At 38.7% G+C, this 57,671-nt stretch carries 32 protein-coding genes, 1 tRNA gene and 1 pseudogene (2 of these 34 running past the window's edge); 10 read left to right on the top strand and 24 right to left on the bottom strand.

The window, feature by feature from the left end; translation table 11 throughout:
- Positions 1–203 carry the beginning of an AI-2E family transporter gene (locus G7050_RS06015; protein ID WP_166112614.1) on the bottom strand. Its footprint begins 934 nt before the window's first position, so 203 of the gene's 1,137 nt are visible here — the first part of the coding sequence; the start codon lies at positions 201–203; its stop codon lies beyond the left edge, outside the window.
- Between the two features lie 92 nt (positions 204–295).
- On the opposite strand from G7050_RS06015, the gene dacB reads away from it, so the two are divergent.
- Complete coding sequence (gene dacB / locus G7050_RS06020) at positions 296–1,729, top strand: D-alanyl-D-alanine carboxypeptidase/D-alanyl-D-alanine-endopeptidase (RefSeq protein ID WP_166112617.1); 1,434 nt, start codon at positions 296–298, stop codon at positions 1,727–1,729.
- A gap of 2 nt (positions 1,730–1,731) precedes the next feature.
- On the opposite strand, the gene G7050_RS06025 is transcribed toward dacB, so the two are convergent.
- Positions 1,732–2,433, bottom strand: coding sequence for an FKBP-type peptidyl-prolyl cis-trans isomerase (locus G7050_RS06025; RefSeq protein WP_166112620.1), 702 nt, complete (start codon positions 2,431–2,433; stop codon positions 1,732–1,734).
- A gap of 161 nt (positions 2,434–2,594) precedes the next feature.
- The gene (locus G7050_RS06030; RefSeq protein WP_166112623.1) at positions 2,595–4,136 is read right to left on the bottom strand and encodes a glycine--tRNA ligase; all 1,542 of its coding nucleotides are present in this window, start codon (positions 4,134–4,136) and stop codon (positions 2,595–2,597) included.
- Between the two features lie 313 nt (positions 4,137–4,449).
- On the opposite strand from G7050_RS06030, the gene G7050_RS06035 reads away from it, so the two are divergent.
- Positions 4,450–4,686 carry a hypothetical protein gene (locus G7050_RS06035; protein ID WP_166112626.1) on the top strand — a complete coding sequence of 79 codons (237 nt, stop codon included), beginning with the start codon at positions 4,450–4,452 and terminating at the stop codon, positions 4,684–4,686.
- A 155-nt stretch (positions 4,687–4,841) separates the two neighbouring features.
- Here the strand turns inward: G7050_RS06035 and G7050_RS06040 are convergent, their stop codons facing one another.
- The 16 genes from G7050_RS06040 to G7050_RS06115 all read right to left on the bottom strand — a co-directional run bounded on the left by G7050_RS06040 (position 4,842) and on the right by G7050_RS06115 (position 34,244).
- Positions 4,842–7,343 carry a glutaminase family protein gene (locus G7050_RS06040; RefSeq protein ID WP_166112629.1) on the bottom strand — a complete coding sequence of 834 codons (2,502 nt, stop codon included), beginning with the start codon at positions 7,341–7,343 and terminating at the stop codon, positions 4,842–4,844.
- A 396-nt stretch (positions 7,344–7,739) separates the two neighbouring features.
- Positions 7,740–9,926: a hypothetical protein gene (locus G7050_RS06045; protein WP_166112632.1), complete on the bottom strand. Its 2,187-nt coding sequence runs from the start codon at positions 9,924–9,926 to the stop codon at positions 7,740–7,742.
- 115 nt (positions 9,927–10,041) lie between these two features.
- Complete coding sequence (locus G7050_RS06050; protein WP_166112635.1) at positions 10,042–10,857, bottom strand: DUF3823 domain-containing protein; 816 nt, start codon at positions 10,855–10,857, stop codon at positions 10,042–10,044.
- A 33-nt stretch (positions 10,858–10,890) separates the two neighbouring features.
- On the bottom strand, positions 10,891–12,948 hold the full coding sequence (locus G7050_RS06055; protein ID WP_166112638.1) for a RagB/SusD family nutrient uptake outer membrane protein: 2,058 nt from the start codon (positions 12,946–12,948) through the stop codon (positions 10,891–10,893).
- Positions 12,949–12,989: 41 nt separating this feature from the next.
- Positions 12,990–16,166: a TonB-dependent receptor gene (locus G7050_RS06060; RefSeq protein ID WP_166112641.1), complete on the bottom strand. Its 3,177-nt coding sequence runs from the start codon at positions 16,164–16,166 to the stop codon at positions 12,990–12,992.
- Positions 16,167–16,190: 24 nt separating this feature from the next.
- Positions 16,191–17,627: a glycoside hydrolase family 76 protein gene (locus G7050_RS06065; RefSeq protein WP_166112644.1), complete on the bottom strand. Its 1,437-nt coding sequence runs from the start codon at positions 17,625–17,627 to the stop codon at positions 16,191–16,193.
- Between the two features lie 104 nt (positions 17,628–17,731).
- The gene (locus tag G7050_RS06070) at positions 17,732–19,564 is read right to left on the bottom strand and encodes a carboxypeptidase-like regulatory domain-containing protein (RefSeq protein ID WP_166112646.1); all 1,833 of its coding nucleotides are present in this window, start codon (positions 19,562–19,564) and stop codon (positions 17,732–17,734) included.
- A 255-nt stretch (positions 19,565–19,819) separates the two neighbouring features.
- On the bottom strand, positions 19,820–22,129 hold the full coding sequence (locus tag G7050_RS06075) for a GH92 family glycosyl hydrolase (RefSeq protein ID WP_166112649.1): 2,310 nt from the start codon (positions 22,127–22,129) through the stop codon (positions 19,820–19,822).
- Positions 22,130–22,492: 363 nt separating this feature from the next.
- The gene (locus G7050_RS06080; protein WP_166112652.1) at positions 22,493–25,015 is read right to left on the bottom strand and encodes a kelch repeat-containing protein; all 2,523 of its coding nucleotides are present in this window, start codon (positions 25,013–25,015) and stop codon (positions 22,493–22,495) included.
- Positions 25,016–25,264: 249 nt separating this feature from the next.
- Positions 25,265–25,849 carry a sugar O-acetyltransferase gene (locus G7050_RS06085; protein ID WP_166112655.1) on the bottom strand — a complete coding sequence of 195 codons (585 nt, stop codon included), beginning with the start codon at positions 25,847–25,849 and terminating at the stop codon, positions 25,265–25,267.
- A gap of 115 nt (positions 25,850–25,964) precedes the next feature.
- Entirely contained in the window at positions 25,965–27,119 is a 1,155-nt protein-coding gene (locus G7050_RS06090; RefSeq protein WP_166112658.1) for an aldose epimerase family protein, read from the bottom strand.
- Between the two features lie 374 nt (positions 27,120–27,493).
- The gene (locus G7050_RS06095; RefSeq protein ID WP_166112663.1) at positions 27,494–29,239 is read right to left on the bottom strand and encodes a sodium:solute symporter; all 1,746 of its coding nucleotides are present in this window, start codon (positions 29,237–29,239) and stop codon (positions 27,494–27,496) included.
- A gap of 103 nt (positions 29,240–29,342) precedes the next feature.
- Positions 29,343–31,010: a ribulokinase gene (locus G7050_RS06100; RefSeq protein ID WP_166112666.1), complete on the bottom strand. Its 1,668-nt coding sequence runs from the start codon at positions 31,008–31,010 to the stop codon at positions 29,343–29,345.
- Positions 31,011–31,111: 101 nt separating this feature from the next.
- A complete protein-coding gene (araA, locus tag G7050_RS06105; RefSeq protein ID WP_166112669.1) occupies positions 31,112–32,617 on the bottom strand; it encodes an L-arabinose isomerase in 1,506 nt (501 codons plus the stop codon).
- Positions 32,618–32,683: 66 nt separating this feature from the next.
- Positions 32,684–33,367, bottom strand: a complete 684-nt coding sequence (araD, locus tag G7050_RS06110) for an L-ribulose-5-phosphate 4-epimerase (protein WP_166112672.1) — start codon at positions 33,365–33,367, stop codon at positions 32,684–32,686.
- A 184-nt stretch (positions 33,368–33,551) separates the two neighbouring features.
- Positions 33,552–34,244 (bottom strand): NUDIX domain-containing protein, encoded by a 693-nt coding sequence (locus G7050_RS06115; RefSeq protein ID WP_166112675.1) that lies wholly within the window; start codon positions 34,242–34,244, stop codon positions 33,552–33,554.
- Positions 34,245–34,637: 393 nt separating this feature from the next.
- On the opposite strand from G7050_RS06115, the gene G7050_RS06120 reads away from it, so the two are divergent.
- From G7050_RS06120 to G7050_RS06155, 8 genes are all read left to right on the top strand, one after another.
- Positions 34,638–35,672 (top strand): hypothetical protein, encoded by a 1,035-nt coding sequence (locus G7050_RS06120; RefSeq protein ID WP_255499266.1) that lies wholly within the window; start codon positions 34,638–34,640, stop codon positions 35,670–35,672.
- Positions 35,673–35,984: 312 nt separating this feature from the next.
- Entirely contained in the window at positions 35,985–40,016 is a 4,032-nt protein-coding gene (locus G7050_RS06125) for a response regulator (protein WP_166112678.1), read from the top strand.
- A gap of 224 nt (positions 40,017–40,240) precedes the next feature.
- Positions 40,241–43,243: a SusC/RagA family TonB-linked outer membrane protein gene (locus G7050_RS06130; protein WP_255499267.1), complete on the top strand. Its 3,003-nt coding sequence runs from the start codon at positions 40,241–40,243 to the stop codon at positions 43,241–43,243.
- A gap of 66 nt (positions 43,244–43,309) precedes the next feature.
- Positions 43,310–44,944, top strand: a complete 1,635-nt coding sequence (locus tag G7050_RS06135) for a RagB/SusD family nutrient uptake outer membrane protein (protein WP_166112681.1) — start codon at positions 43,310–43,312, stop codon at positions 44,942–44,944.
- 191 nt (positions 44,945–45,135) lie between these two features.
- Entirely contained in the window at positions 45,136–45,897 is a 762-nt protein-coding gene (locus tag G7050_RS06140) for a basic secretory protein-like protein (RefSeq protein ID WP_166112684.1), read from the top strand.
- Positions 45,898–45,967: 70 nt separating this feature from the next.
- A complete protein-coding gene (locus G7050_RS06145; protein ID WP_166112687.1) occupies positions 45,968–48,298 on the top strand; it encodes a GH92 family glycosyl hydrolase in 2,331 nt (776 codons plus the stop codon).
- 107 nt (positions 48,299–48,405) lie between these two features.
- Entirely contained in the window at positions 48,406–50,769 is a 2,364-nt protein-coding gene (locus tag G7050_RS06150) for a GH92 family glycosyl hydrolase (RefSeq protein WP_166112690.1), read from the top strand.
- On the top strand, positions 50,766–53,045 hold the full coding sequence (locus G7050_RS06155) for a GH92 family glycosyl hydrolase (protein ID WP_166112693.1): 2,280 nt from the start codon (positions 50,766–50,768) through the stop codon (positions 53,043–53,045). Before G7050_RS06150 ends, G7050_RS06155 begins: the two co-directional genes overlap by 4 nt.
- Positions 53,046–53,223: 178 nt before the next feature.
- Here the strand turns inward: G7050_RS06155 and G7050_RS06160 are convergent.
- From G7050_RS06160 to priA, 5 genes and pseudogenes are all read right to left on the bottom strand, one after another.
- Positions 53,224–53,298 (bottom strand) — tRNA-Val (locus G7050_RS06160).
- A gap of 107 nt (positions 53,299–53,405) precedes the next feature.
- Positions 53,406–53,927 (bottom strand): hypothetical protein, encoded by a 522-nt coding sequence (locus G7050_RS18000; protein ID WP_370521999.1) that lies wholly within the window; start codon positions 53,925–53,927, stop codon positions 53,406–53,408.
- 60 nt (positions 53,928–53,987) lie between these two features.
- Positions 53,988–55,126: pseudogene (locus G7050_RS06165) on the bottom strand (DNA polymerase III subunit gamma/tau); the annotation flags it as partial.
- Positions 55,127–55,487: 361 nt separating this feature from the next.
- A complete protein-coding gene (locus tag G7050_RS06170) occupies positions 55,488–56,249 on the bottom strand; it encodes a M15 family metallopeptidase (RefSeq protein WP_255499268.1) in 762 nt (253 codons plus the stop codon).
- 54 nt (positions 56,250–56,303) lie between these two features.
- On the bottom strand, positions 56,304–57,671 hold the 3' portion of the coding sequence (gene priA, locus G7050_RS06175) for a primosomal protein N' (RefSeq protein WP_166112696.1). It continues 1,095 nt past the right edge of the window; 1,368 of the gene's 2,463 nt are visible here — the last part of the coding sequence; its start codon lies beyond the right edge, outside the window — the gene reads right to left on this strand; the stop codon is at positions 56,304–56,306.

Consider the following 57,671-nt stretch of genomic DNA (forward strand, 5'->3'; position numbering starts at 1 on the left):
AATCGCTTCTTGAGCCGCAAGCGGTCTTGAATAAAACGCACAATCGGATTTAGTAAATAGGCGATCAGCCAAGCCACCAGAAAGGGAAGCAAGACACCTCTCAGGATGTATATCATATATATACCTGTACCAATCAGCAAGACACTGATAGATAAACGAATTACCCGATCGAAAGTAAAAGGTTTATCAAAACTGTTCCTCATGAAATTTTTCTTATTTTTCGATTTGTTTATCTTTACAAAGATATTTCTTTTTCAGAAACAATAGTTCTCATAAACACAAGAATAGTCATCACATGAAATATTATTTGCTTCTATTATTAAATCTCTGTGCTATAAGCACCTTTAGTCAAATAAATCCCAGTATTGAAAAATTCATTAAAACATCGGGATTCGAAAATGCATCTATAGGAATTTCAATAAAAGACCTCTCGGGAAATGATATTGCATATTATAATAAATCGGCGTCTCTGATTCCTGCCTCCACATTAAAGATATTAACTACCGCAACGGCCATCGAATTATTGGGAGATGATTATCAATTTGTAACGCAACTATCTACTGACAAGAATAACCCTCAGCATCTCATTATACATGGGTATGGTGACCCCACTTTAGGCAGCGAATACCTATTCGATAACCAATCAGCATTTCTAAATAACTGGACTGAACATATAAAAAAGAATTTTAAAATATCATCTCCCATTGATATTACCATTGTGGATGACTTCTTCGGCTATAATGGTATATCATCCAAATGGCTTAAAGAAGACATGGGAAATTACTTTGCAGCCGGAGCTTATGGCATAAGTGTATTTGACAATACTTACCGACTATACCTCAATAGCATGAGGACTGATACATGTCCTCTGATATTAAAAACGGTGCCTTACATGAGGGATATTATATTCTCGAATAACCTCACCGTGAATTACGAAAATCAAGATAATGGATATATAAACGGAGAACCATTCTCTAATTCCAGAAGATTAGTAGGTAATATTCCGGCTAAGAGAACATCTTTTGTTATTAAAGGTGATTTTCCCAATCCAGGGATAATTTTAGGAGAAACTCTAGCAAATATATTGGCACAAAACCGTTTCAAAATAAACTCGATAGAAACTTCCCGCCAAAAATACTTTCAACAGATGTATTCTCCTTATAGAGCTGTTTATGAAGAAACTCCTTTTTACAAACAACTATCTCCTACGCTGAAAGATATTATTCGTGTAATTAATGAAAAAAGCAACAATCACTACTCGGAGCATTTGATGCGAACTATCGGACGCAAGGCAAATACCGACATATACAGTGATCCTTTAACCGAAGGAATAAACAGAACAACTAATTTTTGGGCTTCAAAAGGTCTCAATACCGATGGAATACGTATCTATGACGGATGTGGACTGGCTCCATCAAATAGTATCAACCCCGAAATACTTTGCGACATATTGATATATATGCAAACAAAAAGCAAGTATAGAGATGCATTCTTCGCGTCCTTACCCAAAGCAGGACTTGAAGGCACAGTTAGAAACGTATTAAAGGGGACACGACTGCAGGGAAAGGTTTTTGTAAAGAGCGGAAGCATAGCAAATGTGCAATGCTTTGCAGGATATTATATTAATGGGGATAAGAAATATGCATTCAGCATTATGGTAAATAACTACAATAGCCCTCGCAAAGATGTTGTGAGGGCTATCGAAAGTTTATTGTTAGGAATATTCTAGACTTATTTTAAACCTTTCATAGGTATAATCTCATACAATTTGATTCTGAACCAAAGTGTGGTATAAGCAGGGATCAGTGTAAACGTAGGAGAACTAGTTGTTGGTGCATAAGTTGAAGCATTACTTCCGTATCCCAGTTGTTGTGGCATACAAACAACACGCTCGTCGTTAACTCTCATATCCTGTAAAAGTATCGAGCAACCTTCAATTATACCTCCAATATAATTATTTGCCTTACTTGCCGAAGTCGCCGGATTAATAGCAAAAGTTGCTTTATTATAATTAGGTTCAGGACTGGATGCCTTACCGTATGTATAATCGAGCCTGCTTCGCAAAGAAGGATTCTCGGTAGAGTCAAAAATCACTTTCTCTCCTGCTCTATCAAAATACCATCCTTCGTAGCGTATAACTACTGTATCTGTAAACTCAGGTTTTCCATCAACTGTTATTCTGACAGAATTTCCGTTATCAACATCAGTTATTTCCGTAGATGTTTGCCAGTATACTTTACCATTACCCGATTGAGACGATAAAGCATTAAACAGATTATCACTCGCTATTTTGGCAAATCTGGTTTCATTTAAAGCTTTCCACTCTTCATCAATATCTTCTTCATTGTTGTTATTGCTATTCAAACAAGAGGTCGTAGCAAGCATAAAGAATCCTAAAAGGAATAAAGGGAAAAGATAAAACTTTTTTCTCATCTGACTAATTTTCAATTTATGTGGCAAAAATAGAGTTTTTAAATAGAAGTCTTACATAAAAAATGTGAATATCAACATTTGCTCTAAAAATAAATGTGAGAATGACTTAAAAATCACTCCCACACTCTAATATATTTTAGCTAAGCTCTCTTTTGGGCTCTTTACACTAAGCTTTTAAGAAGACTCTTCATACTTACTTTATCAGTAACAATCTCTGATAATTGACTTATAGCAACTCGCTCTTGCTCCATAGTATCACGATAGCGGATAGTAACAGTATTGTCTTCTAACGTCTGATGATCTACTGTCACACAAAAGGGTGTACCAATAGCATCATGGCGACGATAACGTTTACCGATACTGTCTTTTTCATCATATTGGCATTTAAAATCGAATTTCAATGCATCAATAATCTCCATTGCTTTTTCAGGTAAACCGTCTTTTTTAACTAATGGACATACACCTAATTTTATAGGAGCCAATGGAGCTGGTAATCTAAGCACAACACGAGTTTCGCCATTCTCTAAAGTCTCTTCGCAATACGAAGCTGACATAGTAGACAGGAACATACGATCAACACCGATAGATGTTTCAACAACATACGGTGTATATGATTTATTTAATTCAGCATCGAAGTATTGAATTTTCTTTCCTGAGAATTTCTCATGACTACTCAAGTCAAAATCGGTACGAGAATGAATCCCTTCTACTTCTTTAAAGCCAAATGGCATTTCGAACTCTATATCTGTTGCTGCATTCGCATAGTGAGCTAATTTATCATGATCGTGGAAACGATATTTAGCATCTCCATATCCTAAGGCCTTATGCCACTTCATACGGGTTTCTTTCCATTTCTTGAACCATTCAAGTTCTTCTCCGGGACGAACGAAGAACTGCATCTCCATTTGTTCGAATTCACGCATACGGAAAATAAACTGACGGGCTACAATCTCGTTACGGAATGCTTTACCTATTTGTGCTATACCGAATGGAATCTTCATACGTCCTGTTTTTTGTACATTCAGGAAGTTTACAAAAATACCTTGAGCTGTTTCGGGACGCAAATATACCTTCATTGCACCATCAGCTGTAGAACCCATTTCAGTTGCAAACATCAGATTAAACTGACGTACCTCTGTCCAATTACGAGTACCGCTTATGGGGCAAACTATTTCACAGTCGATAATAATATTGCGCAATTCTTCTAAATCAGAATCATTTAAAGCTTTTGCAAAACGAGCATGTACTTCGTCACGTTTAGCTTGATTCTCTAATACTCGCGGATTTGTCTCACGGTACATGGCTGCATCAAAGCTATCGCCAAATTTCTTGGCAGCTTTTTCTACTTCCTTATTTATTTTATCGTCTATCTTAGCCAGATAATCTTCAACCAATACATCTGCACGATAACGTTTTTTGCTGTCTTTATTGTCAATCAACGGATCATTAAAAGCATCAACGTGTCCCGACGCTTTCCAGATAGTAGGGTGCATAAATATAGCAGAGTCGATACCTACTACATTGTCGTTTAGCAATACCATACTGTCCCACCAGTATTTTTTAAGGTTGTTTTTTAATTCAACCCCATTTTGACCATAGTCATATACTGCTCCCAACCCATCATAAATTTCGCTGGATTGAAATACAAATCCGTACTCTTTACAATGCGAAACAATCTTCTTAAAAACGTCTTCTTGTGCCATAATATATGTAATCTTTCATTATTCTTTTTCGGATGGACAAAGTAAATACTTTTTTTGCATAAAAACCAGAGTTCGAAGCGCTAGCTAGAGTCATTAAATGAGCTATTTAATAATATAGACCGGTTTTGATTCCCGCATCACATAATTTGCCCCTCAATTTATTGAAGCTCTTTTTTCAATAGTGGCAATTTTAAGCATTTTTTCATGCACATCTAAGTATATTCATCTTTATTTCTTATTTTTACAAAACGCACTACAATTTGATCGAGAATAAAATAAAATTCGATGTCGAATCTAATTAAAATTACAAATTATGAGATTGCTGATAGGTATACTTACTTCAATGATTGTCTTAACAGGAGCAACTCTTACAGTGCTGGCTCTTTGGGGAATTCAACCCATCTCTTGGCAAATAGTCTGGAAATCGGGGGTCACTATAGCCATTGTGTGCGGAACAGGACTTTTGATCTATCTTTTTTATTACATCTTCTTCAAAGATTATTCATACAATAAAAATAAAGGTAACGAAAAGAGAAATCTATTTAATTAAGGCTTCAAACTTTTTTATCAAGGCAAGTGTAGACTACTCAAGACTATATAACGGTTACTATAAAGAAACTCCTGAATATTTCAGGAGTTTCTTCTATTTAAGGTCTCATTTCACAGATTTAAGTAAACAGAACTATTATTAATAAATCTGAAACCTTATTTCTTTTGATTCAACTTAGTTTCTAACATTTTGATAAAGTATCCGCCAACTACCGATCGAGCCTGGAAGCCTCGTTGGTTAGGTCTGTCCGTAAATACCCAATCCGACATAGGTACACGATCTGTAGTTTCATTCATAAACAAATGTACCGGAGCGATAAACTTCTCAAAGGTTGCTTGATCATCGGCCAATGTAGCAGTCCATATGATCCAATCGGTTTTTGTATAAGTTTCGCGATTATCAAGAGGCAATCCATATTTATTCTGTTTAGTCAAATAGTAGGCAACTTCTTTCTGAGCAACCTCAGGTGGGAATATACCCATTTTCATTAGCTTATCCCATACCAGATTATATTTTTGACTCCATGTTCCCGATTGATCAAATGTCAGACGATAATGATCTCCGTCATCAGCCATCTTCACCCATTCGGCAGCCATATCTTTTGCTATTTTAGTATACTTCTCAGCTACATCTTTTTTACCCAGCATATCGGCCAATTTGCCATAAGAGGCAATTCCCAATATTGCTTTGATCGAAAGATTGGTATTATGCGCAAAGTGCCCTGCAAAATCATCTGTACACAATTGGTTCTCGGGATCAAGCCCGTTTTCTACCAGATAATCAGTCCAAATGGTTAATACATCCCAGTGTTTTTTCGCAAAATCGGCATTACCTTCTACCTCGGCTATTGCCCCTGCAAGAATAATCATGTTACCCGATTCTTCCACCGGCATATCGCCGCCATAAGTTTGTCCGTTAGCCAGTGGGTAAGTACCAACATCATGAGCTGCAAAAGGTTTTGTCCATTTACCGCTTTCACTGTAATAGAAGATGTGATTTTGTAATGCCTTTGCCAATTCTACATTATAATACAGAAATAAGGGTGACGACGGATAAGTTATATCCACAGTACCTATAGAACCATTACTAAAGTTTTCTTTCGATAAAAATACCAGGTCTCCATTAGGTGCTTGAACCAACTTATGAGCAGAAACTGCCTGACGATAAGCTATAGCACATAATTCGGCATACTTCTTACCTCCCGATGCAGTTGCATCAGTCATTAAGCTTTCGTCAAACTTATAGCATTTGCTCAACAATTGGCTGTATTCTTCTTTTGCTTTATGAAATTCATCCAGAATATTTTTCTTTCCGTCTGCATTCCAATAAGGTCTTAAGTTTTCACCAAAATATTGTATCGAATACAAATCATCATATCCAAGCAGGAATTTACCTGATGCTTTATTTACTGAGCCTAGAGAACGAGTGAAAGCTAATTTCTCATTCGTTCCGATTCTCTTTTCAACAGAGCCTTTTTGTACATTATTAGCAAAATTAGCTCTAAGCTCTTTTCCATCCCCTATACTCGATGTTGTGGCTTTATCTTTTTCGGTAGCCAGATAAAAATAGCCCCAGTCGATACGAAGATCATCTCCCTGCTTAGCCAGAATTTTCTGTGTAGAACTTCCGGTTTTTAAGAACATCATATCTCCATTATCAAAACCTTCGCTTTCCGACTCCTGATAAGGTCTATCCAATGCCCAATTAGAAGAAGCCTCAAGATATAGCTGTACATCATGCGATTTGCTATCAGTCGATAACACTTCATACGAAATGTAATTGACAGGACGAGACATCAGTTTCAAATCATCCATGAACAAAGGTGCTGTAAATGTTAATTTCAGATCTACATTACCACAACTAAATACATAATGAGTTTGAGTAGCTTGCACATCGACCGATTTTTGTGTAGCTGTTTTATTAAAGAAAGTTGTATTTTCTTTTTCAACAAACAAACCATAATCAAGCAATCCGTTGCCAACTCTGTTATAACAGTATCCGGCTATTAGATTTGTACCTTTTGCCAAAGAATTTACTACATTTTCAGGAAGCTTAATCAATACGTTTTTCTTAGCTGCATTTCCTGTATTTACAACTTCGATACCATTCACATAAATAATAGCATCATCATCGTGAGAATATTCCAGATAAACATTTTTACCTTTCAGATCCTCTTCGATATTCACAACCCGTCTTGTCCAGATGTATTCACTACCCCACTGAGTTTTGGCAGTTACCTCATTTTCCTTTGTGCCAAATGCAGCAGGACCTTCTTTCCATTTCGAATCATCAAAATCATTTTGCATCCATGTATCAGCAGGCTTGTCGGTTACGTACTTTCCTGTCCAATCACCGTATTCCGAAGTTTTAGCAATTGCATTTAACTCCAGATCTTCGGTTCCCATAAAACGATACACTTCGTTATCTACCTTTATGGCTCCAATTAAGGGAAAGTCTTTACCTGTCCAGTGTTTTACAGAACTATCATACAAATTGTCGGTAAAAGACCATCCGCTTGTATACGGGTCGATAGTTATAAGCGGATAAGCCGGTGGACGGATATCATTCTTTATAACATTGAAAGTAGGACTGTTATTTTCCGAACAACTTAGCATAGCACCGGTTATTAGAAAGCCTAATAAAAGATTTTTTTTCATGTAATTTATTTTAGTTAAGAGTTATATTATTATTATAATTCATCGGTTTAATTTTACTAATGCACCCTCTCGCGTTTATTTTTTAACATCTTCATTCGCCTGCGAGTACCCCGTACAACCGGCAAGGTCAGGAACCTAACGGATGACAAGCTTTTGCGTGCGTCAGCCCAAGTGCATTAGTGGTGTAGCCGTTTGGCTGACAAGCGAAGCAGGCGTAAAACTAAACGTGCCGATAGGCAGTAGGTTTAGTTTAGACTGCAAGCTTAAGTCAGGCAGGCGAGCCACGCAGCACAAAGACTTTTTGATTCCTTTTGCGGCTTTGGGCAAAAGGAATGCAAGTAATCTTTGATTACGCGCAGATAAATCAACCACTGATCGACATTAATAATCCAATTATCACCACGCAAGAGATACTTTTACTCCATCAGGATTATTCTCGAAAGTTAAGAAACAGGTTTTACTGTATTCATCCCATGACCATTGAGTATCTTTCAGTTCAGTTCCGTCGGGTGCTGTTATCGGACATTTATTAGGTTTTGCAGGTAGTAAAACTCGCATCGAATTTGTTGTATTTACAGGGCTTTTAGCTACGAAAGAATAGGTTGATTTACTTATCTTTTCGTCATATATACGAGATGCGGAAGCCAATACCTGAGGTTTTGATTTATCTTTCACACGTCCTACATTGTATAGAAAAGCTTGCTCACCGGGTAATACGACTTTCTCTTTTAAAACAGGTAGCTGCGGATCGAATAAATCAATCAATATACCTTGGAAAGTATACGGAGTTGTATTTTTGTTTTCGTCTAGTACTGCAATCAAATCATACTGACCTCTTGCAAGGTAGAAACTATTTTTAAACTCTAACTTACCTGCTTTTGCTTTCTGTTCATACATTCGTTTGACAATATCGACAAGCTTAGTGTCCTGCCCTGCTTGCATGGCAAACTCTTTCGGGTCGTTACGTAAAACGTACACTGTTCCTTTTCCATAAGCATATTCTCCTTCTTGTGGATTAGTACCTATATTCATTATTTCGAACAAGTGATCCGAAGCCACATTGTATTTCATGTCTCCTTGGTTCCACCATTCCTGAACCGATTGAAACGGATCATTATCTTGACCGCTATACACCAAAACACCTCCTTTTTTTACCCACTCGGCAAGAAGCTTATGTGCTTCTGCTGTCTGAGGTTTCATGTTCGAATAAGACATCAACAAGACTTTTGTATCCTTTAAAGTTTCAGGATACGACAAGTTCTCTATGTGAACAGTCTTAACAGGTACTCCACGCTTCAAGAAAGGTAGTGCTTGTCCGTAAAAATTCGACAATTGAGGGTCTTCGTATCCTGCATGGGTAGGGAAACGCTGAAACATCAGCGAATTAGCCATAAGAACACTGATACCTGTTGAGCCTGTTACCTTATTATCCGACAAAGGCATCGAATTCAAAGCATTTATCATCACCTGCATTTGTGTTGAGTAATGACGGGGAATAGTTGCCCTTTCTTCACTGTTGGCACTTTTTCGGTACAATCCCTCGTAAATACGCTCCGGCCAAGGCATCACTTCATAATCGGCAATCTGAGGATATAGTAGCTGAGCTGTAAATGTCGCTTCGTAATTTTTCTTGAAATCGACCCAATCGCGAGGTAAATCTTCAATAGGATCGGTCAGGAAAAACATTTTACGCCCTGTTGGAGCCGTCATAGATTCCATAGAACCGTATTCCAAGAAAGCTGTTTCGAAAACACGTTCTTTTGCTTTACCGTTAAAATAGTTTGGTTCGCGGGATGTTCCCGTCCAAACCTGTGCAATATACCCATCTACACAAGGAAGCGAAGCCAGACTCGCCTCCGGGCTTACAATCTGCCATTGCGAATAATTTACCAGTGAGTGAGTAGGTACATAACAGCGAACATCCATTCCCTTGCTTTTTCCATATTCTTTAGCATAGGTAAATACTTCATTGAGGGCATTATAGTATAGCTGATATTTCAGTTTATTCGACAAGTATGTGTTTTCGGGTGATTCGTGTTGTGGTCTCCAGTCGAACCCGTAATACTTTTTCCATTCTCTTTTAAAAGCATCACTATATCCGGCACGTGCCCAAAATTCGGGTTCTTCCAGATATATGGCATCAATACCGGCATCTATCACCCGTTTGATTTGAGCCTCCTTCATGTATTTAATGAAATTTTCGGTGGGTACGATATAAGGTATCAAGTGTCCATGCCAGATGGTATCACCTTGCCGAGTAACCTGACCTTCATCGAGATGCCATTTGCCATCCCATTTACCTGTAAAGTAATCCTGATACTCACCCCAGGCTATCCCCGTCATGAAATGGGTTTTATACCCCCGGTCTTGCCACGATTTTACACGTTCTTCAAAGGATACTCTTTTTGATTTGTCCGATGGATTTCCTCCAACACCATATACAATAGCTGCATCTGCTCTATTGTCAATGGACGGCTTCCACGGGTGGGAAGTCTGGAAAACTGTTTTAACATCATCTTTTGTTTGAGCTCCGAGTTGGATCGCCAGACAAAAAAGACTTAAAATTAGTATGTTCTTTTTCATATTAAATTTTCTAGTATTGAGTAGTTTCGATAAAAATATTCCAAAGAATAGTTTAAGGTTTAAAGCTAAACAAATAAACGCCTAGCTTTAAACCTGAACAATCAAATCTAAAACTTTATGGAACCATTACTTCTTTTGCTTCATTGTAATTCCAACGACGTGTACCACTGCCTTGCGGCGTATCGTAGTTTATACGGGCTGCTGCACGAATAAATACACTTCGTCCTCCGGGAATAGCATCTTTGGATTGAATTGTAATAGTTTCTCCGAACAAGGTATTAAATGCCGAGCCCGAATATTCGATCTTGTTTGACCATCGTGAATCTTGAGCACGATAACCAACACTGGATGAATAACTAACAAACAACTGTATATCAGTCATGTTAAGGAAACTATTATTATACCCTCCCATTGGTTCGATTTTGGAACGAAAATCCTCCTCCGATACACCGCGTGTAACACGTACTTTTGCGGTGATTTTCCCATTCGTTAATGTAGGTTCGCCTACCCATTCTATTTTAAGAAAAGGTTGTACTTCGAACTTCACTTTAGTTACCCCCTTAATGTCTAATGTTTTACTTTCATCAGCCAAAGGCACTCCGCGTGGGTCTTCACGAACCAGAGGAATAAACGGACCATCGATACGAACATTGTAGTTACCTTTAAACAGTTTTGTATTTTGGAAAGTACCGTTAGACATACAATAAAAATCGGGATTGTGGGTGGCATTCGGTCCCCAGCTTAGTTCGGTCAGACGCACACGGATACCTTCACTTCCCTGATCGGTTAATACAGGTTCTCCGGTAGCTACATCCACTACTTCACCTTGCAATGTTTCGGCAGGCGCATCGTAGTTGTCCATTTTGAACAGATCACAGGAACTGAACGAAAACAACACACATAATAAAGTATAAAATGCTATTTTTTTCATATTCTATGTATTCTTATATTATCTAATTATTGATTATCTGTTGGGCTGTTGATCGATCACAGGACTTTTAGACACTTCGTTACCCGGTATTCCGAAATAATAGTCGATCGGATTATACTCAAACGTTTTAAGGCTTACCCATTGGAAGTGTGCATCGAAGAAATACTTCCCGCTTTCTGTAGAGAAGAATGGATATAAGCCTCGGAAACGGTAACGAGAATTATTACTGAATGTATTTTTATCTCTCTTTTCGCCCCAAAAGCCATCCCTGTTATCATAATGTTGTACACGCCAGCGTCTCAAATCCCATTTCACCTTATGCTCAAGAGCAAGCTCTTTGCGTCTCTCCTTACGCACAATGTTGCGTCCTGCCTCATCCGATGTAACACTACCAACCAGTAATGTAGCACCTGCCCGTTCACGTATGGCATTTACAGCTTCGGTAGCTACTTGCAGCATATTAGACCCATCAGGCGACTGTTCTCCCGCCAGTGACAACTCTACTCCTGCTTCTGCTGCATTTAGTAAAACCTCAGCATAGCGCATCAAGATAAATGGCTGTGCCGATTTTCCCTCGCCGATTACAGCAGACGGATCGGGGTTAAGCCATTTACGTCCAAAGAGTCCGGTTATTGCCCCTTCTCCATTATTATAGAAAGGCCCGTTAGCTCCGGCTGCAGTCATTGGACTGCCATTGTAGGTAACCAACTCTTGGCTTTGTCCTTCCATAGGGCTAAGGTACAATGTCTTTGGCTTTTGGGTATACATACTCAAATTCTGATATTGATTATCTGCTGTTGCATAAGAATAATCGCTGAAAAAAGGTTTGATTGGTGTAGAGCCTGTGTATACTCCGGCACGTATCTCAATATTTTTTCCTTTAAACATATCGCCCGGAAAAATCACATAAGCACGTAAACGTGGCTCTGCATTTTTAAACAAATCCATCGGCTTATCGTACAAAATATAATTCCCTTGATTATTGGCATTCCCTGTAGTAAGTTTTACCGTACCATCGGGATATCTGTCAAAACCTTCGAATAATTCCACGAAATCGAGTGAAGGGCATGTTCCTGAAGATAGTGGTGAACGGAAAATAAATGGTGCACTATATGCATCATAACCGTGTGTTGAAGTAGGGTATATGTATTGTTTCACATAGATATTCTCAGGACTGCTCAAATCGCTGAACATATCTACCATATTCTGATATTGTGCATCGCGGTCTGAAGCCGACCATTTTTTCTTGTACAAAGAATATCCTCCATTAACCATTACTTCACGAGCTGCTTTATAGGCTTCCCTAAAGTACTTTTTAGAAGCTGCCTGCCATTTATCCTCAGCAAATCCCATTACACGCACACCAGTTTTTTGTCCGAAACCTGTCAGACGACCGGGTACTGTTTCATTGTATTTGGCTACAGATCCGGCGTATAGCATAGCTTCAGATTTAAATGATAAGGCTACATATTTATTGGAGTAGCCCACCTTAGGGCTGATTGGCTTCAGTAGCTCAATCGCTTTATCAAAATCGGCAAGTACCTGATCCCAAGTTTCTTCTTCGGTAGAACGTGGGACTTCCAATGCACTTTTATCGGCAGGATAAGCAATTACTTTAGTTACCAAAGGCACACCTCCAAAACGCCGTGCCATGGCATAAAATACAGTAGCCCGCACAAAATAGGCCTCGCCTAGATAATGATTATAGGTTGCTTCAGGATAGGAGCCTTGATATTGCGGCAACGTTTCCAACAAATAGTTTGCATCGCGTAATAAGGTGAAGGCTTTTTCCCAATAGGGAGTTCTTTCTCCTGTAAACGCAGCACAGATACCGTCACGAGTCAGCGCTTCACCGGTTCCTTCTATGCCCATAGCATTGAGCCATCCGTTGAATTCGACTCCCCATTGTGCCATATATTTGAAATCTTCAAACGGCATATTGCTATACATTCTCGCCATATAAATCTCCAGACCCGATTCGTTCGTCAAAAGATCTTCATCTGTAACGATATTTTTCGGTGGAACATCCAAATCTGCACAAGCAGAAAAGAATAATAAACTGAGCAGAGATAATATAAATATCTTTTTCATATATATCTAAATTATAATTCGTAACTTTTTAACACAAATTTCTAAAACGAGAGCGACATACCTAATGTATAAGTTCTGTTGAGTGGATACATACGTCCGTTTTCATCATCGGGATGTTCAGGATCCACAAATTTCACTTTCGTTATGGTAAACAAGTTAAAGGCATTGGCAAATACACGCAAGTTCATAGATGCTAAAGATTTTATGTGAGGCAATGTATACCCTACTTCTATACTCTTGAGACGCAAATACGCAGTACTTACACGGTTGAACTCCGAATTTGTTTTCGGGTAGTGTCCTGTATAACCATAGTAACCGCTTACCCATTCGGTAGAAGTATTATATGGATCTGCTTGTGGATCAACAGGGTGCCAACGATCCAAATATTGTGTTAAAGTACCTCCCCCATTGTTACCCCATATACTATACAACGGCTCTTTATACTCCATAGAACCGAGTGCCGATCCTTGAAAAAGGAAACTCGCATCAAAATTCTTGTATGAACCGTCAAAAGCCAAACTGTAATTGAACCATGGTGTTTGATCGTAAGCAAAAGGATGCTCGTCCAATCCGTCAATTTGTCCATCACCATTCCAATCTACGTATTTATAGTCACCGGGTAATACATCACGTTCGTGATACAACTGATACGAATGGATATCATTCCAGTTTTGGAAACGTCCTGCTGATTCATACCCGAATTGCACTCCCTGATAACGATTTGTCAGATTATCATTTCTCCATTTATCGTATGAGTTACCATATGGCCCCTTTTCTACAGCGATCATATGCTGTTGGCGAGCAATTGTTCCAATAGCTTTTACTTTATACGTAAAATCATTGATTCGGTTTCGGTGTGTAAGTTCCAGGTCAATACCAAAGTTGCGGTCGCTGTTCAGATTTTCGAGAGGAGCTGTAGCACCTATGACTGTTGGAAATTCTCCTGTTTGTCGGGCGAAAAGACCTTCTCGACGACGATCAAAATAGTCAAAAGAGAATCCAAATAAACCATCCCATCCTTCAAAATCGACACCGATATTAAACATATGCGATTCGTACCAAGAGATCAATTTGTTAGGCACAGGTTTTGTATCTACTCCATAGATGAACTGATCTCCAAATATATAACCCGGAGCATATTGGTTATAATACCCCGAAGCGGCATTACTGTTCGAAGCCGGATAGTTATATCCTCCTGCCCATTCATAATTCCAGTCGTTAGCCAAATCATCTCCCAATATACCGTAACTACCTCTCAGTTTCAACTGGTTTACAAACGACATGGCTGTTATCGATTTAAAGAACGGCTCTTCGGATATACGCCAACCCGCAGAAGCTGAAGGGAAGAAACCCCACTGATGACCGGGAGCAAATTTAGACGAACCATCGTAGCGGAATTGTGCCTCAAGCAAATAACGGTCGGCAAATGCATAGTTTACCCTACCAATTAATGCAGCATTGGTAGTTTCATAAAGGTCGTTGTTCCCTTTATTCATTCCTCCCAACTGATTGTCATCTATACCTGCAAAAAGGTAGTCCATTGCAAATGCAAGGTCGCGTTGTGCATAGAAGTTATCACCTATACGCCGTTGAGTTTCCCAACCTAGTAATCCGCTTACTTTATGAACGGTATTGAAAGTACGGTCGTAGTTCACAATAAACTGTCCCAAACGTTGTTGCTTATCATAAAATTCGCGTCGAAGCTGGGTAGGTGAACTTGAGTTATATAACTTAGAGAGATACGACTCACTGATAGGGTCATACGCATATTGATAATATTCCTTACGGTATATTGTGTTATTATCTTGTCTGTAATCTAAGCTGGCCAGAACTTTTGCTTTTAATCCTTTCAATACAGGGTTCAGTGTCCCGAAGTCGTAATTAAGCGTTGCCGACGACTGGAAGTATTTCTGCTCATATTTACGGTAACCCGATATATCGGAAGACATTTTTGCGACTGTATTTTCTTCCAGATCCAACCCTTCATAGTTAAGCATTGTATTTTCGGGATCGGCATATGCAGGATACAATACGCCTTGGCGCCAGTAGTTCCGGATAATATCCGTTGCATTGGCATATGGGTTGTTGCGTTGATCGGCAATTGCACTGAGGTTAATTCCAAAAGTTAAGCCTTTTACAATTTCGGTATTGATATTCGAACGGATATTGTATTTATTGTAATTCAGGTCACCTGATTTAAAGAAACCTTCCTGATAAAAGTAACCCATACTCACAAAGAACTGAGTTTTTTCGGTTCCTCCCGTAATACTTACATCGTGTTGGGTTTGTGGTGAAACACTTGAAAATAACAATCCGTTCCAGTCTGTAGTTCTGCGTGTGCCGTTTCTGAAAGCCTCAAAGTCCGCTTCTTTATATACGATACTACCCCCATTTACGTTGTTCATCGATCTTTCGTTGTACAATGTCATGGTTTGAAAGGCATCGGCTAGTGCAGGCATTTTCGATACCTTTTGAAAGGTATACGAACCATTGTAACTTACTCTGGTTTTTCCTTCTTTTGTTCCGCTTTTGGTTGTTACAAGTAATACTCCATTGGCTGAACGTACACCATAAATAGCTGCCGAAGCATCTTTCAGGACAGATACGTCTTCAATATCATTGGGATTGAGGCGTTGAAACTCTTCTGTTGAACGTGGAATACCATCGATAACCACCAAAGGTGCTCCTAAACCACGAATATCGAAGTTACTGTTAAATGTTCCCGGCTCGGCACTTTTTTGCCATACACGTACACCGGCAATCCGTCCGGCAAGCATATTTTGAGGGTTTTCGTTCTGAGTCCGCAGCATTTCCCCCCCTTTTACTCCGGCTACGGCTCCGGTAAGAGAGGCTTTTTTCTGAGTACCATACCCTACAACTACTACATCGTCAAGGAGATTGGCATCTATCTGCATTACCGTATTGATTTGAGTGCGCCCATTCACTTTCTCTTCTCTGGTTGCATATCCCAGATAGGAAAATACCAATGTAGAGTTTGCGGGAGCGTTAATGGTGTATTCACCATCAAGACCGGTTATTACCCCCACTGTAGTATTCTTTACTACTACACTGGCCCCAATAATCGGTTCATTGTTATTATCGGTAACTATACCTGATACGGTACTATTTTGCGCCTGCATCGATAAAGGTGCAAAAACAACAAGCAGCATCATCAGATGCAAAAGTTGCATGGCTTTAGCATATCGTGTTTTTATCATAACAATATTGATAATTAAGTTAATTTATTTTTGGAGCTCATACTTTGCCAATACAGCATATTCGGCAGCAAAGGCAAACATGAACATTCCTTCCGTATTGTTCTTTCCCCTGTCGAGATTCCAACCAACCAGCAGATTGGTAGGAAGCATGTCTTTATAAAGGAAGTTGTCATACCCGTAATCAAGGTTCTTCTGAAAGCTATTGATACAAACATCAACAGTTTTATAGGATGGATACAGGTCTACATAACCACGCATCAATACACCATTGAACCAATCTCTGAAACCACTGATGTCATAAGTATAATATCCGGGCTTGTTTACACCCAGTTTAGCAAAATAGCCAAAGCTTGCGGTTGACAGTTTTTGCCCATCTTCCAAATACATATTGTTACCTGTCGCACGAAATAGATCGGCTGCTCCCGAGAGCATTGTTCCACTATTGTAAGTGATTGCCGGTCCTACACGGTCAACACAAGTTCCTCCTTTACGATAAGGTACACCATCGATTATTTCTGTTTCAGGGCTTCCCGGAGTACATCCTCCCATCATATCATCATATACACCATCGGCACGCAATAAATTTTTCTTTTGCCAGTCATATATTTTTTTGGCAAAGTCCAAATAATAATCGCTTTTCTTCTGCATTTGTGTTTTTCGGGTTTTCTTGTCGGTAGCATCTATATACCGGTGCTCAATCATATCGGGTTTGCTTTTGTATAATTCGTGCAACCATACTAATGGACTAACCATCGGTCCGTTACTACACGAATGCTTGGTTACGTAACCCGGTCCCCATGGAATACCTCCCACTTCATTTCCGTTGGCATCACGTGTGCAATCCCAACCATCGAGTACATATTCGGTTAAATATTCCGCCTTATTTAAATACTTCTGATCGTTGGTTAACTTATATGCTTCCAGCAACTCACGTACCAACCACATCTGATCGTCGTATACATTTTCGATGCCTTCTACTTTAGCAGCACCTTTAGAGCCTCCCCTGTTAACTCCATACACTGTCCATTCTTTGGTTTGGGTATAAGAGGTTAATTCAAACGTACCTAAGTAATAATCGGCATTATCGTACAACTTAGCCAGCAAATCTACATAGCGATTGAAATGCTGATCGTATAGTGTTGAACTGCCATGATCTTTTTGTGCCTTAAGTCCGTGAAGAATCGCATTAACTGCTTCAATAGAGCTGGTATACATCCATACACTACCTTTTTCTTCGGATCGGATTTCTGTATACGGATTATAGTATCTTGCCATGGCCATACCATCTCCTGTAAAATAAAGAGAAATGGCCTGATCGGCTATTTGCATGGCTCGGGCAAGGTTTTGTTCAGAAAGAGTCGCCCCCCCCGACGGTTTATCGGGGGTATCGGTGGACGAACTTTCACTGCAAGCAACCGCAACCAGCAGAAAACAAGCAATTATTGTAAGAAATTTTTTCATTATATCAGTTTTTAAGTAAATCGGAGTATTTTAATGTATATCTCTTTAAGATAAAGCCGGATATAGCCGCTAAACTTATTCAAGCAATAAATAACTCCTGGATTTTATTTTAAATCAATCGAATAGAAAACCAATTTATTCTCGCCCGAATTGGCAACTCCATTGTATACTCCAAAGGCAAGTACTACGTTATTACCATTAAACTGCGACAGATCATATACAAACGAAGCATAACCTTCGGGATTACCTGCTCCACCGTCTCCATGTTTAAATTTCCAACAGCCATTACTTGCCGAGGATGCTTCCTGAGCTGTATTGGATTTAGGTGCTATATGGGTCACAGTACCATCTTCTTTAATAGCTGTCAATTTAAAGTATGTAGGGTTACTTCCGAAGTTTCGGGTTTTCAATGTCAACTGATTACTTCCTGAAGCAATGGCAAATTTGGCATAGTAATACGATTCGGGAACTTCGGTACTTACTTCGGATGTATTACGGGTTTTGATTAAGTAACCTTCAGAGGGGAATACTTCGGGGTCTTTCTTCAAAGGAACAAACGACCATTCGTGTCCGATGTGTGAAACTGCACGCCATGCCTGATAAGCTGCCGGATATCCGGTTTGCATATTCACATCCCTTCCTGCACTGATAGGACTTATACCTGTAAAATGCTTTTTCGTCTGGGGCATAGTAGAACGTACTGTTTCTTGTGTAAGTTTCCATCCGTCTATTACTTCGTTACCCGGTAACCAATCCCAGCCTTCAACCTTTCTGTCGGCAAAACGAACTGCACGAAGAACAAGTTGTTTCCAGTAATCTCCTGTTTCTTTGCGATAGATACCAATAGCAACAATTACTTCTTTGCCAACGTATGCACTCAGGTCGAAAGTAAAGTCGGTGTAATTACCTGATCCGTATTGCTTAGTTTCTCCTATTTGTACTGCTTGAGGTTCGGCTGCCGAAAGGTCAACTACCTGTACACCAAAGTAAGCCGGTGATGCTTCATCAGCATTATGTGTACGTAGTCTCACCGAAAGGATTTTGTTATCTGCCGTAATCTTTTTGCTGCCGTATGTATACGAGTCAAACACTTCCAAGTCGGCAGGATTAGTGCGGTCACCCGGATCATTACGGATTTGCAATGTTGTACCTTCCCATTGTTCTTCCCACTTACCTTTAAAGGTCATCGAGCTGAAATAGTTACAAGCCCAATCCCAATGAGGGTAAGCATCGGCATTACCTCCACCACGGTATTCATTATAATACCATTTATCGGCAGTTAACAAATCGGCTAAGGTTAAACCACGTAGAAGTTCTGCTCCTCCCATTACTACATCCAATGTTACCATTCCGTCAACAAAATCGGCTTTGCTCACTTTTTTTGTCTGGGTTACATAATTGGCTTTAATAAATGTTACGACATAATCATCGGCAATGAGGTTTTCGAGGCTATATTTACCATCTGCCTCAGTAGTGGCCGATACTGCTGGAGTTATACTGACTGTTACTCCGGAAAGTGGTGCTCCTCCGTTCTTTCCATCGGTAATGATACCGGAAATTTTCGCTGAAGCATTTACCATTGCCACTGTGGTGGTAGCAACTTTATTACCATCAAATTTATCGGCTGTAACCGTCAGACTGACTGTTTGATATCCCGTTTTTGAGAAGGTAACGGAATGCGACTCGATAGAAACATTTTCGAATGTGTATTTTCCGTCGGTTCCGGTATTTATTGTTGCCTCGGTTCCGCCCATTCCTCCCATTGTAACGGTAACTCCGTCAATGGGTACTCCTGCTTCATCAAGCACAACACCGGTAATTGTACCTATACCTTTACTGACCGGATCATCGTCATTATTACAGGAGCTTACTACACACACTATAGTTCCTAGCAAGACCATGAACATAAAAGTTCGTAAAATCTTTAATAATTTCATGTTAGTAATTAAATAAAAAGTTAAGGGTTGAATTCTAATAGAACTATTAGATAATACTTATTAAAATTCAACCCACTGTTAACAGTTTTGTATTTTCCTCTGATATTCTTTAATAGATTTAAATCATATATTGGAAATAGAAGGCTAATTAATTGACCAGAATAAAGGATACGATTTCAAACCGAAGAATCATAATAGAGATTCTCGAGTCCTTTTTTTCTCATGGGTTTACTGATTTTTTTTTAAGGTTTATACTTACTTCTTTTTTCTAGATATAGTTGTTGTTTTTAATTCATTTGAAAACGAGTAAGGAAAATCGGCAGCATTGATTCCTCTTTGCTTATTTGGGGTCGGAGACATTTTGAAGTCAATTGCAGCACCTTTCAACAATTCATCATAAGTCAGATAGTTTTTGGTATAAGGTTGCCCGTCTACTGATAATGACGAAATATATCTGTTTACTTTTCCGTTGTTTTCGGCTTTAATGCGAACTTGCTTTCCATTTTCCAGATTAAGTTTTACACTCTTAAATAAAGGAGATCCTATTATATATTGGTCTGCTCCGGGGCAAACTGGATAAAAGCCTAAAGCTGAAAACACATACCAGGCTGAAGTTTGTCCGTTATCTTCATCACCGCAATATCCGTCGGGATTAGGTGTATATAACTTATCCATTACTTCTCTCACCCAATATTGAGCCTTCCAGGGTTCTCCTGAATAATTGTATAAATAAATCATGTGCTGAACGGGTTGATTTCCATGTGCATAATTACCCATATTCATTATCTGCATCTCTCTGATTTCGTGAATCACACCTCCGTAATAACTATCGTCAAATAAAGGGGGTACATTGAATACCGAATCGAGCATCTGGTTGAAACCGTTCTGTCCTCCCATCAAGTTAATCAATCCCTGAGGGTCATGGAATACCGACCAAGTGTAATGCCAGCTATTGCCTTCGGTGAAAGCATCTCCCCATTTCAAAGGATTAAACGGTGATTGGAAAGTTCCATCTTCGTTACGTCCTCTCATAAGTTTGTGCTCGGGATCGAACAGATTCTTATAATTCATCGCTCTTTTGGCGTATATCGCGATTTCTTTCTCGGGTTTATTCAGTGCCTTTCCCAGTTTATAGATAGTCCAGTCGTCATATGCATACTCTAATGTACGAGCTGCACTTTCATTGATGCCTACATTGTATGGCACATATCCTAGCTTGTTGTAATATTGATATCCTAGACGGCCGGTTGAACTTACCGTGGGATGTACACTGTTGGCTCCGCTGACAACTGCTTCCCAAAGAGTTTCGATGTCATATCCTCTCAGTCCTTTGAGATAAGCATCTGCTACTACGGATGCGGAATTGTTACCAACCATACAGCCTCTGTGACCGGGACTAGCCCACTCGGGTAAAAATCCGCTTTCTTTGTATGTGTTGGCCAAACCTTCCTGCATCTTCGCATTCATAGATGGATACATCAGATTCAGGAACGGAAACAGAGAGCGGAATGTATCCCAAAATCCGGTATCGGTAAACATATATCCGGGCAATACTTCTCCGTTATAAGGACTGTAATGTACAGGCTTTCCTTCGGAATTAATTTCATAGAAACTACGGGGAAACAGCACCGAACGATACAGGCATGAATAGAATGTGCGAAGGTTATCAATATTATCGTCTTCGACTTCAATACGTCCTAATACTTTATTCCACTCATTTCGACCTTTGGCTGTTATCTGGTCAAAAGTATCATTACCCAATTCTTTCAGATTTAATTCTGCCTGATCGTAGCTGATAAACGAAGATGCTACTTTAGCATGTACAACTTCTCCTTTTTTAGTGGAGAAACCGATGATTGCTCCGGCATGATTTTCTTTTGCTTCCAATACACCTTTTTGTATTGTATTGTTGACTGAAGAAGCGGTGTGAGTGAATGGTTTATCAAATACGATGACAAAATAATTCTTGAAATTATCGGGTACTCCTCCACTGTTTTTTGTGGTATAACCGATAATCTTATTTTGTTCAGGAATGATCTTCACATACGATCCGTTATCGAATGCATCTACGATTACTGACGAATTATCATTCTCAGGAAAGGTAAACCGAAACATAGCTGCACGTTCGGTAGGTGTAATTTCGGTAACCACATCATGATCGGCTAGATAAACACGATAATAATAAGGTTTGGCAACTTCTGCTTTATGAGAGAACCAACTGGCACGCTCATCCTGATCAAAAACAACTTTGCCTGTAATGGGCATAATTGCAAATTGCCCGTAATCGTTTATCCAAGGGCTGGGTTGATGGGTTTGCTTAAAACCTCTGATTTTGTCGGCATCATAGGTATATGCCCAACCATCGCCCATTTTGCCGGTTTGCGGCATCCAGAAGTTCATACCCCATGGCATAGCTATTGCCGGATAGGTATTACCTGTAGACAGCGAATGTTTAGATTGTGTGCCAACCAACGTACTCACATAATCGACAGGAGTAGTCTGGGCATTCAGTTTAATAGAAAAAAAAGAAATGATTAATAAAAATAAGACAGTAAGATTTCGCATAAGGTTTATATATAAGTTAACATCTTAAATTGCGGTAGAAACATTTGTACAGGCATAAAGAGCCTTTGTATTTCAAAAGTTGCTTACATGATATATTCAAACAGGATTTGAAAAATTTAATATCCGTTACAGGTTAATGGTATTTCCGATCAGCTAACGGGGTCAAATGTATGCGGGCATGGTTAACTATTGGGTTAATTTGCGATTAAAAAAGGGTTAGAAGGTTAACTTATTTTATTAATCTGCATACATTTAATCAATATGTGTAAAAAAAGAAGAATATTACACAATACCTATACACACAAGACGAATCAGCCTACAAGTACTTGTGCAGACGCAATTCTCTCTCTCCAGTAAGTCTAATTATGCTTTGTTGTCATTCAACAGAGAGGTAAAACCGATAGAATAATTTTCATTCATTACCTTCTTATATTCTGCAGAGAATAATAGATATTTATTTTTTGCCTGATCGGGCATTTTCAATTTTATAAGAGAATGTATTTGATAATACAAGGCTTCCTCGTTGAGTGAATCAATATTAAAAAGAGTATCAACAAGCAGTAAGGTTGTTTGATAATCTTGCTGAGCATATCTGCTTTCTATTTCCATTTGTAAAATAGATTCCGCTTTATTTTCAATTTCCAGTTTAAAAGAATCGAACATTTCGTCTTCGGTATTTTTCAGAAATTTACCTCTTATCAGAATCTCAATCAGCTCTTTGTTATTAACTATATTCTCCCCTTTGATTATTTCAAAAAACCGCTTGTAATCACAATAACATCCATCGGATAATACAATCTTGAAGAATCCTTTATCGTGAATAAGTTCTACATTATTAAGCTCAGCTAAGGCTTTACGTATATGGTTAAGTGTTACACCTTTCAGATTCTTTGCTTTATTTTCAGATTTATCAGGCCAAAGAATATCACTCAATTGCTGTGACGAGATACCGTCTTCGAGACTATATTGAAGAATCAGCAGAAAAGTTTGTTTCAGCTTTGTACTGAACATGTAGGTAATGTCTTTATTATTTCGATCCCTTACCGTAAATTCACCAAAGAGATAGATTGAATTGGGCTGATCTTTTCTTTCAAAAGATTCCTGAGACATTTCATCCTGACGCTCTAAAACACTCAGAGCTTCGTGAGTATCAGTATTTGTTTTTTTCGCTCTTCGCTTTACATAAAATACACACACACCTCCTACAACAAACACCCCAATAATAACACCCCAAATGTAGAGCATCGATTCATCTTTGCCCATTCCCGAAAGTTCTTCAAGACTTATGGGTGGAAAAGATAAAGAGTACACACGGGCTACTGACGATATATCGCTGGCATCGAATTCCTGAACGGTGCAGTATAACTCATTCAACTTTTCATTATAATATAAATTGGCATTTGTCGTAATTTTATCGGAACGAATAGGAATTGAATCTCCAAGAATATCGAAACTCCCGTCTTTAACAGAAAAACGGTACAGTTTCAACGATGTATTCGAAAAATGTTCAGGATAACATAAAGTATAGAAACATGAATCGTCGAGCATTATCATACTACGCACGGGAACTACATTATCTCCATGCCAAGGTATTTCCCATAATTTAGTGATCTTCTTTTCATTGAGGTCAACTTTATATAAATCATAATAATAACGACGACCAATAGTTTGATCTCCCGAATCATTTCCCATACCTCCAAAAACGTATAAGGAGTTTTCTTCCTTTTTATAGCACATCGAGGAGAAGTATCGGGGAGTTATCCTATCTCCTTCGAATGATAGTCGGCTCCATTTTTTTTCGATCAAGTCATACGAATAAAATTCTTTGTTATAATGCTGACTTCCAAATCCGCCAAATACGAGATAGCGGTGATTAGCTGCATCATAATAACTGTTGTGATGATGCAGTTGAGTCGGTAACCTGTCTACACTCTCTGTTGTCCACATTAAAGTATTGAGATCAAGATAAGCAGAGGTAGCGACCTCAGCCGCTTCTTCAGAATATACCTCGTATGCATATAAACGATTGTCTGCCTTATCCACAAAACTCATACCGAGCTTGAGCTTTACAGGTAATTCGTTTTCATATTTTTTAGATGATACAGCATTAGAACGGACATTGAAAAATGTGATCGAATCTTTATCAAAAAAGTATATATCCTGAGTCTGGCTATTAAAATTCAAGCCTGCTACATTTTTTGATTTGAAAGAAGCTCTTGGTGCCCAGTAGTAGGCATTATTTATCAACCAAACAGGACTGGAAACGTGACCTCTGGCCTTACCTTTCGAGTCATGCACAAACTCTCCCTCATTTTCATTTAAATGAAAAAAATATTCCTGCTGTGTATCTTTAATAATCACGTTTTTAATGGCAAATGAGGGTATATCGACAACATGCTCACTTTTACCGAAATAGATAACAGGATTCCATTTTTCAAGAAGATTCAATCCTCCTATTCTTGTTTCTTTATCATTAATCTTCAAAGTCATGGAGTCTTGTTGGAGATCAAATGATAAGCTGATACTCACCCACTGGCAATTAGAGAGTTCTTCTTTCTTGAAAATACTGGTAATTAAATTGTTTCGCCCCTCTTCATTAAATTTAAAGACGGTATTTTCACGCCCTTCATTATCATACATCAAATTATAAGTTGTATTGAGGTTAGTATCTTTCAATCTGAAAATATAACCGACATTAGAGGGTGGCAGCAACGATAATTCGAAATTAATAACCAGCTTTTCAGTAAAAGCCGGAGATCCATTTTCAAATACAGAATATGAAGTTCTCTCATTAATTACACTTTCATTTCCATGAAATCGTAATCCTTGAGAAAAAATATTTAGGGGAAAAAGTAATAGTAAAACGAAATGCACAACTAGTTTCATAATAAAAAAGACTTTATTATCTACAAATATAGAAAATTAGCTTGTTAATTTCAGAAATTACTTTTTACATGGTTTTCAGATACTCAAAAAACGCCCATGTATTTTTAAATGTTAATCTCTGTCAACAAATGACAATCTACTATAATTCAACCCTGAAGAAAATCATCGGGAGGTGAAAACAAAAAAGCAGTTGCAAATAACTTGCAACTGCTTTCTTATCTGTATTTCAAATTTAGAAAAAAATCAGAATCAAGAGCTTATTACTTTCGACAAATCTTCTCCCTTATTCAATTTGCGGATCACCTTTGCCGGATTACCAACCGCTAATGAATCAGACGGAATATCTTTAGTTACTACCGATCCTGCTCCGATAACACATCTGTCGCCAATGGTTACTCCGGGGCAAATAGTCGAATGTCCACCAATCCAGCAACGTTTACCTATTGTTACGGGTTTACAGTCTTCCCACACATCTCGCTCGTCGGCATCTAAAGGGTGTTGAGCCGTATAAATATGTACTCCGGGAGCTATCAATGTGCCATCTCCAATGGTAACCTTTGCTCCATCCAAAATAACTGCTCCGAAATTGATAAATACTTTATCGCCTGCATATATATGATCTCCGTAATCGCAATAAAAGGGTGGCTCTGTATAAAAATTCTTTGCCGAGTTGGGAAACAGTTCCCTCATTACATCACGGAATTTATCGGTATGGTATTCGGTCACATTCAGTTTATGGAGTAGCTTTTTTACTTCGGAACGTATAGCTGTCATTTCTTCGCTATGTGCCCAATAAGGTTCTCCGGCAAACATTTTTTCTTTTTCAGTTATCATTCTGATATTTAATTGTGTTGCGTTTTCATTTGTAGGGGCAGACCTATGTGCCTGCCCTCTGTGGGGAACACATAGGTTCACCCCTACAGCTCATTAATAAAAGACCTGAGACCTTTTATTTCTTTGTCGAAAACTTATAAATACAAGTTTGTGTATATTCTTCTCCCGGATTTAATCGGGTAGATGGAAATTGAGGTTGATTGGGTGTATCAGGATACTTTTGAGTTTCCAAAGCCACCGCTTCTCTGAATTTATGAGCCTTACCGTATTTACCTATAACTTTTCCATCGAAGAAATTACCGCTATAAAATTGTATACCGGGCTGGTCTGACCATACTTCCATTACTCTACCACTAGTGGGTTCATATAGGCTTGCTATAAGCTCTACGTCTTTTTCAGTTTTGCGGTCTACTACCCAGTTGTGATCGTATCCTAAACCATTTTTCAGTTGTTCGTCATCAGCATCTATTCTTGCTCCGATAGCTGTTGGTGTTCTAAAATCAAATGGAGTTCCTTCGACCAACGTAATTTTACCGGTTGGTATCAAAACAGTATCCACAGGAGTAATTGCACTTGCATTTAGAGTCAATATGTGATCGGTAATCGCACCATTTCCGACTCCCTTTAAATTAAATAACGAATGATGCGATAGGTTTACATGTGTAGGCTTATCAGTTGTAGCACTATAAGTTATCTTAAATTCATTTTCAGGAGTAAGGGTATATGTCATTGTCACTTTTACAGTTCCCGGAAATCCCTCCTCACCATCGGGAGAAATATAAGACAATTGAATCTGATTTTTGCTGACACTATCTACGTTCCAAACTTTCATATCGAAACTATCGGGTCCACCATGTAAAGTCTGTCCATTGTTATTAACAGGTAATTGATATTTTACTCCGTCAAGTGTGAACTTTCCTTTGGCAATACGATTGGCAAATCGACCGACAACGGGACCCAAGAAGCGTTCGCCTTCGTAGTTTATGTATTCGTTGATGTTGTTATGTCCCAAAACAATATCCTCATACTTTCCATCCTTATCGGGAGTCCAAAGAGAAATAACTCTTCCTCCGAAATTAGATACCTGCATGGTTATCCCATTTCCCGAATCGAGTGTGTAAAGTTTGATTTCTTTGCCATCTACTGTTTTTGTAAATGCAGAATCTGCCATTAAGGTAATTTGGGAGCCTTCTACTTGTGGTGGTGTAGTTGGTTTATTATTACATGAGAACAAACAAAGGGCAATCCCTAAATAAAAAATCTTTTTCATATATGTATAAGTTTTGGTTGTTTATAAAGCTCTCAGAGCTTTTTATTGCTTTGATAAGCATAATCTCTAAAGGCAGTTAGAATTATAAAATATAACTGTCACTATTTGTTGTTTATCAAAATAAGATTCAAGACTTTAAAGATAGAAAATTCTCACTGCTCTTTAGTTGCTAACAGTGAGAATAATCAAGAAATACAAAATAACTAGATAAGCTCTCAGAGCTTTTTATTGTTTGGGTTGTAGGGTGTGAATCTCTCTGTTCACCTGAAGTTTACAGACACATAGGTCTGCCCCTACCAATAAAGATATCTCATTAAATATTTAACGCTACTTTATATATATTGTCTCTTATTTTACTTAAAGAATACATCTTCTTACCAGAAATACCAATAGAATAATCCACAAAGGGCGACTACACCAAGGGATGCAATAACATCCCACTTGTTCCAGCTCTTTCCGATAATTTTCTTATAGTCATCGGTGAAAGTGATAGCTTCTATCTGTTGAGCAGTTGGCTTTGGAGTGAAAAACGACACTACAACCATCATCAGCATGATGAAGACAAGCAACCATACTTCGAAGATAAGCCAGTTGGTCTGCCAAAACCAAGTTGTACACTCCCAGTACCAACCCGTCATTACGTCTTTACCCGTATTGGTAAAGATATTGGTCAGCAAGCGAGCCATACCGATAATAAAACCGACTATCATACCTGCTTCTCCTGCTTTCGGAGTGATTCTTTTAGAAAATATACCCAATGCGAATACTGCTACCATGGCAGGTGCAAGCAGCGATTGAATACCTTGCAGATAATCGTAAAGGCTACCGAGGCTCATCATAATAGGTATCCATATAATACCAAGTATTACTACAACAATTGTTGCAACACGACCTACCATAACGTAGGTAGCTTCACTCTTCTCTTTGAACTTCGGTTTATAAAAATCTTCCGTAAACAGCGTAGCACAAGAGTTGAAGAATGCCGCCAAAGAAGCAACCAATGCAGATATAAAACCGATGGTAACAATACCTTTTACACCGGCAGGTAATACAAATTTAACCATTGACCCAAAGGCGGTATCAGGGTGATCCAATGTGAATCCACTGTCGGGACGTGCTGCCAATGCAGCAGCTACCATACCCGGTATAAGGAACATAAATACAGGCAACAACTTGAAATAGCCGGCAGCGATTGTACCTCTGCGTGCACGTTTCATCACAACATCGTTATCCTCTCCTTTGCGTTGTCCGAGCACACGCTGAACGATATGCTGATCGGTACACCAATACCAAAAACCGATAATGGATGCTCCGATAAATACCCAGAAGCCGGGATAATCGTCATACAACGGATCGCCCGTATTGAAGTGGAACATGTGATTTGTACCGTGTGCAACTCCGTCGGGTCCAACGTTTAGTGTTTTAGAATAGTCAATCATCGCAGTCCATCCATCAGCAATACTTCCGTATCCGAGTGCTGATAATCCTAAGAAAAGCACGAGAAACGAGCCAATGATAAGTATAGGTGTTTGAATTGCAGAGAGGGTCATTACACCTTTCATTCCTCCCAAAACCGTAAATATACCCGTTAAGACTATCAAACCGATTGCCCCATACCAGAAAGGCAAGCCCAGAAGGCTCTCCATAAAAATACCACCGGTGAAGGCTGTTACACTTACTTTGGTCAATACATACGCAATAAGGGTAATGATAGACAACCACGAACCTGTAGCAGGCGTATAACGGTATTTAAGGAAGTCGGGCATGGTGATAATTTTGCCCATCTTATTATTCATCAACTGATAGAAAGGTACAAAGAGCCACCCCAAGAGGAGTATCATCCAGCCTTGCATTTCCCAGTGTGCCATACCCACACCTGCTTTTGCTCCTGTTCCGGCAAGCCCGACAAGGTGTTCCGAACCGATATTTGCAGCAAAAATAGCTGCTCCAATGATATACCATGGCTCGCCTTTACCAAACAGGTAGTCCTCGCTATTGGCTCCCTGCTGCAAACGTTTGTCTTTTTGTACCGAACGCCAAACAGCCCATGTTACTGCCAGGATACCTACGGCAATAATCAACCAGTCCAGCCAAATAAACTCATGTGAATTCCAATTCATATGTATAAGATCATTTAAGTAATTTCAACTATTTAGTACTCCATTTTATAGCCATAACTACCTTTTTGGTTCTACCTGCCAAGGCAATAAAAACTCTAAAAGGTTATGAAAATAATTCTGTTTCAGTAAATTTTCCAAGCTTCCGGTACTTTTCGTATACCAACATATAAATACGGTGATTATCCATATTCGGCTGATATTCGAAAGCAAAACCTTGCCCCATGGCGGCTTGTGCTTCTTTTATCGTAGGATGTACGCCGGCTGCTACTGCGGCAAACATGGCTGCACCAAAGGCACAGGCTTGTTCGGATTTAGCTACTTTAATAGGCATACCCAATACATCTGCCAGTGTTTGCATAACAAGGGGCGATTTCAATGAAATACCTCCTATTCCTATTACACTTTCTATTTCGATGCCATTTTCGAGGAAACGATCTACAATCGCTTTTGACCCGAACGCCGTTGCTTCTACTAATGCTTTAAAAATGATAGGTGCATTACTAGCCAGATTCAGTCCTGTGATTGTACCCTTTACCAATTGATTAGCATCGGGCGTTCTGCGTCCGTTCATCCAGTCAATTGCTAAAACGCCACTTTCTGATGCCGGTATTTTTGCTGCCTCTTTCGATAAGGCTGGAATCATTTTGTCTAAAGCTTCTGCTATTAATTTATCTTTTGTTGCCTGATCTATTAAAGACGATTCTTTAATCAGATTTTCGATTGGCCAAGCCAATACCGATTTGAACCAAGCGTATATATCCCCGAATCCCGACTGTCCTGCTTCTAAGCCGATCATTCCGGGAACTACCGAACCGTCAACCTGTCCGCATATTCCGGGGATTAGCTTTCCATGCATATCTTCGTATGGAACAATCATTATATCGCAGGTAGATGTTCCGATTACGCGCACAAAAGTTTTAGGTCCGATTTCCGCACCTACTGCTCCCATGTGACAATCGAATGCACCGACTCCAACAGCTACATTGGTAGTAAGACCTAATCTGTCTGCCCATTCCTGAGTAAGATTACCGACTTTAACATCACTTGTGTATGTGTCTTTAAACAGTCTGTCTCTGTAACCCTTAAGCAAGGGTTCTACTTCGGTCAAAAAATCGTCTGTTGGCAGTCCGTCCCATTCTTTGAGCCACATAGCTTTGTGTCCCGCCGAACAACGGCTTCTTATAATATCAGATGGTTTTGTAGTATTGGTTATCAAGGCCGGCATCCAATCGCAATGTTCTATCCAGCAATAAGCTGCATCACGAATTGTTTCATCTACTTTTAAAACATGTGCCATTTTTGCCCATACCCATTCGCTCGAATAGATACCCCCTTCGTAAGCTGTATAATCAATAGGCCACCTTTTAGCTACTTCATTGATCTTTGCGGCTTCCTTCACTGCTGTGTGATCTTTCCAAAGAACAAACATGGCATTTGGATTCTCGGCAAATTCGGGTCTCAATGCCAGTACTTGCCCCTCTTTATCGATAAGTGCAGGTGTTGAGCCTGTTGTATCAAATGATATCCCGACAACATTTTCGGCTGTACCTTTAGGTGATTTGCTTAAAGCTTCTTTTACAGATTCTTCAAGGCTTTCGATATAATCAAGGGGATGTTGTCTGTATTGATTTTTGTGTGGGTCACAGTATTTACCTTCTGCCCAACGCTTGTAGTATTTTACGGACGAAGCTATCTCTTTTCCGGTTTCGGCATCTATGATAACAGCCCGACAAGAATCTGAGCCATAATCCAGTCCAATTGTATATTTCATATTCTATTCAAATTCAGATTAATAAAACAGTTATCTAAGTTGAGACCTAAAGCCCCGAGGATCAAAGCATCCCCAAGGCTATCGGTCAAACCTTAACTAACTTACTGTAATGCTTTATTTAGCAAATAGAACACTTCGTTTACTTTCAATTCGAATTTGAACTTGTTGATAGTTGTGTCTTTATCAATAGTTATCAATTCGATTCCGGCTATATCGGCATAGTCTTCCAAAAACTCATTGGTCAATGCATATGAGAATGATGTATGATGAGTACCTCCGGCTAATATCCAAGCTGCTGCACCTATTTCAAGATTGGGTTGTGGTATCCACAAAGCACTTGCAACGGGTAATTTGGGTAATGCGGCTTTAGGCTCGATAACATCTACATTATTTACAATCATACGGAAACGATTACCCATATCTACGATGGTTGCTGCAACTCCTGTTCCTGCATGAGCTGTGAAAACCAAACGTGCAGGATCGGCTTTACCGCCAATACCTAAGGGATGAACTTCCAATCGTGGTTTTTGAGTTGTAATTTCGGGAGATACTTCCAACATATGAGATTGAAGAATTGCACTTTGCTCTCCATCGAAATGATATGTATAATCTTCCAGGAATGAGGTTCCTCCGGGTAATCCTTTCGCCATCACCCACATAGTTCTAAGCAAGGCAGCTGTTTTCCAGTCACCTTCTGCACCAAAACCGTAACCTTCTGCCATCAATCGTTGGCAAGCCAGACCGGGTAATTGATTCAAACCATGCAAGGCATTGAAATTGGTTGTAAATGCTTTCGCTCCTTTGTCTTTCAAGAAGCGGCGAAGAGCTATTTCTTCACGGGCAGCCTCACGTACTTGTCCGTGATTTTTTGCTCCTTTTTTGCAATCGTCTGCAAATATGTATTCTTTTTCGTATTCTGCAACTAAGGCATCTACGTCTGATTCTGTTACTTTATCTTGGAAAGCGACTAAATCACCTACTCCATAGTAATCGTTGTGATAACCTAGTCTCAATTCAGCTTCTAATTTGTCGCCATCGGTTACAGCCACATTATTCATATTGTCACCAAAACGAACAATAATCATTCCCTGAGCATCTGCCCAAGCTGCTGCAACACGTTGCCAAACGGCTATTTTAGCCTGAACTTTGGCATCAGACCAATGTCCTACAACTACTTTTCGGTTTTTACGCATACGGCTTACCATGTGACCAAATTCACGGTCGCCATGTGCCGATTGATTCAGGTTCATGAAATCCATATCGATTTCTGACCATGGAATTTCTTTATTAAATTGAGTATGAAGATGTAAAAGTGGTTTTTTATAATCCTTTAAGCCTTGAATCCACATTTTTGCAGGCGAGAAGGTATGCATCCATGTAATAATACCGATACATTTGGGGTCATTATTTGCTTCCGAGAAGGTTTTCGATACTTCGGCAGAAGAGTTTACAGTTCCTTTAAATACTACTTTAACAGGCAGTGTACCTGCTGCATTCAAGCCTTTTACTATTTCAGTAGAATGTGCATTCACTGCTACAACAGCATCTCCACCATACAATAATTGTGCTCCGGTTACAAACCAAACTTCTAAATCTTTGAATTCCATGATATATAAATTTTTGGGATTAATCTTATAGTTATACTTAATTAGTTACGAGTTACGAGAGAAAGTTTATTGACCGTAATAAGCATCGGGTCCGTGTTTTCTGAAAAAATGTTTCTTGATAAGGTCATCATTCATTTTCAATTGTGGATTTACAGCGAATGATATGGATGCCATCTTAGCAACCTGCTCCAATACAACAGCATTATGTACCGCATTATGTGCATTCTTTCCCCACGAAAATGGTCCGTGATTATTTACTAAAACTCCGGGAGTATATTCTGCATTTAAATCTTTGAAGCGTTCTACAATTACATTACCTGTTTCCAGTTCGTATTTATTTTCGATTTCGTCAGAGGTCATTTGTCGGGTGCATGGTATGGCATCCTTAAAGTAATCGGCATGCGTAGTTCCAATATTAGGAATATCGCAACCGGCTTGTGCCCAAGCTGTAGCATAGGTAGAATGGGTATGAACTATTCCTCCGATTGCAGGAAATGCTCTGTATAAAACAAGATGTGTAGCGGTGTCTGAAGATGGTTTCAGCTTTCCTTCGATCACATTACCATCCAAATCTACCACCACCATATCGTCGGCTGTCATTACATCGTATGATACTCCCGATGGTTTAATGACTACCAATTGAGAATTTTGGTCTATTGCACTGACGTTTCCCCAGGTAAATAGTACCAATCCGTGCTTTACCAGATCAAGGTTAGCTTCAAAAACTTCTTTCTTTAATGTTTCTAACATACCATTACAAGGTTAAATGCAAAATAAGTGTTTTCGTTACACTTGCAATATTAGCAATAAGTGTACAAAACAACACTTATCGACCATGTGTTATAAAACATATTAGAAATAAAAAAAGTCTCACAATAGATTATCGAAGCAATAATCTATTATAAGACAAGTAATTATTCGTTATAAAAATATTTCAGAGGGAGAAAAAATAGCCCTTTTGAAGTAATTGATCGTATTTCTCTTTATTAAACTTATAATAATAAGCTCCTCTTTTCGAACTGGATTTATCTTTATCTTCCTGTTTTTCAAGAATATTCATCTCCAGAATCTTCTTTCTGAAATTGCGTTTATCCAGTTCCGTCTGATAAATTGCTTCATACAGACTTTGCAGTTGAGGTAGTGTAAATTTCTCTGGCAACAGATTAAATCCGAGTGGTTTGGTAGCTGCTTTATTTCTTAGGATTTCAATTGTATCATTGAGTATTTGATTATGGTCAAATATCAGATTACCAACTTTATCTAACTCCTGCCAACGTGCATTATGCACCTTACACAACTGTTCGTCAAAAGATTGTATGTCGATCAATGCATAATAAGCCAGAGATACCACACGCTCGCCAATGTCACGACCAATTTCACCGTATGCTCCAACCTGCTCCATAAAAACATCCTGAATGCCCGTATATTCAAATACTACGCGCGAAACAGTCTGGGAAAGGCTCTCATTGGATCGTACGAATCCTCCCATCAAAGAATCTTGTCCTTTTAATGGCTCAAATTTACGCTTTGAGATGAGAAGATACAGCTTATCATTCTTAAATCCGAGAATAAGACAGTCAACAGACACATAGAATTTTTCCTGATCTTTATAAAATAGTGAAGTCATATGGGGTCATGTAATATAACTAATGAATGCTTTGAGTAAAAGAGTGCAAATATAGTATTTATTTAGTGTAAAACATACAATTATTCTATTACCACATAGCGAAGATAATCATAACAAAGACAAATATACGACTCTCGCAAATAACAAATTTAAAAATTGAAGCAAAACTTATCAATTATTCCTTACCGAACATAGATCGCCTCACAAACCTAAGTTGCAAAAGGTTTAAGACCTTGATTTAGCTCTATTTTGGTTAAATACTTTCTATCATTCGTTCACCCTTTTTATCACTACATACCAGAACTCGCTCCTATTAACAATATCTTAACAGCAATGAAATTGGTATTTAACCTCATTCTGTTTATTTTGTGGAAAATTTAAGCAAAATTGAACATGACGAAAATTTATTACCTTAGTTCGATCTTATTTCTTACAATATTTTTTCATTCTCATTCACTATTAGCACAAGATTCTCTTGAGTTTAAGCCTACAGGAACAATTATTGCTAAAGGCTTTCTCGATTACAGTACAGGACTAGGTAATGCCGAACACACATCAGGGTTCGATATAACACGTGCATTCTTAGGTTACAACTATAAATTCACACGTACATTGCAGGCTCAGTTAGTAGTCGACGGAGCATCAGGTAAGGTTTCCAGCGGTTCACTCGAAGTATATGTACGTAATGCATTTGTCAATTGGAACGATAAAAATTTCAATATCAACGGGGGATTAATCGGACTCTTAGAGTATAATACTCAAGAGCTTTACTGGATGCACCGATATGTACTTAAATCGTATCAGGATCTGAATAAAATGGCTCCAAGTGTCGATCTGGGAGCTTCATTCGAATATACTTTCAATCCCTTTATTACTGCAGACTTGACATTCACAAACGGAGAAGGGTACAAGAAAGTAAAAAAAGACAATAGTGCACGCTATGCGGGAGGAATAAGCCTTCACCCCATCAAAAATACGGTCTTCAGAATCTATGGGGATGTTTACAATCACAGTGAAGAATTAAGGGATGCTTTGCCTACAGGCTTAACCGGTGCAAACTACAAAGACCAATATATCTTAGCCTTATTTGCAGGTTATATGGATAAGAACATCTCGTGCGGTATAGAATACAACCACTTGTACAATAAAGGATTTATAGAGAATAAAAATTATTATGGCTACTCCGTCTATTCTTCGGTAAAAGTTGCCCCTAAATTCAGAGTATATGGACGATATGACCTAACCGAATCAACTCAACCGGATAGCTTCAAAGAGCCATGGAACGATCTGGATGGACAATTAATGATTGTAGGTGTAGAGTTTCGCCCTGCAAAACAACTAAAGATTTCGCCCAACATCCGTAATTTAAATCCGACAAGAAATAAATCGGAACAGTACTTCTACATCAATATTGATTTCAACCTCTAAGACAGAATCTTAATAAGCAGTTCACCTTTACGTAATTATATTACTATGTCTCACTTAAAACGATCCGAATAGTACCGGATTTATTAAACCTAAGAATAATATTCTCAATACAAAACAGAAAAGCGATTTACTCTATTCTCAGAACTTTACTAAACAGCCAAATAATATATTTAGTTTTACAGGCTAATACCCTTGTTTTTCCATAGGTCTTTTGTATATTCAAAACATCGTAGTAGTAGTATTGTTAAACTAATTATAGGGGTCGTTATTTTTATGATCAAATCTGTTCTGTTTTTTATTAAGGATAAATGTTTGAATTATAAAAGTCATTTTTTTACCAGACGGATATCTTTTCACCTTTTGTTCTTTCTCATCTTTTATTTCTGTTCCGTTACAACAGCTTTTTCTTCATACGGTCTGTACGAAAAAGACATCAATCTTTCGAACAATGCCATACTATCCATGCATCAGGATAAAACCGGATACATGTGGTTTGGAACTTACGATGGGTTAACTCTGTATGACAGCAAAAATGTACAAATATATAGATTTGAGATAGATAGCAAGTTAACGCTTTGCAGTAATATTATTCAGAAAATAACGGATGCTGACACCGGATATTTGTGGATATCGACCTCCTTAGGGCTTAATAAGTTTTCTTTGAAAGAAAAAAAAGTAATCGAATCCCATCCCGAATATTCCGAAGCCAGATTACTCGCTTGTGACAGTCTGGGAAATACGGTTACAATTGTAAAAGAAAATTCCATTTCCTATTATTCGCCACAAAAAAGAACTTTTCAAGACTTTTACTCCAATAATATTTCACCTGACAAGATAAAAAGTCTGTTTTGGACTGTAACTCACAAACTATACGCATTAACTGATGATGCTAATCTTATTGAGATTAAACTAAAAGATATACATACACCCGAAAAAACCGGCTTATCCATAAATAAGGAAAGCATTCACGATAAAAAAATAGTTTATTCATTTTTCGACAACAACACTTTATATATTGTTGATTCTGATAAAAGACTGTATCTGTATGATACAGATAATAGAAAGAAGATATTTATAAAAGACCTGTCAAGCTTGATAGACAAGTACGGATCCATATCGCAAATTGTCAATTTCCACAAAGATATTTTTATTGCCTTCAAAAGCAGTGGTCTAATTAAACTGAAAGCTTCCGAAGGCTTCAATAGTGAGCCTGTAACCTTAAAAATCGGAATTTTTTCGCTATTGAAAGATAAAAAGCAAGATATCCTCTGGGTTGGAACAGATGGTTTAGGGGTACAAATGTACTACGAGAAAGATAATCTATTTGAAAACATTACTCTCGACCAAATACCGCAAAACCTGCACAAGCCTGTCAGGGCAATATATACAGATGAGTACCATAATTTATGGATAGGTACAAAAGGGGATGGGATAATTCGTATTTCTGATTATGAGAACACGGTAAAAAATAACAACTATACGCATAACATCACACGGTTTACAAATAAAGATGGCTTATCGGATAATCAGGTCTTTTGTTTCTTACGAAGCCAGTACAAAAATATTATCTGGATTGGAACCGAAGGTCCCGGTTTGTCATACTATTCGTATGAAGACAATCAGATACATACAATTGAAGACAAATCGGGCCAACAGATAAAAAAAGTACATTCGATCTGTGAGGTTGGCAACTCTACATTATGGATTGCAACAGCGGGCGAAGGATTATTGGAGATTCAGATAAAGGAGACAAAATCAGATATTGATATTGAATCAATCAAAAAGTACTCATTCGAAAAAAACAATAATATATGCAATGAGTTTCATTCTCTAAGCTACAATGGAGGTACCGATCTATTCGTAGGTTGCCGGGGCGGATTTGGTGTTGTTCGACTAAACGTAATAAGTAAACAATACGAATTTATCCCGATGAATAATACCGAACGCACTGCTATTGGTGATGTTCTGAGTGTTTATCAGACCAAAGACTCTACCATATATATCGGATCGAGCTCAGGGCTTACCAAACTTAAATTAATGCCTCAAGGTCAAAATATAGTAAAACATTTCGATCGAAGATCAGGTATTGCCAATGACATGATACATGGTATCTTAGAAGATAAAAATGGCTATATCTGGTTAAGTACAAACAAAGGTTTAGTGCAGTATAATCCAAAAAATGATTTTTTCCATAATTATTATTCAGATCTGAAAGTTACTGAATTCTCTGACGATGCTTATTGGTTTTGTCCACAATCGAAAAGGCTTTTCTGGGGTGGAACCAACGGTTTAGTATGGTTATATCCCGAAGAGTCGAAGAATACCAAATACAGACCGAATTTAAATTTCCTCGATATAAAATTTCCGGGAAATAACTCAACTCAAACAAGATATCTAAACGAAAAATCAAATAAGTTGGAATTACCTGCTAAGATGAATTCGTTTTCGATTTCTTTTATTGCAATAGACTATATAAATGGTTCTGATTATGAATACTCATACATTATAGAAGGCTACACTCCTTCGTGGAAAGAACTGCAAAATGATAATGAAGTGGTCTTCACCAATCTTCCGCCCGGAAATTATACTTTGAAAGTAAAGTTTAAGAATGATGTTCTGGATTCTGATTATTACAGTTTAAATATAACCATACTACCTCCTTGGTATTTAAGCATATGGGCTATTGCATGCTATATAATTGGAGCTATACTCTTATTATTAGGCACTGCATATTATTTAAAAATCAGAATACAGAGGAGACAACTGGCTATAGCCAATAAGATAAAAGAGGAGCAGAAAGAAAAACTATTGGAGACAAAACTCAATTTCTTTACCAATATCACACACGAACTCTATACTCCTTTGACGCTGATAAACGGAGTTTGTGAGCAGATTCTGGAGTATTCGATACAGGATGATAAGTTGAGTAAATACACCAATATATTGAATAACAATGTAAATAATCTGAATGAACTTATACAGGAAATTCTTGATTTCAGAAAAATCGAAAATTCAGAATTTAACTCGAAATCAATAAAACGTACTCTCATATCGGAAATAATAAATAACCAATTAGTTTCATTTACACATGTTGCCAATCAGACAAGTATAAAATATACCGCAACGGTTCCTGACAATCTTTACTGGAATACGGATGAAGCGTATTTTAAGAAAATATTTACCAATTTAATCTCGAATGCGTTTAAATATACTTCCTCCGGAGGCCTTATCAAAATAGAAGCACTCATAAAGAATAACTCACTTATTATTAGCATATATAACACAGGACAAGGTATAGAGGAGTCGCAAAAGATGAAAATATTTGATCGTTATTATATTCTTGACAATATCGAAAAGAATGGATATGCTCAAATGACTTCAAGCAATGGACTAGGTCTTTTGATTTGTTACAGTCTTGTTAAACTGTTGGGAGGAGATATAAAAGTAAATAGTGAGATAAATGAATATGCTGAGTTTGTTGTCACTTTGCCCTTTCTGGAAATCGACAACGAAATTCCAGAAACAACGACAACAGAGACATTATTGAATAAAACAGAGAGCCAGCCTTATGAAATTACAACACAGCCAACTATATTGGTTGTTGACGACAATAGGGAAATTGTATGGCTCATATCGCAGATTTTATCTTCCGATTATATTATAAAAGAAGCAAACGATGCTTCGGAAGCTCTCAAAATGGTAGAGAATATTACACCCTCTCTCATAATACTTGATATTATGATGCCGGAGATAGACGGATTGGAATTAACCAAACGCCTTAGAGCAAATAAGTTTACAAAACACATTCCGATATTAATCGTATCGGCAAAAGTTACGGCAAAAGAGCAGGCCGAAGCATATGATGCAGGAGCCAATACATATCTGACCAAACCTTTTTCTTCGGAGTTGCTCCGTTCTGTGGTACATCGCATGCTTACCTCCAAAGGAGAACTGAAAGAATACTATGATTCACCCGAGAGTGCTTATGAATATTCGGAAGGAAAACTGGTACATCAAGAGGACAAAAGTTTTATGGAAGATATAATCTCTATTATAGAGGAGAATATCGAAAATGAAACCTTAAGACCCGAATTAATTGCCGGAAAACTGGGAATCAGCAGTCGCAGCTTGTACCGAAAAGTCAAGAAAATAACATTAATGCCTCCCAGCGATTTCATTAAAGACTATAAGCTGATCTATGCAGCCAAGCTACTGATTAATACAAACCTTACAGTCAAAGAAATTACCTACAAGGTTGGAATCTCCAATAAGTCTCATTTCTACAGAGAGTTTCTGAAGAAATATGAGATGACTCCGAACGATTACCGCAAACATAAGTCCTAAACTTTACCTATATCATAAAATACCTAATGAGTGTCATAGTTTACCATGTGCAAACTATGACACTCATTAGGTTAATTAAGATGGGGGCATCAAAAGCTTATTAACTAATATTGTGAAATCAACCTAAATAATGTAAATGCCGGTGTTGTGAAAACTAACCGCAGTCGCATTATAAATCCCTCTCAGTGTTAACACAATTGATAATTACCGTAAATTAAATTATTATGAAACAAAAATCTATGCCTAAAACACCGGATGAATTCAAGACGAACCATCTCTCGCGGATTTTTCACTTATTATTATTCCTGTTTATATTCTACTTACCCTCTTTCGCGTCAGCAGAATATAAAGAAGTTCAACAAAACGGAAAAACTGTAACCGGTCTTATAAAAGATCAACAAGGCGAACCTCTGCCCGGAGTTGTTGTTGCAGTAAAAGGCACAACCATTGGAACTTATTCGGACGAGAACGGTAAATATTCTTTAAATGTACCAAACTCAAACCTTACACTCACATTTTCATTTATAGGATACAATACGCAGGAAGTTGCTCTCAATGGTAAATCATCATTAAATATAACATTACAGGAGAATACACAGCAATTGGATGAAATTGTTGTGGTAGGTTATGGCTCACTGAAAAAATCGGAAATAGCAACCGCCGTCGTATCTATTAAACCCGACGATTTTAACTACGGTGGAGCCAGAGATCCTATGTCATTGCTCGAAGGTAAAATTGCCGGATTAAATGTAACCCGTACAAGCGGCGTAAATCCAAACAGCAGTGCAGCCTTTCAGTTAAGGGGTGTAACCTCTCTCTCGGGAAGCCAGTCGCCGCTGATTGTAATAGATGGAATACCTGACGGTAATCTCGATTTGATTCAGCCTGACGATATCGAATCGATGGAAATTCTGAAAGACGGATCGGCAGCCGCCATCTATGGTAGCCGTGCCAATGCAGGTGTAATACTTATCACTACAAAATCGGGAAAAAAAGGAGATCTACATTTCGAATATTCGACATTCATCACCAAGCATTATCTGGCAAGAACCCCCAGAGTGCTTACCGCCAATGAATACAGAGACCTTAGAAATGATCCCAACAATCCGAAAGCCGGGCAAATGGTTGATTATGGTTCTTCTACCGATTTCTATCAGGCTCTAGCTGATAAAGATAATTTGACACATACACATAATCTGGCAATAACCGGAGGTAATGATGCTGCAACATACAGAGCATCTCTGTTTTACAACGATTTTGATGGTATTGGTCTACAGAACGACCGCAAGAATTACGGAGGACGTATGTCGTTACATGCCAGAGGATACGACAACATGCTTACAGGCCAAATTAATTTAGCGATTAATCACGATTATAGAAACCGACTCGGAGATTCGGAAGGATTATGGCAAGCTGCTACCACCATGAACCCCACATTAGGGTTACATGATGAAGTGGAGCAAAGGGTAAATCCGATTAACAGAATGAATGCACATCGGTTAAAAAGAGACGGACAAAATACAATGGTCAGTGGTAAACTGGGACTGGAGCCTGTGAAAGATTTGATCTTCTCGGTGTTCGGTAGTTTACAAAGAGACAACTGGTTGGAAAGCGAATACATAAACGTAAATTCATGGGAGTCTAAACAATCGCATGAAGGACTCGGCTTTGCCAAAAAAGAATCGGAACAAGAAATAAAAGGAGCAGTAGAACCTACCGTCGAATATTCGAAACTTTTCAATAGCAAACATAGCTTAAATGCTGTTGGAGGATATAGTTTTCAATATACATTATGGGAAAGAACCAAAATGGAAAACAAAGGTTTTCTGAATGATGTTACCCAAGACAATGATATGGGTGCAGGAAGCTGGCTGGCTGCGGGAAAAGCAAAAATGGAAAGTGAAAAACAGGAAGATAAACTGATTGCATTTTTTGGGCGTGTAAACTATGCCTATGACAGCAGATACGTAGCCCAGATATCGCTTCGCCACGAAGGATCTACCAAATTTGGAGCAAACCACAAGTGGGGTAACTTTCCATCGTATTCAGTAGCATGGAATGCTTCTAATGAAGAGTTTATGAAAGGCGTAAATTATTTAAGCTTGCTCAAAATAAGATTGGGATATGGTGTTACGGGAAATTCTGGAATCGACCGCTATCAATCCATAATAACAATGGGAACAGGAGGCTTTTATCTTAGTCCGGATGGACGTTGGGTTCAAACTTACGGACCTTCAACCAACCCGAATCCAAACTTAAAATGGGAAATGAAACAGGAATGGAATCTTGGATTTGATTTTGGATTCCTGAAAAACCGAATCGGTGGATCGATAGATTTATATAAACGTACTACAAAAGATTTGTTAGGAAAATACGGTACACAACAACCTCCTTACATTTTCAGCGATATTTTTATTAATGTCGGAGATATTGCAAGTAAAGGTGTTGAGCTTACTTTAAATACAATACCTGTATCGGGAAAAGAATTTATGTGGAAAGCCGACCTTGCCGCCAGTTATACCGATAATACACTGAAAAGCCTTTCTAACGACCTTTACGAACAACCGTATATTCTGGACGGAGATATAGGAGGCATGGGTGATCTGGGAAGGGCTATCCGTGTATATCCGGGAGAGAGAATGGGTAATTTTTACGGAAAACGTTTTGCAGGATTTAACGAAGCGGGTAAATGGTTATTCTATAACAAGGATGGAGAGAAAGTACTTGCCGATCAAATAAATGACGGAGATATGGGAGTAATAGGTAATGGTGTTCCTAAATTCTATCTGGGTATGTCACACTATTTCAAATACAAAGATTTTGACCTGAGCATTGTACTGAGAGGTAAATTCGGATTTGATGTTTTAAATATCACCGATATGCAATTTGGCAATAGGGTAGCTTTACCTGATAATATTCTGAAAAGGGCAATCACAACACACGCCGACTTGAATGATACTTATCAATATTCTGATTATTACCTCGAAAAAGGTGATTTCGTGAAAATCGATAATATTACTATCGGCTATAACTTCATCAATAAATCAGGAAATAAAAAGATACCTCGCTTCAGAGTCTATTTCACAGGCAGGGATCTTTTAACAATGACAGGTTATTCGGGTCTGGATCCGGAAGTAAGAGACACGGGTATAAATACAGGACTTGATAAACCCGATCGCTATCCTGTAACACGCAGTTTCACATTGGGGCTTAATATGACCTTTTAAAGAATAGATGAGTATTTACATATCAAAGTAACAAATAGGTCTTAGACCTGAAAAGAAAGACATAAGATGAAAAAATATAATATATTCTCATACCTGCTAGTAGCATTTGCTCTAGTGCTCACCGGCGGATCGTGTACCGATCTGGACGAAAAGTTATACAGTAAGATTGGTTCCGATAACTATTACAACAATAAAGATGAAGTGATTTCGGCCATATTAAGACCCTATACACATGCAAGAGCATGGATAGCACCCACCCAACAGAACAGTTACTGGCGGCTGAACGAATATGCAGCAGATCAGATTGCCTGGACGACCAAAGGACGTCACGGATATGATGGAGGCGACTGGATCAGATTACATTATCATACATGGCACATTAGAGAAAGCACCATAACCAACTCCTGGAACTTAATGTATTCGGGTATGGGATATTGTAGCGATGCTGCCAATAATATAGCAAAACGTGATGCTGCACAAATGGGTATTACCCAACAGGAGAAAGACGAATTTGTGGCTGAGATGAAAGTACTTCGTGCATATCACTATCTTAAATTAATGGATTTATTTGGCAATATTCCGGTAGTAACTGAAGTAGGAACACCTGTAAGTCCCTCTAATATGCCCCGTGCGGAAGTATTTAAGTTTATAGAAACCGAATTACTCGAAAATATAGATAATCTACCCTTGCTTTCGAGCAAAAATGTAGGACGGGCAACTCGTGCTGCGGGATATGCCATGTTAGCCGAGCTTTATCTGAATGCCGAAGTATGGACAGGAACTGCCCGTTGGGACGATTGTATCAAAGCCTGCGACTACATTATGCAAAACAAAGCGGGTTCACAAATCGGAACTTTAGGCTTAGACTCGGACTTAATAACAACCTTCAGCAATACCAACACAACCAATTCGAAAGAAAATCTGTTTGTTTTGACTTATGATTACCAAAGTTCACCCAACAAATGCGGTTGGAATGGCGACTTTTATCATTTTGCTCAAAAATATATCTATGGAGGTCTTTCAAACGGAAACAACGGTGCAGTCGTAATTCCTTCAGCTTATGATAAATTTGCTGATAACGACTTGAGAAAATCTCAATGGATGCTTATCGGTCCTCAATTTTATTTCGATGATCCAACAAAGCCGGTTTTGGGAACAGAAGAATATAGCGGTCAGCAACTTACATTTGTAAATTACATATACAGAGCCAGCGAAGGTAAAACACAGTCGACTATGTACGATGGTGAAGAAAACAGCGGTGCTCGCTTTAATAAATACAAACCGGGTCCATCGTCCGACCCACATTATTGGAGCAACGACTGGGTATTGTATCGCCTTACCGAAATTAATTATTTCAAAGCCGAAGCTTTGATGCGTAAAAATGGAGGAAATGCCACACAGGAAGCTGTCGATTTAATAAACGCATGTCGCATCAGAGCCTTTTCCGATGCCGACTGGAACAGCAATAAATATACAACATCGACCCTTACATTAGATGAATTGATTGAAGAGAGGGGACGTGAATTTATATTTGAAGGCAAACGCAGAACGGATTTAATCCGATTCGGTAAATTTACCTCAACAGCCTGGTGGGATCATACCCCAACCGACAATAAAAATGTTGAAATATTTCCAATTCCTTACAACCAATTATCAACCAACGTTAACCTGATTCAAAATCCAGGATACGCTTCTGAATAACACAACTTTACTAAACTACAGATTCTTATTTATCAATCAATTACAGGATCTGTAAATTCCTGATATTACTGCTTTTCGATATCGAAAAGCAGTAATACTTAAGGTCTGAGACCTTTTTCGCTATTTTAGGAGGTGCAGCAATTACAATAAATTATGACATTGAATTCTAACTTTTACTTGATATATACAATATGAAAAAGGCAATCGCAACGGTAATGTTAACAGTACTATCGTTATCGGCACTAGCACAGAAATGGGAAATACCCGATTGGAAAAATTTCCGATATCCCACGATCCATTTTCTGGATAAGGCAAAAGGAACACAAGGGTCTAAAATTTACAATCGTATAGTACCCAACCCGAAAGCGTTTATTCAACAACATGCGCTATGGGTGGTACAAACATTATATTGGTCAACATCCGACTCAATCCCGAACGTAAAAGCGATAAAATATACACTCGAAGATATAGAGGGCATATCGGCAAAAGGAGGACAGCCTCCTGTTGTGAATATATTTTACAGTTCGCAATGGGTCGAAAAATCAGAATCGTCAGAAGGTGACGACAAAGTACTGTACGAAACACGAGGCGTATTGTATCACGAATTAACCCATGCTTATCAATTAGAACCACAAGGTATTGGAGGGTATCAACAAGGAACAGAATTCTGGGTATTCATCGAAGGGATGGCTGATGCGGTACGATTCCACAACGGATTCTTCCCTGTGAGTGATCGCAAACCCGGTGGAAACTGGATGGACGGATACCGAAAAACAGGCTATTTTCTTGAATGGTTAACCTGCAAAGACCCCGATTTTTTACGTAAATTTAATCGCTCCACTCTCGAAATTATTCCATGGAGTTTCGACAAAGCCATGCAGCATGTATTAGGCAAAAACGTTACAACTGATAGTTTATGGGCAGAATATCAAAAATTTCTGATTGATAATTAAGGAATCATCCTTTTTATTGTTTTGATGGATAAACCTATCCCAACTTACCGAAAAATAAAATACTATAGATATGAAATTAAGAATACTTACTATTCTCTTCTCTACTTTTTTAATTAGCGGAACAGCAGTCAGTCAAGAGCTTACATCGTATGTAAATCCGATGATCGGAACTCTGAAAATGGGACACACCTTTCCCGGAGCCTGTGTACCGCATGGTATCGTACAATTAAGCCCCGATACCGATACTATACCCCAAAATATAAACGGCAAATATGTAGCCGATGCTTACAAATATTGTGCAGGTTATCAGCACGATGATAAAACCATTGTGGGGTTCAGTCATACACACCTCAGCGGAACAGGGCATTCAGACTTGGGAGATATTCTAGTGATGCCTGTAACGGGAAAATTAAAATTGAATCCGGGTACAGCCGATAATCCCGACTCGGGCTATCGTTCACGTTTTTCTCACGATACAGAAATTGCACGTCCTGGATATTATGAAGTGAAATTAGACGATTATGGAATAAAAGCACAACTAACCGCCACCGAACGAACAGGTATACATAAATATACCTTTCCTGCAAACGAGAAAAAACAGATATTGATTGATCTGGCACAAGGTATCTATAACTACGACGGCAAAGTATTATGGGCAAACGTAAGGGTAGAAAATGATACTCTGATAACCGGATATCGCATTACAAACGGATGGGCAAGGGTAAACTATACCTACTTTGCCATTACATTTTCGGAACCCATAAAATCGTATGGCTATGAAGACAAAGAGAAACCTAAATATGTAGGCTTCTGGCGAAAATTCGATCTTCAACATAACTTCCCCGAAATAGGAGGACGCAAAATAATTACTTATTTCGATTTTGGAACAGATGCAAACCCAACTGTCGAAATGCGGGTAGCCTTATCAGCAGTCAGCACATTGGGAGCTATTCAGAATCTACAAGCGGAGACCGCAGGGAAATCATTTGACGATATCGTAGCCATTGCCAATGATAAATGGAATAAAGAGTTGGACGTTATCGAAATAGAAGGTACAAAAGATCAGAAGACCATGTTCTATACATCGTTGTATCATACGATGATAAATCCTTCGGTATATATGGATGTTGACGGACAATACAGGGGTATAGACCATAATATCTATCAAGCTAAAGATTTTACCAATTACACCATATTCTCGGTTTGGGATACATACAGAGCATTGCACCCTCTGTTCAATATTATCAATAGAGACAGAAGCAAAGACATCGTAAACTCGATGCTTGCTCATTACGATCAAAGTGTACACAAGGCATTACCCGTGTGGTCGCTTATGGGTAACGAAGGATGGTGTATGATAGGTTATCACTCGGTTTCGGTAGTGTCGGATGCTCTTTCCAAAGGAATAGATATTGATAAAAAACGAGCCTTAGAAGCGATGATAAGCAGTTCGAATGTACCATATTATGATGGTACTAAAGAATATCTCGAACTAGGATATGTACCTTATGATAAAAACTCGAATGGTTCATCTATCACTCTTGAATATGCTTATGATGACTGGACAATCTACAATACTGCTCTTAAGATGGGTAACACTTCGGTAGCCGAAGCCTATAAGAAAAGGGCAATGAATTATCACAATGTGTTCGACCCCCAAATAGGCTTTGTACGTGCCCGAAAAAGCGATGGTTCTTGGAAAGCCCCTTATAGTTTACTCAATACACACGGTGAAGGGTTTATTGAAGGAAATTCATGGAACTATTCTTTTTATGTGCCTCAGGACGTTAAAGGATTGATTGAACAGATGCACGGCGAAAAAGTATTTACTCAAAGACTTGATTCTCTTTTCACGATGCACCTACCCGACGAATTTTTCGAAAACACCGAAGATGTAACCAGAGAAGGCATCATGGGTAATTATGTACATGGCAATGAACCGAGTCACCATATACCTTATCTATATGCATGGACTTCTCAACCGTGGAAATCGCAATACTGGATTCGTGAAATTATGAATCGTATGTATCGCAACAGTATCGACGGTCTTTGTGGAAATGACGATTGCGGGCAAATGTCGGCATGGTATATATTTTCAGCAATGGGATTTTATCCCGTTTGCCCCGGATCGGATCAGTATGTCATAGGCGCTCCTTACCTACCCTATTTGAAAGTAAAAACAGCTCCTGATAAGAATCTGGTTATAAAAGCAAACGGCGTCAGTGACAAGATGCGTTATGTAAAATCGGTAAAATTAAACGGCAAGCCATACACCAAAGCATACATCACATACGATGATATAAAAGACGGTGGTGAACTGGTTTTCGAGATGACTTCTCAACCCAATAAAAAGAGAACTTTTGCGGAAGATGAGAAACCTTATTCGCTCAGCCAAAAATAATAGACGAAACGTTGTAGGGGCGTATTGCATACGCCCGATATTTGTGTGACGGGCGAATGCAATTCGCCCCTACAACTAAATGATACTTTAATCAAAAACACTAAACTATGAATAAATTAAACCGATATATAATCTGCCTTCTAACCCTATCCGCCCTATGCAGTTGCAAACAAAAGAACAGCAGTGCAGATGATAACCAAGAAGCCGATTTATCGTTGAACGCTTATGTAAACCCCTTTGTCGGAACATCGGGATTCGGGAATGTGTATCCCGGTTCTCAGATTCCTTTTGGAGGAATACAGATAAGCCCCGATACGGATAACGATTACTACGATGCCGCGTCAGGTTATAAATATGATCATCCCACTATAATGGGTTTCAGCCTTACCCATCTCAGCGGAACAGGCATACCCGATTTAGGCGACTTCCTTTTCATTCCGGGTACAGGTACTAAGAAATTTGTAGCAGGTACACACGAAAAACCCGATGAAGGGTATCGCTCCCGATACAGTCACGACAAGGAATGGGCATCACCCAATTATTACGGAGTCGATTTATTGGATTATGGAGTTAAAGCCGAAATGACATCGGGTATGCATTCGGGTATATTTAAGTTTACGTTTCCCAAGGCTGACAGTTCGTTCATTATGGTAGATATGGAGCATGTGCAAATGTTTAAAACAACATGGTCGCAACTCAGAATAGAGAACGATTCTACTATCTGCGGATTTAAATTAGTCAACGGATGGGGACCCGAACGCTATGTGTATTTTGTAGCACAATTCTCTAAACCATTCGCCCGATCGGGAATTATGCAAAACGGAAAACCTGTTATATATGATACCAAACGTTTTCGTAGCGATCGTATAGCATTCGGTACTAAAATTGTAGGTTGGTTCGATTTCGATACCAAAGAAAATGAGGAAATACAGGTTAAAGTAGCCGTTTCATCCACAGGAACATCGGGAGCTTATGCCAATATAAAAGAAATAGAGAATCAGAACTTTGACAGCCTGAAAAAGAAAGGCGAACTTTTATGGGCAAAGGAGTTAAGTCGATTCAAGATAAAAGGAACAGAAGAACAGATGAGAACGTTTTACACATCTGTATATCATGCTTCGTTGCATCCTTTTGTTTTTGAAGATATTGACGGTAAATACAGGGGATTGGATTCTAATATTCATCCGGCGAAAGATTTTACCAATTATACGGTTTTCTCGCTGTGGGATACATACAGGGCACATCACCCGTTATTGAATCTGATTCATCCCGATCGTAATGCCAATATGATTAATTCGATGCTTGCTCATTACGATCAAAGTGTGGAACATATGCTTCCTATCTGGTCATTTTATGGTAATGAGACTTGGTGTATGATCGGTTATCATGCCGTTTCGGTCATCTCCGATGCTATTGTAAAGGATATCAAAGGATTTGATTACGAACGTGCTTTTCAAGCTATGAAAACTACAGCCATGAATCCTAACTACGACCGATTGCTCGAATATCGCAATATAGGCTGGATTCCATTCGAAAAAGAACCCGAATCGGTTTCCAAAACACTGGAATATGCCTATGACGATTATTGTATCGCTATGGCTGCTCAGAAATTAGGAAAAGAAGACGATTATAATTATTTCCTCAACAGAGCCTTATCTTATCAAAATCTGATAGATCCCGAAACTAAATTTATGCGTGGTAGAGATTCGCAAGGTAATTGGCGTACTCCTTTTGAACCTATTGCCTACACAGGGCCGGGATCAGTTCACGGATGGGGCGATATTACCGAAGGCTTTACTTATCAATATACATGGTATGTTCCTCAAGATGTTCAGGGATATATTAACGAAATGGGTAAAGAACTCTTTACACAACGTTTAGATTCGATGTTTACGATGGAATTGCCCGACGATATACCCGGCGCTCACGATATACAGGGTAGAATAGGGGCTTATTGGCATGGAAACGAACCTTGCCATCAGATAATCTATCTTTACAATTATCTGAAACAACCGTGGAAAGCTCAGGAAAAAGTCCGTTATATCCTAGACAATCTTTATGGAGATAAACCCGATGCGTTGAGTGGAAATGACGATTGCGGACAAATGTCAGCATGGTATATTTTCAATAGTATGGGCTTTTATCCTACCTGCCCATCGAGCAATATATATGCTATCGGATCACCGGGATTGGAATTTATCCAAATGACATTGGGTAATGGCAAAAAGGTAACCGTAACTACCGAAAATTATAGTAAAGAGAATGTATATATTCAAGCTATGTACATCAACGGACAGCCTTATAATAAAACATATATTACCTTTGATACTATAAAAAACGGTGCTGAAATAAAATTTGTATTGGGTAATAAACCCAACCCATCGTGGGGTACGGCAGATGATTCTGTAGCTCCATCACTATCAAAACCGGGACAAACCTTAAAATATAAACCAGTAAACAAAATATCATGAAGAAAATCACATGTCTGATATTGACTATTATCAGTACAATCTGTACCATAAGTGCACAAAAGCCCACACCGGTGGACTATGTGAGTACATTGGTGGGAACATTATCAAAATACGAATTATCGACAGGTAATACCTACCCTGCTATCGCAATGCCTTGGGGAATGAATTTCTGGACTCCACAAACGGGTAAAATGGGTGACGGATGGGCATACGTTTACACTGCCGACAAAATCAGAGGCTTTAAGCAAACGCATCAGCCTAGTCCATGGATGAACGATTACGGACAATTTGCAATTATGCCCACAACGGGAAAAGCTGTATTTGATCAGAATGAGCGGGCAAGTTGGTTTTCACACAAAGCAGAAGTGGCAAAGCCTTATTATTATCGTGTATATCTAGCCGATCATGATGTAACTACCGAAATTACACCTACCGAACGGGCAGCCATGTTTCGATTTACGTTTCCCGATACTGACGATTCGTATGTAGTTATCGATGCTTTCGACAGGGGTTCGTATGTGAAAATTATTCCAAATGAAAATAAGATTATCGGTTATACTACCCGAAACAGTGGAGGAGTACCCGAAAATTTCAAGAACTACTTTGTAATCACTTTCGATAAACCTTTTACTTATTATGCAGCCGTGGGCGACAGTATCATAAAAAAGAACGAAACCGAAGTCAAAAAGAACCACTCGGGTGCAATCATTGGATTTTCGACAAAAAAAGGTGAAATTGTACATGCCTGTGTAGCATCTTCATTTATCAGTTACGATCAGGCTGAACTCAACTTAAAAGAACTCGGAACAGACAGCTTCGACCAGTTAACAGCAAAGGGCAAACAAGTGTGGAACGAAACATTAGGCAGAATCGAAGTGGAGGATGATAACATCGACAACCTTCGTACGTTCTATTCATCCCTCTATCGCTCGGTGCTTTTCCCTCGCAATTTGTCGGAAATAAATAAAGAAGGAAAAGTGATGCATTACAGTCCGTATAATGGCGAAGTATTGCCCGGATATATGTTTACTGATACAGGATTCTGGGATACCTTCCGCTGCCTGTTTCCCTTTCTTAACCTCATGTATCCTTCTATGAACCAAAAGATGCAGGAAGGCCTTGTAAATGCTTATAAAGAAAGTGGATTTCTACCCGAATGGGCAAGTCCGGGTCATAGAAGCATTATGGTGGGAAACAATTCGGCATCAGTTGTAGCAGATGCTTATATCAAAGGATTGAGAGGGTATGATATCGAAACCCTTTGGGAAGCTGTTAAACATGGGGCGAATAATGTACACCCTAAGGTAGCTGCTTCGGGAAGAACCGGATATGAATATTATAACCGATTGGGATATATTCCAAATGATGTAAAAATAAGTCAGAATGTAGCCCGTTCGCTCGAATACTCGTATGATGACTGGACAATATATCAACTGGGAAAAGCATTGAATAAACCTGAAGCAGAAATAGCCATATATGGAGAGCGTGCCATGAACTACAAGAATCTGTTCAATCCGAAGAATAAACTGATGAGCGGAAAAACTGAGGCAGGTCAATTCTCAGACTCTTTTAAACCGACTGATTGGAGTTGGGATTTTACAGAGGGGAATAGCTGGCATTACAGCTGGTCTGTATTTCAAGATCCTCAAGGCTTAATCGATTTAATGGGTGGAAAGAAAGCATTCGTAACTATGCTCGATTCGGTATTCATTATTCCCGGTTCTGTAGGAATGGATAGCCGCTCGATGATACACGAGATGCGTGAAATGCAGGTGATGAATATGGGGCAATATGCACATGGTAATCAGCCGGCACAACACATGATCTACATGTACAATTATGCGGGCGAACCCTGGAAGGCTCAATATTGGAATCGTGAGGTAATGGATAAACTCTATACATCTGCCCCTGACGGGTATTGTGGAGACGAGGATAACGGGCAAACTTCGGCTTGGTATGTATTTTCGGCTTTAGGGTTTTATCCTGTTTGTCCCGGCTCGGATCAATATGTTTTAGGCTCTCCGCTGTTTAAGAAAGTAACTCTAAATCTGGAGAACGGAAAAAAGGTTATCATTACATCTAATAACAACAATAAGGATAACAGGTATATTCAATCGATGACATTGAACGGGAAGAATTATACCAAGAATTACCTGACTCATTCTGAACTTTTAAATGGAGCGAGAATAAATTTCGAGATGTCTGATAAACCAAATAAAAGCAGAGGAATAAATGATTCAGATGCTCCTTATTCGTTCTCTAAGGAGAAACGATAAAAAGTATCAATCATATTTCATAAAAAGCGAGAGTTCCCGATAAGGAAACTCTCGCTTTTCAGTATTCATACAATATTATATTCCTGTGCGAAAATTGTAAACTTTCATGGGTTTACCGATTGCTACATTTTAGTACATAAAAAAAACATCCACAAATTTCTTTGTAGATGTTATCTTGTGGGCGATGAGGGATTCGAACCCCCGACCCTCTGGGTGTAAACCAGATGCTCTGAACCAACTGAGCTAATCGCCCCTTTTAGGAGTAGCACTTTCTCTCAAATGCGATGCAAAGATATGTCTTTTTTCTTTTACTCCAAACAAAATCAGAAAAAAATTCAAAATATTTTTCGTTGTTCTTAATTACATCAATTCAAGACCAAATTCATCCTTGAGTCTTTTTACACTTTCGTTTTGTTCAACCATCAGATTAAACTTCTCTAATGAAGTGAAGCCCAGCTTTTTCTCATTTTCGACAGTTACCCGTACCTTCATTTGCACCTGAGTATTCCTCAGATTTTTACGAAGGAATGGCATAATGTTAACCGCATTATCCAACAACCTCTGTTCTTGCACGGGATTATTTACAACGACCTCAAATGTATCTCGATTCAAAAGATCGGGTAAACAATTAAGCATTGTATTTTTCAAGTGATGTTCCTCGGGAATAGATTCCGCATAAGCCTTCCATTCATGGAGAAGTTGTAAAGGAGTAAATGTTTCGGTAAGTATTTCTGTTTGCTTTGCTTCTACCACCTCTTCCTCTGTTTTCTGTTGAGACAGGGCAGATATAGACACACCAAATCCGGCAATAGAATTATTTCGTATTGGTTTTGGCTGTTGATTAGGTCGGGGTGTAGCGGCAGGAGCCGCTGCAGAAGGCACCTGAGATGCTCCTCTTTGAGTAGCAGGTGCAGGAGTTGCAGCCGCTTCTACAGAAGAGAAGATAGGTTCAATTATGACTTTTTTTTTTCATCCACAGATTGTGGATTGCCCGAAAGCTGACACAGGCGAATGAGCGTCAGTTCGACTAAAAGTTTTTTATTCTTGCTTACTCTATAATTTAAATCACATTCGTTTGTTATCTCAATTGCCCGATAAAGAAACTCATTAGAGCATCTTTGCGACATGGTTATATATCTTTCGCGGATGGATGCTCCTACCTCGAATAATTCGGCAGTACGTGGATCTTTACAGACCAATAGATCGCGAAAGTGCGAAGCTACACCTGTTACAACATTATGACCATCGAAACCTTTGTTCAGAATATCGTTTAAGATAAGTAAGCTATCAATAACATTATTGGTAAGGACTGCTTCGGTTAACTTGAAATAATACTCATAATCGAGTACATTCAAATTATCGATAACAGCTTTATAGGTAACATTTCCTCCTGTAAAACTAACTACCTGATCGAATATCGAAAGTGCATCACGCATACCTCCATCCGATTTTTGCGCTAAAACGTTTAATGCTTCCAATTCTGCATTAACGCCTTCTTGAGAAGCCACATATTTCAGATGCTCTACTGTATCGCTTATACTGATACGGCTAAAGTCGTATATCTGACAACGAGAAAGAATCGTTGGTAGTATTTTATGCTTCTCGGTAGTTGCTAAAATAAAAATAGCATGGTGAGGGGGTTCTTCCAATGTTTTCAGGAAAGCATTGAATGCCGCCGAAGACAACATGTGAACCTCATCTATAATATAAACTTTATATTTACCTATTTGAGGGGGTATACGCACCTGATCTATGAGCGATCGGATATCATCTACCGAGTTATTGGATGCTGCATCCAGTTCATGAATATTAAAAGAGCGCTGATCGTTAAAAGCAACACACGATTCGCACGTATTGCAAGCTTCGCCATCAGCTAATGGAGAAAGACAGTTAATCGTTTTTGCAAATATACGGGCACAGGTAGTTTTACCTACTCCACGGGGCCCGCAGAATAAGTAAGCATGAGCCAGTTTATTAGAGGCAATTGCATTTTTCAGTGTAGTTGTCAATGCACGCTGCCCTACTACCGATTTAAATGTCGATGGTCTGTATTTACGTGCCGAAACTATATAATTATCCATTTGAGTTATCCATTTTACAAATACAAATCTAAGAAAAATTTCGTGTTTTTCATCTATGGTTCCCTACCTCTTATAAAGATACTATTATAATGCAGCTAAAATTTATAATTCTTTAGTATAAACCTCAGGAGCATTATCAAAGCCATCCTTATATAGGATAATTCTTTCACAAACATTGCATTTAATTGCAATAAACATTTCTAGATATAGACTCTCCGCGTCTATTAAACCCTGAAAATGATCGTATTTAACATCAGATATAACATTATATTGATGTGGGCAAGGTATTTCCCCTAATGAAATTATATTAGAACAACGACATTTTATTTTAGGCATACTTTTTATATTATATAATCCTTTCTCACTCTATAACATTCACATCTCTTTTTGCTTCACTTCTCGAAACAGCATTAAAGTGCCACCATTCGCCACGTATGGTAATAAACCCTGCTTCTGTCATCACCTTTCGAAGCAGTTTTCGATTATTGATTTGTTCTCGGGTTAATAAACCTTCGTTTAAAAGTTGTTCCTCTTGATTAATTCCGGCGGCCTTACCAAAGAAATCGAAAGAAGTACCCATATCTAAAGCTGTTCCATCGGATCGGCAGATCGTTAAATCGACAGCCATACCATAATTATGCATCCCTGTTTTACTCGGATCGGCAACATATTCTCTATAAGGTGTATTTTGGACTACTTTATACATTTTCTTCTGCACAGACATAGGTCTGCCTGCATCATATACCAATAAAGACAAGTCGGGATCAATTTCTTTCAATAACTGCTGAGCCTTCGCCAGTTTTTGGGCAGCGATAGGATGAAGATATGCCTCTGTAAGATCATCATACAATATTTCTTTCGTAAAATTGTCCGTTGTTGCATATTTTAAATCGACATGAATAGTTGAATCCAAAGAATGAATATTTACCAAACCTTGTTCTTCGAGATATAAAGCCATAGAAGATTTGGCAGGTACCTGCTCCTCTATTTCTCTAACTATTATAGTGTCTGTATGAATGGAGTCTTCAATAGGTGATTCAACCCTGTTGGATTCCGGTTTATTCTGACAAGAAAAAATAAAAAAAGGGAGTGAAATTATTAGGCTTAATAACTGCATTTTCATAACCGGAACTATCTATCGTTACTAAATTGTCGAAGGAATAAAAAGTCTATGATCTTACATCGGATCGACATCGTAATGCAAAAGTACCGATTTAAATTTAGAGTTCATCATCACTTGCTTTTGATAAAACTCAATCAATTCTCTAATTTTCTGGGGGGATGCCTGATTTTCGATTTTCAATACTATCTTACGTATATAAAGAGATTGAACCCTCGATATTCCGGGTTTTACAGGACCTAAAACCCTTTCTTGAAATGTTTGTCGAAGAACCTGAGCAAATTCCAAAGCAAAACCTTCTGTAGACTGTTCTTCCCTGCCTCTGATTACAATTTCGATCAATCTATAGAAAGGTGGGTATCGAAACAGTTGACGTTCATTTATTTGGGTTTCGTAGAACGAAATATAATCGTTGTTTCTTATATAGGAGATAATAGGATGACCGGGATGTGCCGTCTGCAATAATACCAAACCACGTTTCTGCCTACGGCCTGCACGTCCGCTGACCTGCATCATAAGTTGGAAAGCCCGTTCGTGTGCTCTGAAATCGGGATAATTAAGCATACTGTCTGCATTCAGAATACCAACTACACTCACATTATCAAAGTCCAACCCTTTCGAAACCATCTGCGTTCCTACCAAAACATTGGTTTTATTTACTTCGAAATCTGCAATGATCCGTTCATACGATCTTTTACTTCTGGTTGTATCCAAATCCATTCGGACTACATTTGCTTCGGGAACTGCTTCATTTACCAGCTCCTCTATTCGCTCTGTTCCATAGCCTTGTACTTCCAAAGTAGGAGTTTTACATTCGGGACATTTGGTGGGTATCGAATAAACCGCACCACAATAATGACAAACCATTACCCGTTGCCCTTTATGAAAAGTGAGTGTCACATCGCAATGCAAACACTTTGGAGTCCATGAACAGGTTTTACATTCGAGCAAAGGAGCAAATCCTCTGCGATTCTGAAATAAGATTACCTGCTCATTCCGACCTAAGGCATTCTTCATTTCCTCGACCAAGGGAGGAGACAGAATGGACTTCATCTGCTTTCTTTTTCTCAGGTCTTTGGTATTAATTGGCACTATTTCGGGCAACTCAATTTCCGAATGGCGCTTGCTCAGTGTCACCAAACCGTATCTCCCCGAAAGAGCATTATAATATGTTTCGATAGCCGGCGTTGCAGTACCCAGTAAAGTCTTAGCACCGTAAATACCTGCCAATACTATAGCTGCATTGCGCGCATTATAACGGGGAGCGGGATCTTGCTGCTTATAAGAAGCTTCGTGTTCTTCATCAACAATCACCAAACCAAGATCTCGGAAAGGTAAGAATACCGACGAACGTGCCCCCAATACTACCTGACATTCATCTTTTTGAAGTAACGACTGCCAAGTCTCGGCACGCTCATTATCGTT

The organism is Dysgonomonas sp. HDW5A, from assembly GCF_011299555.1.
Classification (GTDB): Bacteria; Bacteroidota; Bacteroidia; order Bacteroidales; family Dysgonomonadaceae; genus Dysgonomonas_A.

Coding starts and splice junctions, on each gene's coding strand:
- G7050_RS06045 (WP_166112632.1), bottom strand. CDS start 9,926: ATGAAAAAGAACATACTAATTTTAAGTCTTTTTTGTCTGGCGATCCAA.
- araA (WP_166112669.1), bottom strand. CDS start 32,617: ATGGAATTCAAAGATTTAGAAGTTTGGTTTGTAACCGGAGCACAATTA.
- G7050_RS06120 (WP_255499266.1), top strand. CDS start 34,638: ATGACGAAAATTTATTACCTTAGTTCGATCTTATTTCTTACAATATTT.
- G7050_RS06030 (WP_166112623.1), bottom strand. CDS start 4,136: ATGGCACAAGAAGACGTTTTTAAGAAGATTGTTTCGCATTGTAAAGAG.
- G7050_RS06070 (WP_166112646.1), bottom strand. CDS start 19,564: ATGAAATTATTAAAGATTTTACGAACTTTTATGTTCATGGTCTTGCTA.
- G7050_RS06065 (WP_166112644.1), bottom strand. CDS start 17,627: ATGAAAAAATTTCTTACAATAATTGCTTGTTTTCTGCTGGTTGCGGTT.
- G7050_RS06035 (WP_166112626.1), top strand. CDS start 4,450: ATGAGATTGCTGATAGGTATACTTACTTCAATGATTGTCTTAACAGGA.
- G7050_RS06130 (WP_255499267.1), top strand. CDS start 40,241: ATGAAACAAAAATCTATGCCTAAAACACCGGATGAATTCAAGACGAAC.
- araD (WP_166112672.1), bottom strand. CDS start 33,367: ATGTTAGAAACATTAAAGAAAGAAGTTTTTGAAGCTAACCTTGATCTG.
- G7050_RS06040 (WP_166112629.1), bottom strand. CDS start 7,343: ATGAAAAAAAATCTTTTATTAGGCTTTCTAATAACCGGTGCTATGCTA.
- G7050_RS06085 (WP_166112655.1), bottom strand. CDS start 25,849: ATGATAACTGAAAAAGAAAAAATGTTTGCCGGAGAACCTTATTGGGCA.
- G7050_RS06025 (WP_166112620.1), bottom strand. CDS start 2,433: ATGAGAAAAAAGTTTTATCTTTTCCCTTTATTCCTTTTAGGATTCTTT.
- G7050_RS06060 (WP_166112641.1), bottom strand. CDS start 16,166: ATGATAAAAACACGATATGCTAAAGCCATGCAACTTTTGCATCTGATG.
- G7050_RS06080 (WP_166112652.1), bottom strand. CDS start 25,015: ATGAAACTAGTTGTGCATTTCGTTTTACTATTACTTTTTCCCCTAAAT.
- G7050_RS06050 (WP_166112635.1), bottom strand. CDS start 10,857: ATGAAAAAAATAGCATTTTATACTTTATTATGTGTGTTGTTTTCGTTC.
- G7050_RS06100 (WP_166112666.1), bottom strand. CDS start 31,010: ATGAAATATACAATTGGACTGGATTATGGCTCAGATTCTTGTCGGGCT.
- G7050_RS06145 (WP_166112687.1), top strand. CDS start 45,968: ATGAAATTAAGAATACTTACTATTCTCTTCTCTACTTTTTTAATTAGC.
- G7050_RS06090 (WP_166112658.1), bottom strand. CDS start 27,119: ATGAAAAAGATTTTTTATTTAGGGATTGCCCTTTGTTTGTTCTCATGT.
- G7050_RS06170 (WP_255499268.1), bottom strand. CDS start 56,249: ATGAAAATGCAGTTATTAAGCCTAATAATTTCACTCCCTTTTTTTATT.
- G7050_RS06155 (WP_166112693.1), top strand. CDS start 50,766: ATGAAGAAAATCACATGTCTGATATTGACTATTATCAGTACAATCTGT.
- dacB (WP_166112617.1), top strand. CDS start 296: ATGAAATATTATTTGCTTCTATTATTAAATCTCTGTGCTATAAGCACC.
- G7050_RS06095 (WP_166112663.1), bottom strand. CDS start 29,239: ATGAATTGGAATTCACATGAGTTTATTTGGCTGGACTGGTTGATTATT.
- G7050_RS06140 (WP_166112684.1), top strand. CDS start 45,136: ATGAAAAAGGCAATCGCAACGGTAATGTTAACAGTACTATCGTTATCG.
- G7050_RS06055 (WP_166112638.1), bottom strand. CDS start 12,948: ATGAAAAAGATATTTATATTATCTCTGCTCAGTTTATTATTCTTTTCT.
- G7050_RS06135 (WP_166112681.1), top strand. CDS start 43,310: ATGAAAAAATATAATATATTCTCATACCTGCTAGTAGCATTTGCTCTA.
- G7050_RS06150 (WP_166112690.1), top strand. CDS start 48,406: ATGAATAAATTAAACCGATATATAATCTGCCTTCTAACCCTATCCGCC.
- G7050_RS06115 (WP_166112675.1), bottom strand. CDS start 34,244: ATGACTTCACTATTTTATAAAGATCAGGAAAAATTCTATGTGTCTGTT.
- G7050_RS06075 (WP_166112649.1), bottom strand. CDS start 22,129: ATGCGAAATCTTACTGTCTTATTTTTATTAATCATTTCTTTTTTTTCT.